The following is a 57,671-nucleotide window of genomic DNA, read 5'->3' as shown; positions in this document are numbered from 1 at the left end:
GCAACGGCCGAGCCGTTGGCGGGACATGAACTGAAACCTCATGAGCGATAGTGCGAGAGTCAGATGAAAAATTATCTCAACACTCAAGGTCGTTTGGCAACCGAATAAATTGCCCGGCTCAGAACGCGCAGCCTGCGCGTCACACAGTTCGCTAAGAGTCAAAACCGCTGCCATTCCGGCAACGTCCTGTCACGGTATCGTGGCGACAAACTATAAGTCTGTGCTGCCATAAGTCAAAATCGCTAAACCTTGTAAGCTAATTCCGCTCCTGCGTCAAACGCATATGATACCTGGTCGGGAAAAAAAGCGCTGCTGGTTACTCTTCATGCACCAGGCGCGGGGTGATAAAAATCACCAGCTCCCGGCGCTTGTCATTCTGAACATCATGGCGAAAAAGCGCACCCAGCAACGGTATATCGCCCAGGAGAGGGACTTTATCACGATTACGCGCTGATTCCTGTTGAAATATGCCGCCCAGCGTTAACGTTTGACCATCGTTTAGCGTAACCTGGGTTGTGATTTCCTGCTTATTAATAGTGAGAATCTCTCTGTCACCGTTGTTAATGTTGCGTCCGGGCACGTTTTGACTGATATGCAACGCCAGGCGAACACGCCCGCCAGGCAACACCGTTGGCGTCACCTCCATCCCTAAAACCGCCTCTTTAAATTCGATGCTGGTCGCGCCATCGCTGCCGCTGGAAACCTCATAAGGGATCTCCGCGCCTTGTTTGATGCTGGCGGGCTGTTGGTGGGAGGTGATGAGATGCGGACTGGCAATAATATCGATCTGGTTTTCCTGTTCCAGCGCGCTAAGCTCCAGATCCAGCAGACGGCCATCGATGCGCGCCAGCGTTAAGCCTGCCGCCAGCGAGGGCGATGCGGCACCGAGGCCGACAGATAAAGTGGGATTACGCAGCGCCTGAGCGATCGCCTCTTCCCCCGACAGTTGCCAGCTCACGCCCAGCTCATGCAGATGTTCCGCGCTAATGCTGACGATGTGCGCCGTTAGCTCTACCTGCTCGCGCGCCACATCCAGCGCCTTCACCCAGTTTTGCACATTGCTTAACGCTGCGGGCGTATCACGAAGCAGCAGCGTGTTTGCCCGCGCATCCAGGGTGACGCTGCCGCGCGGCGTCATTAATTTAGCGCGTTCAGCCTGCAGGCTGGCGCTGACGGCGGTGACATCCGCATGCTGCAACGCTAATGCGACCTCCTGCAATGGCTGTTGCTGTACCTGTTCCTGATCTTCTTTTTGCTGCCAGCCCTGCGGGAAAACCAGCAGTACGGAATTTTCCTGGGTGATTTTCAGCTTCGCCATGCGTGCCACCAGCGACAACGCCTGGCGCCAGGGCACATCCTGCAGGCGCAGGGTAATATTTCCTTCCACGCCAGGCGCAACCAGCAGATTAATCTGTTGATAATCTGCCAGCGCCTGTAAAACCTGTTCAACCGGCGCGTCCTGAAAGGCTAACGACAGCGGCTCTTCACTGGCCCTGACGGCGGTGCTCAGCAGCAACAGCAGCGCGACTGCGATCCTCATGATATTTTCCTTTAATTTGCAGCGTAACCCGCTGTGGCATACAGCCCTGCGGCGCGCTGAACGTGACATGAAACGGCATGAACGCCACAATTTGCCAGTCAACAAACGGCGAAGGCCGATCGCTGGCGATCGCGACTCGCTCGCCCTGCGCTGAGCGTAGCCATCCCAGATAACGGTTCCCTTGCCCGACCATTCCCTGCAGCTGCCACTGTGCAAACGGCGTTACCGACCTGAGGCAGGAAACCTGCGGTGGCGCAAAAGGATCGCGCGCAAAAGCAGGCGGCAGGCAGAAAAAAAACAGCCAGCTAACGAAGAGGTATTTCATCATCAAATGCCAGGTGAAAAGTGGCGTACAGGCGCTCCGCCTTACGCTGCACGATAAAAGAGGTCAACACCGGCGCGGGCTCGCAGATAACCAGATAGGCAAACAGCTGCTTTAGCTGAGGCCACTCCAGCCATAGCGCCAGCTGACTGTTTCGTTGGTCGGGATGCCATTGCTCCAGTTCGCCGCCGCTGTGCTGCAACAGGGTATAGAGAGAAAATGGCTGCCCGGTGCGCACGATCTCCTCCAGCATCTGCTGGTTGCGCAGCTGAACCGTTTGTAGCGCCGGCTGTTGCAACAGCGGCGTCAACAGCTGTTGATAGCGTTGCTGCTGTTGCTGTAGCTGTTCCTGCAGGCGCCGCTGCTCATGGCGAGCGGGCGTTATCCAGCCATAACTCGCCAGCAACAACACGCCTGTCAGCAAGCCGAGCAGCGTTAGCCAGCGCCATTTCGCCGGCATCAGCAGCCAACGCAGCAGCGTCTCATTTTCCATCACCGCCGCCCTCCGCTTTGCCCGTTGCTAAGGTGAAACGATACGGGCCTTCAGCGCTCTTTTTTAATGCGCCCGGTAGCCAGGGTTGAAAAAAACGGGAAGCGCTAAGGCGCTGCTGCAACAGCCGGGCGGCTTCCGGCCGCAGGCTTAATCCTTCCAGTCGTAGGCTTCCTTGCTGATGCGTTAATGAAGAGAGCCATGCCTCATCCGGCACGTGGTTCTCCAGCTGTAAAATAAAGGTTTGCCACTGCGCCAGCCGCTGATGCCTCTGCTGACGCAGTGCCGCCTGCTTGCGCAAAGCCTGCTGCTGTTTTTGCGCCTCGTCATAGCGTTGATGAAGCTGCTGCGCCTGCTGTATCGCCTGTTGCCACAGCGTTATCTGATTCTGCCGCCGCTGCGTATTTTCCGTGAGCTCTCGCCAGCAGAGCAACAGCACAAGGTGTACCAGCACCAGCAGCGTTCCGCTTAACCATAGCCAGCGTTTTAGCTGACGCCTGCGGACATCTCGCCGCCAGTTCAACAGGTTAGCCGCGATCATGGGGTCTCCTCCGGGCGCAGCGCTAATCCCAGCGCCAGCGTAAACATCCCGCCATGGGCGGGCAGCGGTGGTTGCAGCAACTGCAGCAGGCTGAGCGGCTGAAGCGGCTGCATCCCTGTCAGCAGCTCGGCGGAGACATTGGCGCTGAACCAGAGTTCACGCGCGGTGGACGGCAGCAGGCTAAGCTGCTCGCGATCCGCCGCCAACACCCCGGGCGCCCAGCCAGAGGCCGTTTCTGGCTCGCCGGGCAGATACCATAACCAGTGATCGCTGAGCTGATGAATCAGCGCCGCCTCATTAGAGAGCTGCATCACCTTCCCTACCCGCGCTAATGCTCCGCTGGTGGGTTCGATAACATCAGGATGCAGCCCGGCCTGAGCCAGCGTCGATAACCATTGTTGCAGTACGCTCTGGCGCGCGGCGGTCAGATAAAGGCGCGACTGCGGCTGGGCAGCGGCGTGATAATCCAGCGCCAGTTCATGCGCCGCAAGCGGGAATAGCCGCTCGGCGGCGGCAATGGCGTAGCGTCCCAGTTCGGGCTCACGCAGTTGCAAAGAGGGGGTGGGCAGAGAGCGCTGCATCACCGCCTGCGGCGGAAAGCCAACGCGCAGCGAGAGGTTGCGAGGTAGCTGCTTACGCCAGCGACGCAAAACAGTGAGCAGCGTCGGGGAGCATTGCAGCGCGCCATGAGATAACGTATCGTGCGGCAGCGCATGTTGCCACCAGTGGCGCAGTTGCCAACCGTGACGACGACGCTGGATGCCCAAAGCACAGAGCTGACCATTCTGGATATCCAGCCCTACTTGCCATTTCTGAAAAGCCATGTTCGCGCGATCTCCATATCGACGTAAAAATAAAAGGACGTATCAAAGCGTCTGGCTTGCATTTATACTACCGCGCGATTGTTTATAAACTGCCCAAACGACATTAAATGGGAAATCTCAGGTGAAGTTCGTAAAGTATTTATTGATTCTTGCAGTGTGTTGCATTTTGTTGGGCGTCGGCTCGGTTTACGGGTTGTACAAATATATTGAGCCGCAGCTGCCGGATGTGAACACATTGAAAGATGTGCGTCTGCAGACGCCAATGCAGGTCTACAGCGCCGATGGCGAACTGATTGCGCAGTATGGCGAAAAGCGTCGCATTCCTTTGACGCTGGCGCAGATGCCGCCTGAGCTGGTGAAAGCCTTTGTCGCCACGGAAGATAGCCGCTTCTATGAGCATCACGGCGTCGATCCTATCGGGATTTTCCGTGCAGCCAGCGTGGCGCTGATTTCCGGGCACGCTTCCCAGGGGGCGAGCACCATTACGCAGCAGCTGGCGCGTAATTTCTACCTCAGCCCTGAACGCACGCTGATGCGTAAAATCAAGGAAGCCTTCCTCGCGATTCGTATTGAGCAGCTGCTGAGCAAAAATGAAATCCTCGAGCTTTATCTCAATAAAATTTACCTTGGCTACCGTGCGTATGGCGTCGGCGCGGCGGCGCAGGTCTATTTCGGCAAAAGTATCGATCAGCTCACCCTGAGTGAAATGGCGATGATTGCCGGACTGCCGAAAGCGCCCTCCACCTTTAACCCGCTCTATTCTCCTGCGCGTGCGCTGGGACGCCGTAACGTGGTGCTGTCGCGCATGCTGGATCAGAACTACATTACGCAGCAGCAATATATTCAGGCGCGCAGTGAGTCGTTGGAAGCCAGCTATCATGGCCCGGAAATCGCCTTCTCCGCGCCTTACCTCACAGAAATGGTGCGTCAGGAGATGCTGAAGCGCTACGGCGATGACGCTTACAACGATGGCTTTAAGGTTTACACCACCGTGACCCGTAAGCTTCAGCAGGCGGCGCAGGAATCCGTGCGTAATAACGTGCTGGATTACGATATGCGCCACGGCTATCGCGGCCCGGCCAATATTCTGTGGCGCGTGGGCGAATCCGCCTGGGATCATACGCGTATTGTGAAAACCCTGAAGGCTCTGCCGGTTTATGGCCCGCTGTGGCCCGCCGTTGTCACCAACGCTAACAATAACGAAGCCACGGCGCTGATGCGTGACGGCAGCAGCGTCTCGCTGACGATGGAAGGCGTTCGCTGGGCGCGTCCGTACCGCTCTGATACGCAGCAAGGCGCTACGCCGCGCAGCGTGTCGCAGGTGTTGCAGCCGGGACAGCAGATTTGGGTTCGCAAAGTGGAAAACAGCTGGTGGCTGGCGCAGGTGCCGGACGTTAACTCTTCGCTGATTTCGCTGGATCCGCGTGATGGCGCAGTGCGGGCGCTGGTCGGCGGCTTTGACTTTAATCAGAGTAAATTTAACCGTGTTACCCAGTCGTTGCGTCAGGTCGGCTCGAACATTAAACCGTTCCTCTACACCGCCGCTATGGATCGTGGTCTGACGCTGGCCTCGATTCTTAACGATGTGCCGATCTCGCGCTGGGATGCGGGCGCAGGTTCTGACTGGCGGCCCAAAAACTCCCCGGCGACCTATGACGGCCCGATCCGTCTGCGTCAGGGATTAGGACAATCGAAAAACGTGGTTATGGTGCGTGCCATGCGTGCGATGGGCGTCGATTACGCCGCAGAGTATCTGCAACGTTTCGGCTTCCCGGCGCAAAATATCGTGCATACCGAATCGCTGGCGCTGGGCGCGGCCTCGTTTACGCCGCTGCAAATGGCGCGCGGCTATGCGGTGATGGCCAACGGTGGTTTCCTCGTCGATCCTTATTTCATTAAAAAGATTGAGAATGAAAACGGCGAAGCGCTGTTTGAACATCAGCCGCGCGTCGCCTGTCCGGAATGCAATCTGCCGGTGATTTACGGTGAGACGAAGAAATCTCTGGCGCTGGGTGAGGAAAGCGTAGAGAACGTGGCGGTTTCCGAGGAAAACCCCAATCCTGGCGTGCCGCAACCGGCGCTGCAACAGGTGGGTGCCGATCAGCCTGATGCGGCCCAGCAGTACGCGCCGCACGTGATCAATACGCCGCTCTCGTTCCTGATTAAAAGCGCGCTGAACACCAATATTTTTGGCGAGCCTGGTTGGATGGGCACCGGCTGGCGTGCCGGTCGCGATCTGAAGCGCAACGATATTGGCGGCAAAACCGGTACGACCAACAGCTCGAAAGATGCCTGGTTCTCGGGTTACGGTCCTGGCGTGGTGACCACTGTCTGGATTGGCTTTGATGATTTCCGCCGTAATTTAGGGCGCTCAACGGCCTCTGGCGCCATTAGCGATCAGATTTCAGGTTATGAAGGCGGAGCCAAAAGCGCGCAGCCAGCGTGGGATAGCTTTATGAAAGCGGCGCTGGATGGCGTGCCGGAGCAGCCGCTGACGCCTCCGCCGGGCGTGGTCACCGCAACGATCGATCGCAGCACCGGCAAGCTGGCGAACGGCGGCGGCAACACCCGTCAGGAGTTCTTTATTGACGGGACGCAGCCAACCGAATATTCGGTGCATGATGTCGGCACCACACTGATGGATAACGGCGAAACCCACGAGCTGTTCTGATAAACGGCACGCAAGTGATAAAAAAGGGGCGATCTTCGCCCCTTTTGCTTTTTTACTCGCCGACTCGCTGTCAGTAGCGAATACGCTGCTGCTTTGCCAGCCATTCACGCACCAGAAACAGCGCGCTGACGTTACGAGCCTCGTTAAAATCGGGCTCCTGCAACAGCGCCATCATATCCTCCAGCGGCCAACGGGTTACCGGCAGCGGCTCCGGCTCATCGCCTTCCAGCTTTTCGGGATAAAGCCCTTCCGCCACCACGATATTCATTTTGCTGGAAAAGTAAGAGGGTGCCATCGTGAGTTTGCTGAGCGCGTCCATCTGCTGCGCGCCGAAGCCCGCCTCCTCTTTTAGCTCGCGATTAGCGGCCTCGAATACCGTTTCGCCCGGGTCGATCAATCCTTTTGGGAAGCCCAGCTCGTAGGTTTCCAGACCGACAACATACTCCTGAATCAGCAACAGATGATTATCGATAATTGGCACAATCATCACCGCTTCACGTTCGGAAGGACGCATACGCTCATACACCCGCCGTTCGCCGTTACTGAACGCCAGATCGACCGACTCAATGGTAAACAGGCGAGAGCGGGCCACAGGCTCAACGTGTAAAATTTTGGGTTTCTCTAATTCTCTTGGCATGGGGGCCCCAGATAAAGCACGGTTAATCATTGCCAGCCGACGGTTGTGCTGAATAAAAAGCGGCAAAAAGACATTGTGCGACAGGCTTCACGGGAATCCAATCATCATATGGTTTAATTTACTTTTTTATAACAATCGTTTGCAATCGCTCAGAAAAAACTTTATCACGAAGTCAATAAGTGACAAGGAAATAGGATAATGCCGATGTTCACCTCGACCATGGCCCGCTAATATTCCGGCAAGGATTTTTGTATAATAGTTCTAATTTTATGATTTTGTGCGCTATTTTAGTTATCTGGTTGGTTGCCACTCATGCCCAATCCCGCCAAAATTAGTGAACTCCCTATAACTTAGCCCGGAGTGAGCAATCACAGTGACGGCAGCAGTTTGGCTGAAATGAGCATAGCATGAGCACAATTATCATTATTCTGGGTGTAATGCTTACCTGCTCAGTTATTGCAGGTATCTATTTTTGGTACGCTATGCGGCATCGTCCGCCGTTGGCGAAACCACTGCCATTTATCAATCCGCCTCATCGCCTCCTGACAAGCGAAGAGCGTGACGCCGTGGAGCGCTATCTCGATACGCTGGCAAAGAAGCAGCGCACCGTCCAGCCAGGCGGTGCCAGCGCCGCGCCGGAAGCGCTAACGCTCAGTTCGCAGAGCAATAAAGTTTATCCCGTTACCCGCGCTATTACCCGCTACGGGCTTTCAACCGACGATCCACAAAAGTGGCGTTACTATCTCGACGCGTTGGAGGTGCATCTTCCTCCGCTGTGGGAGCAGTACATTGCTGAAGAAAATTTCGTCGAGCTGATCAAAACCCACTCTATTCCGCTGGTGATCTCGCTTAACGGCCACTCGCTGGTGAACTATGCCGGGGAGCAGAGCATGCTGCCGACGGTAGTGAATCCCAGCGCCACAAATGCGTCAATTCGCCAGGAGCAGAGCGAAAATGTCGAGCTGCTTCAGGTACGTAAAGAGACGCCGGAAGAGCATTGCCTGTCACGCAGCGACGGCACGCGCGAAGCCACGGTGATCTGCTGCGGTCTGCTGCTGTTTTTTATTAGTCTACTGGCTCCGCTGATGTTTATGCCGTGGCTGGTCAGCGCCAGCGTGGCGATGATTCTGGTCAGCCTGTGGTTTATGTATCGACGTCCCAGCGAAAAAGATTTACGTGAAATCCACTGCCTGCGCGGCGCGCCGAAACGCTGGGGATTGTTTAGCGAATCCAATCAGGGGCAGGTCAATAACATCTCGCTGGGGATTATCGATCTGGTTTATCCGCCGCACTGGCAGCCTTACGTGACGCACGATCTGGGCCAAACCACCGATGTGGATATCTACCTGAACCGGCAGGTGGTGCGCCAGGGACGTTTTCTGTCGCTTCAGGATGAGGTGCGTAACTTCCCTATCCAGCGCTGGAAAAAGAATATGGTGCTGGCCTGCGGCTCTTTGCTGGTCCTGGCGCTGTTGCTTAGCTGGGTGCCTTTGGCGATGCCGCTAAAGCTTAGCATGGCCTGGTTGACCGGCTCCGAGCGCATCGAAGTTAATTCCGTGGCCGCGCTGGAAGAGGCCAGGCTGCACGTGGGCGACAGCCTGAAAGTCAGCGGCACCGGCATGTGTTCCGTGCCTGCCAGCTATCAGAGCAACCGCAATTACGCTTTTATGCCGTTTGATTGCTCAGCGATTTACTGGAATATGGCCTCTCCCCTGCCGCTGCCGCAGTCGGAAATCATTGATAAGGCCTCCGCGCTGTTGAATCTCACTAACCAGCAGCTGCATCCGCAAAATAATGTCGACAGCAAGCTTAACCCACAGCTCGCCACGGCGATCCAGAAATCGGGCATGATCCTGCTGGATGACTTTTCCGATGTGGTCTTGAAAGCGCAGGAGCTGTGCAGCCAACAGCAGGATTGTGTGCGCCTGAAAAATGCGCTGGTTAACCTGGGCAATGCCAAAGACTGGGAAACGCTGGTGAGCCGCGCATCGTCAGGATCGTTAAACGGCATGAACGTGCTGCTGCGTCCGGTCAGCGCCGAGGCGCTGGAGAATCTGGTGAACACCGCAACGTCAACGTTCTTTTATCGCGAGACCCATCGCGCCGCCGAAGCGTTGAACAGCCCACCGCCGGGCGGCTTCCTGATCGTCAGCGATGAAGGGCGTCAGCTGGTAAGCCATCCTCAACCCACCGTTTCGCTGTTTGATTTCAACGCGCCGGATCAGTGGAATGAACTGCAGCGGCTGGCGGGCATGCTGCTGCATACGCCTTTCAGCGCGGCGGGCATTATCACCAGTATCCACACCGACGCCAACGGCACGCAGCATATCGCTCTGCACAGCGAACCGAATATGCTGACGCTGTGGCGCTATCTCTGTACCTCGCTGCTGCTGGTGGTTCTGGGCCTGAGCGTGGTGGTTAACGGCCTGCTGGCGCTGAAACGCATCCATCGTAATCGCAAACGCATCGTGGAAATCCAGCACTATTACGATAAGTGTTTTAACCATACGCTGTCGCCGATGCCGGATATGCGTCCGCTGTTCTGAGCCACTTTCAACTGTGCTACCCTGTCGCCTTTCTTTTTCGGGAGGCGGCATGGAGATCAACATTAACTGGCACAATATCGATACCGTGCTGCTGGATATGGACGGTACGCTGCTCGATCTGGCGTTTGACAGCTATTTCTGGCTAACGCTGGTCCCGGAAAGCGTCAGCCAACAGCGTAACATCTCGCTGGCGGAAGCCAGCCAGTTAATCATGGCGAAGTATCAGGCGGTTCAGCATACGCTAAACTGGTATTGTCTGGATTACTGGAGCCGTGAACTGGAGCTGGATATCCGTGCCATGACCTGGGAAATGCGCAGCCGGGCGCGTTTGCGCGATGACACCCTTCCCTTTCTGCAGGCGCTACGCGCCAGCGGCAAGCGCACCATTCTGCTCACCAACGCGCACCCCTGGAATCTGGATGTAAAGCTAAAACAAACCGGACTCGGCCAGCACCTTGATTTATTACTTTCGACCCATACATTTGGCTTTCCGAAAGAAGATCAGCGCCTGTGGCAGGCCGTGCAGCAGCATACCGGTTTTGAAAACGCGCGCACGCTGTTCATTGATGACAGCGAACCGGTGCTGGATGCGGCAAAGCGCTGGGGTATCGCCTGGTGCCTTGGCGTCAGCAATCCCGATTCCGGTATGCCGATCAAAACCTTTGCTCAGCATCAGAGCGTGAGCGATTACCGAACGCTTCTCGGCGCGCTGGCGCGTGTCACGCAATAAACCGACGGGAGCAGTGATGAAAGAAAAAATCGCAGAAGGCGTCCGACTCGACAAATGGCTGTGGGCCGCGCGTTTTTATAAAACCCGTGCGCTGGCGCGTGAAATGATCGAAGGCGGAAAAGTTCACTACAACGGGCAGCGCAGCAAACCCAGCAAGCTGGTAGAGCTGAATGCGGAAGTGAAATTACGTCAGGGCAATGACGAGCGTACGGTGGTGATCTGCGCCGTGACCGATCAGCGTCGCCCCGCGTCTGAAGCACAGCTGCTGTATAGCGAAACGGCAGAAAGCGTTGAAAAACGCGAAAAGATGGCGCAGGCGCGCAAGATGAACGCGCTCACTATGCCGCATCCGGATCGTCGCCCTGATAAAAAAGAGCGCCGCGATCTGATGAAATTCAAATTTTCTGGCGACGAATAACGCGCCGCCAACACGAGAGAAAAACTATGGCTCATCAAGACCAAATGCATCGTTACCTGTTTGAAAACCACGCGGTGCGTGGCGAACTGGTTAACCTATCCGAGACATGGCGCGAAATCGTCTCCGGGCACGATTACCCGCAGCCGGTGCAACAGCTGCTGGGCGAACTGCTGGTCGCCACCAGCCTGCTGACCGCCACATTGAAATTTGAAGGCGACATTACCGTGCAGCTGCAGGGCGATGGCGCGTTAACCCTGGCGGTGATTAACGGCAATAATCGCCAGGAAATGCGCGGCGTGGCACGCGTCCAGGGCGATATCGCGCCCGGCAGCACGCTGAAAGAGATGGTTGGCAACGGCTACCTGGTTATCACCATTTCACCGGAAAAAGGCGAACGCTATCAGGGCGTGGTGGGTCTGGAAGGCGATACGCTGGCGGCCTGCCTGGAAGATTACTTTATGCGTTCCGAGCAGCTGCCGACGCGTCTGTTTATCCGCACCGGCGAGCACGAAGGCCAGGCGGGCGCTGCGGGCATTCTGCTGCAGGTGCTACCGGCGCAGGATACCGATAAAGAAGATTTCAACCATCTGGCGACGCTGACCGAGACCATCAAAACCGAAGAGCTGATTGGCCTGCCGGCGAATGAGGTGCTGTGGCGTCTCTATAACCAGGAAGAAGTGACCATCTATGAGCCGCAGAACGTCAGCTTCAAATGCACCTGCTCGCGCGAGCGTTGCGGCGAAGTGCTGAAAACGCTGCCTCAGACAGAAGTGGATCAAATTCTGCAGGAAGATGGACAGATCGATATGCACTGTGACTATTGCGGCAGCCACTATATTTACGATGCGGTAGATATCGCGGCGATCCGTAATGATTCCGGCAGCGCCAGCGACCAGATTCACTAAGATATCCGGCAAATTTATAAGGATCAGTTCGAAAATTTGGCTGCGCACAGGGCATTTTGTACGGGTCTGTGCGCGCCAATGCCTTCATCAGCGCGGCGAAACCCGGCTGCTCCGGTTTTTTCCGCGCTTCCATCTGCCAGGCCTCATACGCCTTCGGCAGCAGCGCTGTCATGCTGCGCCCCTAATAATCAATTTATGAAAGTTAAAAACATATCGCGTTGTTATTATCTTATTTCATGAAATTGACAGGGAAAATACAATGAAAACAGCATCGCCTCGAGTGCAAGATTTATTTAAACATTTCACAAATAAACAATGCAATGAATCTGACTTAAACTATCAACTCACTATAATCCAAGAAAAACCCAGTAACTTTATAAAGAGCCTGATAGGTACGCATAACACATACATTAAAATAACTGGCAGGTCACATGAAGTTTTAGTTGATTATAACAAAGCGTTAAAAGAGATTGGCAATGTATTAAAAGAATATATGAATGATGAGTGGAGAAAGCAAGAATGCGAGGTCTACATCCCTGCGCTGATTAACAAAGAGATAGATACTATAGCCAAAAATTCTGGCGAAAAAATTAGTTCACCCCAGAAGGACAGCATTCGCACAAAGGTTCTGGAAAATACATACTTAGCAAGTCAATTTAAAAATGCTGGAAATTTAAAGGCGGCAGCTCAAACGTCGATTGGGCAAACAACGGCTACGTATTTGATGAACGACAGTTCTTTGAAGAGTTTTTTTGAATCCGAAGCAATCTCACGGGAATTACAAGCTGAAATCACAGCGGCAATTACAAGTAAAATAGCCGATAGTGTGTATGAAAAAGTTACAGGCCAACCTGTTCAGAAAATCAGGGAAATTGTTCAACAAGAGGCCAGAAGAGTATTAAACCCACCTAAAAAGGTAGTTATTGATATGACTAATGTATTAGCCAGAACCTCAATTTCATAATCGTTAATAAAAGAGCTAAATGCCACCCAATTTTACCATTGTTATCGTCACATGTAGCGATGCGGCGGTATGTATTGGGTGCTTTGTACTGCTTATCTGCATAAAAACATTCAGTCTGCGGTCAAAAAAATAAATTATTGCGCTAAAAATTCACTGACCTTAAATGAACCGTCAGGAATGTAATGATAGTGGAAGAGGCGGGCCAGGCATGCGCTGGCAGTAAGCACCAATTAGCGGCTCAGCAGATGCAACTGACACAACGATGGACTGTTATGCGCATGACTCAGCGGCAAGAGGCGACGTTCCTCCCGCTTAAACAGAACGTTTACCCTTTGATAAAAAGGACATAATTAAAACGGCGTTTTATAAATCCCGCTGCGCTATCTATAACTTTTTATCAGATTTTGACGAATTTCTATAAAAAAACGTTCCGTCTCTCATTTCTGCCACTCTTTCCTTCCGCTGCTTATTGACAGTAGTAGACTGCCGAAATTGTAAAGCAACGTGAATCGCTTCTCGCGGCTTTACGGCAAGTGGCAGCAAGTCACCCCACATTTGTTGCAGTACAAATCGATTAAAGGAACAGTAATATGCGCCCTCATGGCCTGACGCCACAGGACCTCGTCGCTTATGGCATCACTGACACGGTTGAAGTCATCCATAATCCTGATTATGAAACTTTATTTAAGGAAGAAACCCAGCCCGGCCTTACCGGTTATGAGCGTGGTACGCTAACGCAATCCGGTGCCATCGCTGTGGATACCGGCATTTTTACCGGCCGCTCGCCGAAAGATAAATATATTGTGCGGGACGATACGACGCGCGATACCTTGTGGTGGAACGACCAGGGTAAAGGCAAAAACGATAATCAGCCTTTGTCGCAGGAAACCTGGGAAGCGCTGAAGGGTTGCGTCACCGGGCAGCTTTCCGGCAAGCGGCTGTTTGTGGTTGACGCCTGGTGCGGCGCCAATCCCGATACCCGTCTGAGCGTGCGCTTTATTACCGAAGTCGCCTGGCAGGCGCATTTTGTCAAAAACATGTTTATTCGCCCTGACGAAGCCAGCCTGGCCAGCTTTACCCCCGATTTTGTGGTGATGAACGGCGCGAAATGCACCAATCCCAACTGGCAGCAGCAGGGCCTGCATTCAGAAAACTTTGTCGCCTTTAACCTCACCGAAAAGATGCAGCTGATCGGCGGCACCTGGTACGGCGGCGAAATGAAAAAGGGGCTGTTTGCGGTAATGAATTACCTGCTGCCGCTGCAGGGTATCGCCTCAATGCACTGCTCGGCTAACGTTGGCGAACAGGGCGACGTGGCAGTGTTCTTTGGCCTGTCGGGCACCGGGAAAACCACGCTTTCCACTGACCCGCAACGTCAGCTGATTGGCGATGATGAACACGGCTGGGACGATGACGGCGTGTTTAACTTTGAAGGCGGCTGCTACGCGAAAACCATCAAGCTGTCTGAGCAGGCGGAGCCTGAGATCTACCATGCTATCCGCCGTGATGCGCTGCTGGAAAATGTGGTGGTGCGCAGCGATGGCACCATCGATTTTGATGACGCCAGCAAAACCGAGAACACGCGCGTCTCTTATCCTATTTACCATATCGATAACATCGTTAAGCCGGTATCGAAAGCGGGCCACGCGAAAAAGGTGATTTTCCTGACCGCCGATGCGTTTGGCGTGCTGCCGCCGGTCTCGCGTCTCTCTTCCGATCAAACCCAGTATCATTTCCTTTCTGGCTTCACGGCCAAGCTGGCAGGGACTGAGCGTGGCGTCACCGAGCCGACCCCTACCTTTTCCGCCTGCTTCGGCGCGGCGTTTTTAACGTTGCATCCAACAAAGTATGCGGAAGTGCTGGTGAAACGTATGCAGGATGCGGGCGCGGAAGCCTGGCTGGTTAACACCGGCTGGAACGGCACCGGTAAACGCATTTCGCTGAAGGACACGCGAGCAATCATCAACGCGATTCTTAGCGGTGAACTGGAACAGGCAGAGACCCAAACGCTGCCGATTTTCAATCTGGAAATGCCGTTGGCGGTGCCGGGACTGGATGCGCATATTCTTGACCCGCGCAATACCTGGCAGGATCCCGCGCAGTGGGAAAGCCGCGCGCAGGATTTGGCGCAGCGCTTTATCAACAACTTTGAAAAGTATACCGATACGCCTGCGGGCGCCGCGCTGGTTTCAGCCGGGCCGCAGCTTTAACGCTATCGCCTGAACAAAACCCCCGCCATTTGGCGGGGGTTTTTCTTTGCTGACGCAGAACCTTCAGGCTAGTCGCCTTTAGGCAACGCGAGCGGGGTCACCGTGCCGCCAGCGGCAGGCGGCGCTTCTGATAACGGTAGCCAGGCGCGAATGCGCAGGCCGCCGCGTTCGCTGACGCCAATATCCAGCGAGCCCTGATGCGCATCAATAATACGCTGCACAATCGCCAGCCCCAGCCCGGTGCCGCTGGTGCTGCGTGCGCTGTCGCCGCGCACAAACGGCTGTAGCAGATGCTTTAACTGCTCCGGCTTAATGCCCGGCCCGTCATCTTCCACCTGGAACCAGGCGCGCTGTAGCTCATAACCGCTGCTTACCTTAATCCAGCCGTTGCCGTAACGCGCCGCGTTAACCACCATATTCGCCGCCGCTCGCTTAATCGAAAGCGGATTGATATCCAGCATCAGCTCTTCGGGCATGACCGCATCTTCGATTTCGCGCTCATAGCCACTTTCAGCCGCGACGACTTCATTCAGCACGGCGTTTAAATCTGCACGTTCGGTCTGCATCTCCTGGCCGGTGCGCAGATAATCAATAAACTGTTCGATAATGGCGTTGCACTCTTCAATATCCTTATTGATCGACTCCGCCAGATAGCCATCTTCCTCGCCCATCATCTCGGTTGCCAGACGAATACGGGTTAACGGCGTGCGTAAATCGTGGCTCACGCCCGCCATCAGCAGCGTACGGTCGTCCGCCAGCTGCTTCACGCCTGAGGCCATCTGGTTGAAGGCGCGCGTCACCGAGCGCACCTCCGAGGCGCCATATTCCCGTAGCGGCGGCGGAATAATGCCTTTACCCACCTGTAGCGCCGCATGTTCCAGATCCACCAGCGGACGGTTCTGAATACGAATAAATAGCCAGGCGCCGCCAATCGCCAACAGCATTATCGCCAGCGTATAGCGGAACAGCGGCGAAAAGTCGCCCTGATGAATTTCCGTCAGCGGCACGCGCACCCAGATATCCGGCGACAGCCAGGTTTTTAGCCAGACCACCGGCGAGTTTTTATTCACTTCTACCCGCACATCGGTTGGCCCGCCAAGCTGACGCGCCATCTGGTCGCTTAAAAACTGATAGTGCTGCGCCCAGCGTAATCCGCTCTCCTCCGCCGCTGCATTGGTATACAGCGAAATCCCCAGTTCGCGATAGATTTCGCGCCGAAATGCAGGCGGCACTTCCAGCTGCGTGCCATCCTCCAGCTGCAGCCGGTCGGTCATTAACATGCGCACTTCATACGCCAGCACCTTGTTAAACTGCTGCAGGCTGGGAAGAATGGCAAAGTTAAGCACCACCAGATAGGTGGTCACCAGGCTGACAAACAGCAGCGTCACGATCAGCAGCAGCGTGCGTGCAAACGAACTGCGGGGAGAAAAGCGGAGCCGCCTCATGCTTTAGTGCCGTCCGGGACAAAAACGTAGCCCAGGCCCCAAACGGTCTGGATATAGCGCGGATGCGCCGGATCTTCTTCCACCATGCGGCGCAGGCGTGAAATCTGCACGTCGATAGAACGTTCCATGGCGCTGTATTCACGGCCACGGGCAAGGTTCATCAGCTTATCGCGCGACAGCGGCTCACGTGGATGGCTTACCAGCGCTTTCAGCACCGCAAACTCGCCGCTGGTTAACGGCATCGGCTCATCTTCACGAAACATTTCGCGCGTGCCGAGGTTCAGCTTGAACTTACCGAAGGCGATAACCGCTTCTTCCTGCGAAGGCGCGCCCGGCAGTTCATTGGCCTGACGACGCAGCACGGCACGAATTCGCGCCAGCAGCTCGCGCGGGTTAAACGGTTTCGGAATATAGTCGTCCGCGCCGATTTCCAGCCCAACAATGCGATCAACCTCTTCGCCTTTTGCCGTCACCATAATGATCGGCATCGGGTTACTTTGGCTACGCAAGCGACGACAAATCGACAGGCCATCTTCGCCTGGCAACATCAGGTCAAGCACCATCAGGTGGAAGGATTCGCGGGTTAACAGGCGATCCATTTGCTCGGCGTTAGCGACGCTGCGCACCTGAAAACCCTGTTCGGTCAGATAACGCTCCAGCAAAGCGCGCAGGCGCATGTCATCATCGACGACCAGAATTTTGTAGTTTTCTTGCATTTCGATACTCCCAAAGGCGCTATTGCCTGAGCCGGTATTGTTAAAAAAGAAGCGTAACTGTGACAGTCATTAATGGTTTATATTCTAGCCGAAATTGTTACAAAGCATATTAAACAGCGGCTTATATCGCATTTATTCCGTTTTTACCCTACAGAATAGCAAGCTGCCGTTCGATCCGTCTTTTCTGAAATACGCCAACAAACTCTGCCCACCACTGGCTCATAACGTCGTAAAGATGCTTTTGTAGTGACAAAACAGCAGCTTAGCCTGCCCCGTTCCGTTCGTTGTACGCCAGTGCTGCTTTATTAAACTGTCAGGTGTCACTTTACTGCGCCCTGACTCCAACTATTAGCAGAAAAAACTGGTATTTATTTTATTACCGTTACGCTGAGCCAGGAATATTCGCAGCGGGTGAATTATCGATCCAGTGATAATTCAAGTTAAGGTTATTCGTTAGAAAACAACGCTTTTCAGCACCAGCCTGTCAAACCTATATTCTTCCCGTCAAACGTTGTTTATTTATCAGCCGGGAATAAATATGAACAAGATAATGTTGATTTGCTCGCTGGCTCTGTTTGCCAGTGGATATGTCATGGCTAACGAGCCGACAGGCGGCACCGCTGCTGGCGCTCAGGCGACCACCGAAGCGAAAGGCGCATCCGATGCCGAAGGCGTCGCCGTTGTTGGCGCGTTACTGGGCCTGGCGCTTGCAACCGCAGGCGGCGGCGACGGTTCCAGCACGGCCACCACAACCACCACCAGCACCATTCCGCATTAATATTTATTAAGGCACTACCGCAGTTTAAACATGATAAGAACTTTGTTGCTGTTGTCTTTCGCCATCGGAGAATAAGCGTTGCCCGGGCTTTGTTAAAAAAGTCATTATTCTCCGCTTCTTTTTATGCGGCGGCAGGCGTTAAACCGCGTGGTTGTTATCTTCTCCCTGACGATAATCGATGCGGTTAATAAACCAGATTTTTTCCCCTTCCGGCGTTATCACGCTGACTTCGTCATCCACTTCCTTTTTAATCAGCGCACGCGCCATCGGCGAATCCACGGAGATATAGTTTTTTACCTCGCCGTAAATTTCATCCGGGCCGACAATGCGAAAACACTTCACCTCGCCCTGTTCGTTCTCCACTTCCACCCAAGCGCCGAAAAAGACTTTACCTTCCTGCTGCGGGGAATAATCAACGATTTTCAGTTCCGCCAGACACTTACGCAGATAGCGCACCCGCCGATCGATCTGGCGCAGCAGCCGCTTGTTGTAGGTATAATCCGCGTTTTCCGAACGATCGCCCAGGCTCGCCGCCCAGGAGACGATTTTCGTAATCTCCGGGCGCTTCTCCTTCCACAGATGATCGTGCTCGGCCCTGAGCTTGTTATAACCTTCACGGGTAATCAGTTGCGTCTTCACACACCCATCCTGTCTGCTAAACCTAACGGTCCGACGGCCTTGCGCCGCCCTCTGCCGCTAATGGTACAACATCAAAACCGCCTGTGGTAAACCGCGCTCGGAATATGGCTTAAAGCGCGCCGCATCACTGGTAATTTCGCCCTTCAATCCGTATAACTGTCCGCTATTTCCTAAACTCTGTTAGCAAGATAGTTGAACCGATGATGAATGATTCACTGAACCGCATTATTGCAGGTGAACTTCAGGCGCGGGCTGAACAAGTTGATGCCGCAATCCGCCTGCTGGACGAAGGGAACACCGTGCCGTTTATTGCACGTTATCGTAAGGAAGTCACCGGCGGGCTTGATGATACCCAGCTGCGACAGCTGGAAACCCGCCTCGGTTACCTGCGAGAGCTGGAAGATCGTCGCCAGGCGATCCTGAAATCCATTACGGACCAGGGCAAACTCAACGATGAGCTCGCCGCCGCCATTAACGCCACCTTAAGCAAAACCGAACTCGAAGATCTCTACCTTCCCTATAAGCAGAAACGCCGCACGCGTGGACAGATCGCCATTGAAGCCGGTCTGGAGCCGTTGGCGGATGCGCTATGGCAGGATCCCTCGCAGGAGCCGGAACAGCTGGCCGCCCGCTTTGTCGATGCCGATAAAGGCGTCGCCGACGTTAAAGCGGCACTGGATGGCGCGCGCTATATCCTGATGGAGCGTTTTGCGGAAGATGCCGCGCTGCTGGCCAAAGTGCGTGCCTGGCTGTGGAAAAACGCGCATCTGGTGTCACGCGTGGTGGCCGGTAAAGAGCAAGAAGGCGCGAAGTTCCGCGACTATTTTGATCATCACGAAGCGCTGGCCTCGGTGCCTTCGCATCGCGCGCTGGCGATGTTCCGCGGCCGCAACGAAGGCGTGCTGCAACTGTCGCTCAATCCCGATCCGCAGTTTGATGAGCCGCCGCGTGAAAGCTATGGCGAACAGCTCATCAGCGAGCACCTGAACCTGCGTTTGAACAACGCACCGGCGGATAGCTGGCGTAAAGCGGTGGTGAGCTGGACGTGGCGCATTAAAGTGCTGCTGCATCTGGAAACCGAGCTGATGGGCAGCGTGCGCGAGCGGGCAGAAGAAGAGGCGATTAACGTTTTCGCCCGTAACCTGAGCGATCTGCTGATGGCGGCCCCGGCGGGCATGCGTGCCACCATGGGCCTCGATCCGGGCCTGCGTACCGGGGTGAAAGTCGCGGTGGTGGATGCGACCGGCAAGCTGGTGGCGACCGACACCATCTATCCGCATACCGGCCAGGCCGCGAAGGCCGCGGCGGCGGTTGCGGCGCTTTGCACGCGTCATCAGGTCGAACTGGTGGCGATTGGCAACGGCACCGCGTCCCGTGAAACCGAGCGCTTCTTTCTTGAGGTGCAAAAGCAGTTTCCGCAGGTTACGGCGCAAAAAGTTATTGTCAGCGAAGCGGGCGCATCGGTTTACTCCGCCTCTGAACTGGCGGCGCTGGAGTTCCCCGATCTGGATGTTTCCCTGCGCGGCGCGGTTTCTATCGCCCGTCGTTTGCAGGACCCGCTGGCGGAGCTGGTGAAGATCGACCCGAAATCGATTGGCGTGGGCCAGTATCAGCATGACGTCAGCCAAAGCCAGCTGGCGAAAAAGCTGGATGCGGTAGTAGAGGATTGCGTGAACGCCGTTGGCGTCGATCTGAATACCGCTTCCGTCGCGCTGCTGACGCGCGTGGCCGGGCTGACGCGCATGATGGCGCAAAATATCGTTAACTGGCGTGATGAAAACGGCCGCTTCCGTAGCCGTCAGCAGCTGTTGAAAGTCAGCCGCCTGGGACCGAAAGCCTTTGAACAGTGCGCGGGCTTCCTGCGTATTAACCATGGCGATAACCCGCTGGATGCCTCCACGGTTCACCCGGAAGCCTACCCGCTGGTTGAGCGCATTCTGGAAGCGACCCGCCAGTCGCTGCGCGAACTGATGGGCAACCCGAACGAACTGCGCAATCTCAAGGCGGTGGACTTTACCGACGAGCGTTTCGGCGTGCCGACGGTCAGCGATATCCTGAAAGAGCTGGAAAAGCCAGGCCGCGATCCGCGACCGGAATTCAAAACCGCGCAGTTTGCTGAAGGCGTTGAGACCATGAACGATCTGCTGCCGGGCATGGTGCTGGAAGGCGCAGTGACCAACGTCACTAACTTTGGCGCTTTTGTGGATATCGGCGTTCATCAGGACGGGCTGGTGCACATCTCCTCGCTCTCCGACAAGTTTGTCGAGGATCCGCATACGGTGGTGAAAGCAGGCGATATCGTGAAGGTCAAGGTGCTGGAAGTGGATTTGCAGCGCAAACGCATTGCACTAACCATGCGTCTGGACGAGCAGCCGGGCGAAGCGCCGTCACGCGCCGCGCCGCGCAGCCAGGAACGTAATAACCCGCGTCCGGCGGCAAAACCGCGTTCGCGCGGCAACAGTCCTGCCGCGGGCAACAGCGCAATGGGCGATGCGCTGGCCGCCGCGTTAGGGAAAAAACGGTAATCACGCTTTGGGCGGCCTCGCGCCGCCCTTTGTATCATCTTTGTTCTAAATCAACACTAACGATAATCGTTCTCATTAGTATGGTGCCGTTTTGTTCTTGCCGCCTTTAGCGACAGTCATTGAGGTGCCCTCTATGCCACTACTTGCCCGCCAACACTACCAAATTCTTGGCTTTTCCACTGCCGTCAGCCCCGCTTATCGGCAAAAGCTGCTTTCGCTCGGCCTGCTGCCCGGCGCCTGTTTTCAGGTGTTGCGCATCGCGCCGTTGGGCGATCCGCTCCAGATCCAGACGGGACGCGTTAGCCTGATGCTGCGCAAAAAGGATCTGGCGCTGTTGCAGCTACAGCCGATCGCGGAGGTGGCATGAAAAGCTGCACCATTGGCCTGTTAGGCAACCCGAACGCCGGAAAAACCACGCTGTTTAACCAGCTTACCGGCGCACGTCAGCGCGTGGGTAACTGGGCTGGCGTGACCGTCGAGCGCAAAGAGGGCTTTTTTAGCGCGGGCGACACGCGGGTTAATTTAATCGACCTGCCCGGCACCTATTCGCTTACCACCATTTCCCAGCAGGCTTCGCTCGACGAGCAGATCGCCTGTCACTTTGTCTTAAGCCAGCAGGCGGATCTGCTGATTAATGTGGTCGACGCCTGCAACCTTGAGCGCAATCTCTATCTTACGTTACAGCTGCGTGAGCTGGGCGTGCCCTGTATTGTGGCGCTCAATATGCTGGATATGGCGGAAAGCCAACGCATCACCATCGATATTGCCGCGTTGGCGCAGCGCCTCGGCTGTCCGGTGGTGCCGGTGGTATCAACGCGCGGCAGCGGGCTGGATCGCCTGAAACAGCTGATCGATGCTGGTGTTCCCGCCTGCGCGCCGCTGGAGGTCAGCTATCCGGCAGAGCTAAACGGCGTGGTGGATCGGCTGGCGGCGGCAATGCCGCTTAGCGAAAGCCTGCCACAGCGGCGCTGGCTGGCGCGACAGCTGCTGGAAGGCGATATCTATAGTCGCCAACAGGCGGGCGAACTGGCGCTGCAATGCTTAAGCGAGCTGGAAACGCAGCTGCCGTCGGATGTGGCGGTCACCCTGGTTGCCGCGCGCTATCAGACGCTGGCAGCGATTAGCGCGGAGGTCAGCAACCAGCATTTGATGGCGCCGCATACGCTGTCGCAGCGGCTGGATAAGGTGGTGCTGAACCGCTGGCTGGGCTTACCCCTCTTTTTGCTGATGATGTATTTGATGTTCCTGCTGGCGATCAATATCGGCGGCGCACTCCAGCCGTTGTTTGATATCGGCTCCGCAGCGCTGTTTATTCATGGCACGCAGTGGCTTGGCGCTACGCTGCATTTCCCCGCCTGGCTGACGCTGTTTCTTGCGCAGGGCGTGGGCGGCGGCATCAATACGGTGCTGCCGCTGGTGCCGCAGATTGGCCTGATGTATCTGTTTCTCTCCTTTATGGAGGATTCCGGCTATATGGCGCGCGCCGCCTTTGTGGTCGATCGGTTGATGCAGTCGCTTGGCCTGCCGGGGAAATCGTTCGTGCCGCTGATTGTCGGCTTTGGCTGCAACGTGCCTGCGGTGATGGGCGCGCGAACGCTGGATGCGCCGCGCGAACGGCTGATTACGGTGATGATGGCGCCCTTTATCTCCTGCGGGGCCAGGCTGGCGATTTTTGCCGTCTTTTCTGCCGCCTTCTTCGGCGCCCACGGCGCGCTGGTGGTGTTTAGCCTCTATCTCACCGGTATTGTGGTAGCGGTGTTAACCGGGCTGCTGCTTAAGCATACGCTGCTGCGCGGCGAGGCTTCTCCGTTCGTGATGGAGCTGCCGAGCTGGCACGTTCCGCATCTGAAAAGCTTGCTGCTACAGGCGTGGCAGCGGCTGCGCGGCTTTGTAGTGCGCGCCGGGAAAGTGATCGTTATCGCCAGCATCCTGATTGGCGGGCTGAACAGCTTTTCGTTTAATGGTCAGCCGGTAAACAGCATCAATGATTCGGCGCTGGCCAGCGTAAGCCGCGTGATTACCCCGCTGCTGGCCCCTATCGGCATCCATCCCGATAACTGGCAGGCTCCGGTCGGCCTGCTGACCGGCGCAATGGCTAAAGAAGTGGTTGTCGGCACGCTGAATACGCTATATACCGCCGAAGCGCTGCACGAAGAGCCGTTTAACGCCGACGACTGGAGCCTTACGGCAGAGTTGTCCGATGCGGTGACGGAAACCTGGCAGGGTTTGCAGGAAACACTAAGCCTGAGCGTGCTGGCTAACCCTATTGAGGCGAGCAAAGGCGATGGCGAGATGGCGGGCGGCGCGATGGGCAAAATGAGCAGCCAGTTTGGCAGCGAGGCCGCTGCGTTCAGCTACCTGCTGTTCGTGCTGCTCTATATTCCCTGCGTTTCCGTTATGGGCGCCATCGCACGTGAAAGCAATCGTCGCTGGATGAGCTTTTCCATTTTTTGGGGACTAAACGTCGCTTACTCCCTTGCCACGCTCTTTTGGCAGTTTTCGCGCATCGGCCAGCAGCCGTTGACCAGCAGCCTAATTATCCTGCTGGTGCTGCTGTTTAACGCGGTAATACTGTTGCTGTTACGACGGGTGAAACTGCCGCCGCAGCGCATCCCGATCAGGGTGCTGCACGTTGCAAGCGATGAAAAACCGTTAACCCGCGGCGAGTGCCATTAACGCCCAGGCGCGCGCGATTTTAACCAGGCGACTCCCGCTGCCAGCAACGGGAGCCGCTGCGGCGGTTGCGATTTCAGCCCGGCGGTCTACAGTAAAAACTAACGCCTTTGCGAACCTAACGCTGCAGCCCGCCGGATAAACATGGATATTATCAATAACTTAATCGATAAGATCTACCAGAACACCTTTCCGATGGCCGCGCGGGAGCGCCTGCTGTCACATATTCGCGCCGCCCGCGATGCGATCAAAAAGCCCCGGAAGCTGCACTGGGACGAAAAAGATGTGGTGCTGATCACCTACGCCGATCAGTTTCGCGAGCCGGAAGCGCCGACGCTGGCTACCTTTTCGCGCTTTTATCAGCAGCACCTGCAATCCACCTTTAATCTGGTTCACCTGCTGCCTTTTTTCCCCTGGTCCTCGGACGACGGTTTTTCGGTGATTGATTATCATCAGGTCAACCCGATATGCGGCGAATGGCGCAATGTTGCCGAGCTGCATACCCATACGCGCCTGATGTTCGACTTTGTTTGCAACCATATCTCGGCGCGCAGCCCCTGGTTTAAACACTATCTGGCCTGCGATCCCGGCTGGGATGATTTTTTTATCAGTATGCCGCCCGGTACTGATTTAAGCGGCGTAACCCGTCCACGCACTTCGCCGCTGCTGACGCCGTTTGAGCGCAGCGATGGCTCCCGACACTATATCTGGACCACCTTTAGCGCCGATCAGATAGACCTGAACTTTGCCAGCGCCGAAGTCCTGATCCGCATGGTGGATGTGCTGCTGGAATACCTGAAAAAAGGGGCCGACTACGTCAGGCTGGACGCGGTGGGCTATATGTGGAAAACACCCGGCACACGCTGCATCCATCTGGAAAACACCCATCTGCTGGTGAAGCTGTTCCGCGCCATTGCCGATGTGGTTGCGCCCGGCACGGTGATCATTACTGAAACCAACGTGCCGCATCAGGACAATATCAGCTACTTTGGCAACGGTCAGGATGAAGCGCAGATGGTTTATCAATTTTCGCTGCCGCCGCTGGTGCTGCACGCTATTCATAATGGCTCGGCGCGCGCGTTGCGCCAGTGGGCTGCCGGTCTCGATCTGGGCAGTTCCACCACCACTTTTTTCAACTTCCTCGCGTCGCATGATGGCATCGGCCTTAATCCGGCGCGCGGCATTCTGCCGGAAGTGGAAATTGTTTCGCTGGTGCGCGACCTGGCGCTGGAAGGGGCGCTGATCTCCTATAAAAACAACCCGGATGGCACCACCAGCCCGTATGAAATCAACGTTACCTATATGGATGCGCTGAACAAACAGAGCGATGACGATGACACGCGCATCCGGCGCTTTATGCTGGCGCACGCTATTCTGCTGGCTTTCCCCGGCGTGCCCGCCATTTATATCCAGAGCATTCTTGGTTCACGCAACGATCAGGAAGGCGTGAAGGTCGCGGGCCATAACCGTGCCATTAACCGCGAAAAATATGCGCTCTCGGCGATTGAAAAAGCGTTGTCGGGCGGCGATTACCTGCGCCAGCAGATCTTTAATCGGCTCAGCGCGCTGATTCAGCTACGCACGCGTCAGCCCGCGTTTCATCCCGATAATCCCATGGAGATCCTCGACAGTGAAAATACGCTGCTGATGCTGCGGCGCTACGCATCCGCGCAGGATAATGGTCTGCTGTGCGTGTTTAATCTGAGCGGAAAAAACGTGGAGGCGATGCTGCCGGAAGCGAAGAAATACCGTGACGTGATTGCCCAAAAGCTGATTGATGGCGCACAGCCGGTAACGCTGCCGCCGTGGCATTATCTGTGGCTAAAAGGATAAGCAGGCATAACCGCTATGCCTGCTGAACCATTACTTATACACGTCAGCCGTGGCGCTGAAACGACCATGCTCGCGACCAGCGATCACCACATAATATTTGCCGCCCTTCTCATCCGCCATTTTTGACAGTTCCTGTTTGGCATCCATCGGCGAGGTGGTTTCCGCCGTGGTGTTCACCGTGCCGATTTTCTCCAGGTTCATTTTCTGCACATCTTCCTTGGTCACTTCCTGTGCCGCCAGCGCAGAAAAGGAGAGACCGCCCAGCAGGCACGTTACAGCAATAGTTTTAATGATATTCATAGCACACCCTCGTCATAAGTTAACCGGAAAACTCAGACCGCCGAATGAATACAATGAGATAAGGGGATACAGCGCCCTGCTCCCTGGCAGACTTTTACAGTCATGATCAGCGGCCTTGCTCAGCTACAATTATTAACGCCCGGTGATATTTTGCCAGCTAAAGAGATAAAGTTTCTTAAACAGACTCACTGAACTGCCGAACCGCCGCGCTAAATTCCTGCGGATGAGAAACAAACGGCGCATGGGCAGCTTTTTCCATGATCAGCGAAGCACTGGCGGGCCAGCGCTGATCCAGCAGCGTGGCGACCTTACGCGGCACCAGCCCATCCAGATAGCCGTAAATGCGCAGCAGCGGAACCTGCAGCGCATCCATTTCGGCGCGTAAATCAACGCGGCGTAGTATCTCCAGCCCGCCCGCCAACACTTCAACCGGCGGTATCGGCTGCGACAGCACCACCTCTTTTAACGCGCGCGCATCCTGCCTGGCGCTTGGCGTGCCCAGCGTTTGCAGGGCTAAAAAGCGTTCAACGGTACGCTGATAATCATCGCTAAGCTGCTGCTGAAAGCCGGACAGCGTTTCTGGCTTAATCCCCGGCCAGCTTTCTTCATCAGCGGTAAAACGCGGCGAAGAGGCCACGGTAATCAGGCCGAGAACCCGCTGCGGATAGCGCAGCGCCAGACGGCTGGCAACCAGCCCGCCCAACGACCAGCCCAGCAGCAGCGCCTTTTCCGGCAGGTGCGGCAGCAAAGCATCCACCATCTCATCCAGCGTTAATGCGCCAAACCCCTGGCTGCGGCCAAAGCCCGCCAGATCCACAAAATGCAGCCGAAAATGTGCGCTGAGCGGCTCAGCGATGCAACGCCATACTTCCGCGTTCAGTCCCCATCCGTGCAGCAGCACAAGATCGCGATTGCCGGTGCCGGTTGTGTGCCAGTAAAGCTGCGCCATCAGTTATTGTCTCATCGTTGCTAAATTAAGGAGGTCGCTATGCTACCAATGCAGGGAGGTTGTTGGCTATGCCAGACGCCGCTGGCGCTGCCGAAGCAGGGCTTATGCAGCTATTGTTTGCGTGCCCTGCCGCCGTTACCGCTTTGCTGTCCGCGCTGCGGGCTGCCCGCCGGTGATGCGCGGATTCCCTGTGGACGCTGCCTGCACCGCCCGCCGCCCTGGCAACAGCTGATCGCGGTAAGCGATTATTGCCCGCCGCTCAGCCAGCTGGTGGCGCGTTATAAATTCTCCGGCCAGACAGCACTCTCTGTGATGCTGGCGCGGCTGATTTTGCTAAGCTGGTTGGCTGCCAGACGCCAGCGCGGCCTGCTTCGTCCCGATATTCTGCTGGCCGTGCCGCTGCATCATCAGCGCGCCTGGCGACGCGGTTTTAATCAGGCCGATCTGCTGGCCCAGCCGTTAGCACGCTGGCTGAGCTGCGCGTACTCCCCGCAGGGCGTAACGCGCTGCCGCAGCGCGCAGGTGCAACATCAGCTTGGGGCGCAGGCGCGTAAGCGCAACCTGCGTGGCGCTTTTCGGCTTGAAATTCCCGTTCAGGATCGCCATATCGCCCTGATTGATGACGTGGTCACCACTGGCACTACCGCAGCGGAAATCAGCCGTTTGCTTATTCGTGCCGGAGCCGCCAGCGTCCAGATTTGGTGCCTTTGCCGTACCTTGTAGAGCGTCGGCGATGGGCGTATTATAACCAACTAAATTAGTCAACTATTGAGCAACTGCCATGATCCGAATTACCGATGCTGCCCAGGACCATTTTGCAAAACTGCTTTCAAATCAGGAAGAAGGCACTCAAATCCGCGTGTTCGTGATTAATCCGGGCACCCCAACGGCCGAATGCGGCGTGTCATATTGCCCGCCGGATGCGGTAGAACCAAGCGACACCGAACTGAAGTTCGAGAAGCTTTCCGCCTATGTGGATGAGCTGAGCGCGCCCTATCTGGAAGATGCCGAAATCGATTTTGTTACCGATAATCTCGGTTCCCAGCTGACGCTGAAAGCGCCGAACGCCAAAATGCGTAAGGTTTCTGATGACGCGCCGCTGCTGGAGCGCGTTGAATATCTGCTGCAGGCGCAGATCAACCCGCAGCTGGCGGGCCACGGCGGCCGCGTAACGCTAATGGAAATCACCGATGAAGGCTATGCCATTCTGCAGTTCGGCGGCGGCTGTAACGGCTGTTCCATGGTCGACGTGACGCTGAAAGAAGGGATCGAGAAAGAGATGCTGGCAGCTTTCCCTGAGCTGAAAGGCGTACGCGATCTTACCGAGCATCAGCGCGGCGAGCACTCTTACTACTAAGCGTGCTGCGTTGGTCTGCCTGCGGCAGAGAACGTAACGTGATAAAAGGCGGCTTTCAGGCCGCCTTTATTATTCAATGCAATAATCCGGTATTGCTTGCGCTTTAACTTTCCATTTTCTCAACGTTAATCATGCCTGTGGCTCGCTATCGCCTCTCTATTGAATTAATTAGCTTGCAAACTCTTTTAATGTTATTTGTTGCGTATTCCATTGTAGATAAATAAATGATTCTGTTTTTATCAAAATCATCAATAAAAAACTGCCACTGTAATCCCGGCGCACAAACGATTATGTTTGCATACTTTTTTATTTGATCAATATTCGCGTCGGAACTATCCGGTTCCACTTCCCAGCAATAAGCGTCTCTTTTAAGGTGTTCTTGCAACGTTTGAATATAACTTTTTTCACGCAGCCATGAGAATATGGCACTTGTTACTGGCGGCGCTCTTCCTAACATCGGGCTTGAGTTATTAACAAAAATTATTTTCCTTTGCATAAACTCGTCCTTACGCTGATTAATTAACGGTAAGCGTTACAGTAAAAAACCTACGCGACTCAACAAGCGAAAAAATGTTCTTTTAAATTTTTTGCATTTAACTTATGGTTATTACCGCTACCCTCGCCGTTGTTAAATAAGGACTCAACTGGAAGAGTCCGGGATCGTTGCTTACAAGGAGTCAGTAACATGAATAAACTCACCTTCCCGCACAATCTTTATATCACAAACCATCAATTTAATGACTACGGGACAGATGATATGCGGTATGGCGATATAACCGCAGCGCGTCTTAAAAAAGAGTTGCGGCTGACCAATATCTCTAATGTCATCGATCCCTGGACCATGACCCGCTTAACGGCTTTTGATAATCCCCAGTCACGATTTTTCGGCGCACATAGCGGCAGCAGACACAGCGCCACGCTCAGCGCGCAACAGTGCGCCAGGCTACTATTTGAAGAGATGCAGGTTACCTCATTGCCCTTTGCATGCGTAGGCCCCTGGAAGTATCTTATCAATCGAATGCTTCAACATTTCCAGCGTGGTACAGGTATGCCATTTACTGATATGCAGCTTGACGCGGCCTATAAAAATCAAATTATTAATGATACTACTGAAAATAGTACATTAACCGCCATTCGGGAGGAGATAAGTACGCGTATCGATTACGAAAATAGTGTTTTACCATTAGATAGTATCCCATTTATATCGAAGCAGATTAAAGACAGGATTTTACCAAAGTTTGACTCAATAATACTGGATAAAATTAATGGCTTAGCTATCACCATACATGACGTCTACGCTACACGCATCGATTTATTAAATCTGGAAATCAGTAAAAAAGGCTGGCGCGCGCAAGTAAAGTATACCGGGCAGGATCATTTCGGCCTGGACGTTGACGATATTCAGAAGATTAAATTTAAGCAATTCCAGTTTTTCAGGATATGGTTTATTCTACAGCGCTTTGATAAATTTGGATTCCGCCCCTTCTTAACCAATATGGAAGCGACAATATCTATCGAGGGAGATCGCCCATGAGCAGAAAAAAATCATTTTACTTCCTCATTTTCATCTTGATGGCGGCTATGGGTATTTATCTTTACCTGGATAACCGACGCGTTAATATTATTAGCGCGCATCATGACCGGTACAGTGCTGAAGTATTAGTCGATCACTTACCTGTTACCGCGTCATCGGCGATTAACTGGTGGCTGAAAAACGAGAACGCCATCCGGGAAAAATATCATATTCCCCCTGAAGAGGCGGGCGGGCCAACCAACTTTACCGTTTTTGCTTTTGGCGACGGCTACCAGAAAGAGGATGAGAACGATATGCTCTGTTTTGATGATGTGCCTCCCCCTGAAAACTGCATCGTCAAAGAGATACTGTTAACGGTTGGCCGCAACCGTGAGGGCAATACCCGATTCGCCTTTGGCAATTCAGCCTATCTTCGCTATGCCGATGGCCATATTATTAAATTAAAAAGGGTAAAAACAGCTAATGGCTACTGGGATCTGGTCCCGGACTCATAACGCTTTACTGGCATGATAATCATGCTGTGCTCGGGCGGCGCCCGTAAAAAATACCCGACCGCCTTTATCTGACCGGTCGGGCTTGATGGTTAACCACCTTTAGCTTTGCGCCGTCGATCCAGATCCTTAATCAGCTGATTAACGCGTTCATCGCTAAACATCTCGTCCAGCGTATGGCTTAGCTTGCGCCGCCAGTTGGGATATTGATCGACCGTGCCCGGCACATTGACCGGCTGCGCCATATCCAGCCAGTCTTCCGGCTGTAAGCCCAACAATGCGCTACCGCTATCGGCAATATAACGCTGCATTCCACGGTTCAGTTCCGGCGACATCGCCAGTTTTTCCGCACGTTTGCCCAGCTTCTTCGGTACGCAGCCTTGCTCATGCAGTGCGCTCAGCAGCGCCTGCTTCTGCCGTTCGCGGTTCTCAAACAGCCCTTTCAGCACTACTTTGTCAGGATAAAGGCCCAGCTTCTCGCCCAGCGTCAGATCGCCCGCGCTCCAGAAACCACGCAGCGTCGGCAAATCGTGCGTGCTGGCGCTGGCCATTGACTGACGCGGCCACGCCTGCGGCGCGCGATAACGATCGGCGCTCTCCTGCTCGAAATAGAGCACCTTCCACGAGTAGATGCCGCTGCGACGCAGCTTGCCGATGATCTCCTGCGGCACGGTGCCCAGATCTTCGCCGATCACCATACAGCGATTGCGCTGACTCTCCAGCGCCAGAATCGCCAGCAGATCGTCAACCGGATAAGAGATATAGGCGCCGTGATTGGCCGTCATCCCATACGGGATCCACCACAGGCGCAGCATCGACATCACATGATCGATGCGCAACGCGCCGCAGCTGGCCATATTAGCGCGCAGCATCTCAATAAACGGCTGATAGGCGCGCGCCGTCATCACGTGCGGATCCATCGGCGGCAATCCCCAGTTCTGCCCCAGCGGCCCCAGAATATCGGGCGGCGCGCCAACCGAGGCTTTCAGACAGTAGAGATCGGGATCGCACCAGGTTTCCGCTCCGCCTTCTGCGACGCCAACCGCCAAATCGCGGTACAGCCCTACCGACATGCCGCGCTGCTGGCAAACCTGCCAGCATTCGTCAAACTGGCGGTTAGCCAGCCATTGCAGCCACAGCCAGAAATTAACCTCATCTTCATTGTCGCGGCAGAACTGCTGTACCGCCTCGTTCTGCGCCTGACGATACGCTTCCGGCCAAACCGGCCAGCCCCAGCGCTGCGCATCTTCCTGCAACATCGCGGCATGCAGCGCATCGTACGCCGCCTGGCTGTAGAGGCTCTCGCCGCCGGTGCTGACAAAATCATTAAAGTGACGTCGCGTGGCATCCTGTTCGTCACGCGTGGAAAACTGCGCCCACGCCAGCCGCAAGCCTTCGATTTTCAGCTGGTTAACCGCGCGGTAATCCACCCAATCCGCCTGACGCGCCGCTTCAACCCGACGCTGCGTCTCTTTCTTTTTCCACCAGCGCTGCGCTGCGGCGCTCTCCTGAAAATCGGGTACGCGCTCGACGTCGATATAGATGATATTCATCCAGCGGCGCGACGAGGGGCTGTAAGGGCTGGCGCTTTCCGGGCTGGCGGGATAGAGCGAATGAATCGGATTAAGGCCGATAAAATCCCCGCCGCGATCGGCAATCTGCATCAGCATCTCGCTTAAATCGCCGAAATCCCCGATGCCCCAGTTACGGGCGGAGCGCAGCGTATAGAGCTGGACACAGGCGCCCCACAGTTTGCCGCCCTCCAGCAGTGGCTGCGGTTCATAGCAGCGCTGCGGCGCAATGATGATCCGACTGGCCCACTGCTTTTTGCCCTGCGTCAGCGTCAGCTGATGATAACCCTGCGGCAGGCGCGGCGGCAGAGCGAACGCCTCACCGCCCTGCGCTTCGCCCTGATACGTTTTGCCCTGCTCGGTCTGTAGCTGCCAGTGAAACTGTCCACGGCCGCCTGCGGTAATCTCGCGCTTTTGGCGTCCGCTAAACACCTTCACCGGCGGAAGCGGCGCTTTACTGGCCGCGCGCGGAAATCCCATCGCCTCCAGCAGCAGCTGTCGGGTTTCCGCATTGATCGCTTCCGGCTCCCCTTTGGCATTGATATAGCTGGCAGCAATCCCGGCCGCGCTGGCATGCTTCTCAAGCTGAGTTAAATCCATAACGCTTCCTGAATCCGTCTTCTGTCCAGAGCGGCCTGCGCCGCTCGCCCTTAACGCTTGCTCTGCCAGATACGCTGTTGATAGTCACGAATGGAGCGGTCAGAACTGAACATACCGGTACGCGCCGTATTAAGAATCGCGGTACGCGTCCAGGCTTCCTTATCGCGCCACAGCGCTTCAACGCGCTCCTGCGCGGCGATGTAGTCGGCGAAATCTGCCAGCACCAGCCACGGATCGCCATTTTTGGTCAGGCTCTCCAGCAGCAGTTCAAAAGCATGTTTATCGCCGTCGCTGAAATGGCCTTTCTCCATCTCTTTCAGCAAACCGTTGAGGTGCTTATCTTTCTTCCGCAGCTTTTTCGGATCGTAGCCGTTGGCCTTTAATGCTTTCACTTCATCAACGGTGTTACCGAAAATGAAAATATTCTCTTCGCCAACCTGCTCGGCAATTTCCACGTTAGCGCCATCCAGCGTGCCGATGGTCAGCGCGCCGTTAAGCGCCAGCTTCATGTTGCCAGTGCCGGACGCCTCATAGCCTGCGGTAGAGATCTGCTCGGAGAGATCCGCCGCCGGGATCATCAGTTCTGCAACGGTAATACGGTAATCAGGGATAAACACCACTTTCAGCCGATCGCCGATCAACGGATCGTTGTTGATCACCTCCGCCACTTTATTAATGGCATAGATAATATTTTTTGCCAGGTAGTAGCCGGGCGCGGCTTTGGCGCCAAACAGGAACACGCGCGGGACTTTATCCAGCTGCGGATTGTCGCGCAGCTGACGATAGCAGTGCAGGATATGCAGCAGCCCAAGGTGCTGGCGCTTGTATTCATGCAGGCGTTTGATCTGCACATCAAACAGCGCGTCAGGATTCACCTCAATGCCTGTGACCTGATAAATGTAGTCGGTCAGGCGCTGTTTATTGTCATTTTTGATTTGGCGATAGCGCTGGCGGAACGCTTTATCATCCGCGTACGGCTCCAGCGCTTTTAACGCATCCAGCTCGGTTACCCAATTACTGTTGCCCAGCGTCTCGTCAATCAGTCCGGCCAGCGCCGGGTTGCACTGTTTCAGCCAGCGGCGCGGCGTAATACCGTTGGTAACGTTGAGGAATTTTTGCGGCCACAGCTGGTGATATTCCGGGAAGAGATCTTTAACCACCAGATCGGAGTGCAGCGCCGCGACGCCGTTAACCGCAAAGCCGCTGACCACGCACAGGTTCGCCATGCGCACCTGTTTATCGTACAGCACCGCCACCTTCTCCCAGACCTTCTCATCGCCAGGCCATTGCTTATTGACCTGCTTTTTAAAGCGCTGGTTGATCTCTTTGATAATCATGAAATGACGCGGCAGCAGCGAGCGTACCAGGCGCTCATCCCAGCGCTCCAGCGCCTCCGGCATCAGCGTATGGTTGGTATAGGCGAAGAGATTGCTGGTGATCTCCCAGGCCTCATCCCAGCTCAGTTGATGCTCATCCAGCAGCACGCGCAACATCTCCGGAATGGCGATGGTGGGATGCGTATCGTTGAGCTGAATAACTTCATAATCGGGCAGCTCCGCCAGCTGGCGCCCCGCCTGATGATGGCGGCGCAGAATATCCGCCACCGAGCAGGCGCACTGGAAATATTGCTGCATCAGGCGCAGGCGCTTGCCTTCCTGATGGTTATCGTTGGGATAAAGCACTTTCGTCAGTTTGGCCGCATCGATGCCCTGCTGCTCCGCCTGCAGGAATTTTCCGTCGTTAAACAAGGTCAAATCAAACGGATGCGCATGCGTCGCCTGCCACAGACGCAGCGGCTGCGCCACGCCGTTGCGGTAGCCGATAACCGGCAGATCCCAGGCTTCGCCGCGTAACGTAAACGCCGGTTCCCAGCGCAGCGAGCCGTCGCTGTTTTTTATTACTTTACCGCCGATGCCGACGTCGACATTCAACGCGGCATTATGACGGAACCACGGATAGCTGGCGCGCTGCCAGTCATCCGGCGCTTCGCGCTGCTGGCCGTCGTCGAATGACTGACGGAACAGGCCGTACTGATAGTTAAGCCCATAACCGGTGGCGGATTGCCCCACCGTCGCCATGGAATCAAGATAGCAGGCCGCCAGCCGCCCCAGACCGCCGTTGCCCAGCGCCGGATCCACCTCCTCTTCCAGCAGATCGCTTAACGCCAGGCCCTGCTGCGCCAGCACGTTTTTCACTTCGTCATACCAGCCGAGGTTAATCAGGTTATTGCCGGTCAGACGGCCGATCAAAAACTCCATGGAAATATAGTTGACGTGGCGCTGCTGTTTGCCGGGTTTCGCTACCGGCTGCTCCGCCAGCAGTTCGGCCAGCGCGGCGCTGACCGCCTGCCACCACTGATGTCGGGTCATTTCGCTGGCGCTGTTCAGCCCCAGGTATTGCCACTGGCGCGTTAACGCCGCCTCAAAACGTGCCTTACTGAATTTTTGCTGCGACATACGAGTCTCTTCCGCTAAGTAAAAGGTTGCGCAAAAAAATTAATACCCATGCTGACGTTAACCCCTGACGGCGGCATCCTCCCGCAGTTAAATTCGCCAGGGAGGAGTTGCAGGGCGTAGGCAAAACTGTGATCCCGGACGGGTTAATTTAAGACGCAATACGCAAATAAAGCGCGCCCTTCACCGCTATCCGTTGGTGTTAGTACGAGAAAGCGTCAAATAATTAGAAGGAAGTGTGATGAGGTGCAACTAAATGAGAACTGGTCGACCGTGGTTCTTGCATTAGCCTGCGCCAGGACAGAAAGTATTTAATTACACAGCGTAAAATAATTCCTTTTGTTTCCATCTCTTTCACCACAGTGAAGTGTCGCCATGCTGATACCATCGAAACTCAGCCGTCCTCTGCGGCTTCAGAACACCATTGTTCGGGAGCGTTTGATAGCCAGGCTTGCGAACATTGCGCACTACCGTTTAGCTCTGATTAGCAGCCCCGCTGGCTATGGTAAAACCACGCTGGTCGCGCAGTGGGCAGCAGATAAAAGCGATCTCGGCTGGTATTCGCTGGATGAAAGCGATAATTACCCGGAACGCTTTGCTAACTATTTTATGGCGGCGATACAGCAGGCAACCGACGGGCACTGCGCGCGTAGCGAAGCGCTGGCGCAAAAGCGTCAGTACGCCAGCCTCAGCGCGCTTTTTTCCCAGCTGTTCGTGGAGCTTTCCGAGTGGCATCGCCCGCTTTATCTGGTGATTGACGATTATCATCTGCTGACTAACGATGCCATCCACCAGGCGATGCGCTTTTTTATTCGTCATCAGCCTGAGAACCTGACGCTGATTATTCTGTCGCGTAATTTGCCCTCGCTGGGCATCGCTAACCTGCGCGTACGTGAACAGCTGCTGGAAATTAACAGCCAGTCGCTGGCCTTTACGCCGCAGGAGGCGAAGCAGTTTTTCGACTGCCGTCTGCAACGCCCGATTGGCGCAGATGATTCTCAGCGGCTGTGCGATGAAGTGGCAGGCTGGGCGACCGCGCTACAGCTGATCGCCTTGACAGAGCGCCAGTCCAATACGCCCACGCATCAATCTGCCCAGCGCCTGGCGGGCATTAACGCCAGCCATCTTTCTGATTATCTGGTGGATGAGGTGCTGGACTGCGTGGACAGCGCGACACGCAACTTTTTGCTGCGCAGTTCCGTGCTGCGTTCAATGAACGATATGCTGATTGCGCACCTCACCGGCGAAGAGAACGCCCAGCTGCGGCTGGAAGAGACCGAGCGTCAGGGGTTGTTTTTGCAGCGCATGGATGACAGCGGAAAATGGTTTAATTTTCACCCGCTGTTTGCCACCTTTTTACGCCAGCGCTGCCAGTGGGAGCTAAGCAGCGAGCTGCATCAGCTGCATCGCGCGGCGGCAGAAGGCTGGATGGCGCTCGGCTTCGCCGGTGAAGCCATTCATCATGCGCTGGCGGCGCAGGATACTCAGCTGCTGCGCGATATCCTGTTGCATCACGCCTGGTCGCTGTTTAACCACAGCGAGCTGGCGCTGCTGGAAGAGGGATTAAAGGCGCTGCCGTGGCAGCTGCTGGTTGATAATCCTCGTTTGATTCTGTTGCAGGCCTGGCTGGCGCAAAGTCAGCATCGCTACGGCGAGGTGAACCTGTTGCTGGCGCGTGCCGAAGAAGAGATGACGCTTCAGCAAATCGCTATTGATGCGGTGCTCAGCGCGGAGTTTGATGCGCTGCGCGCGCAGGTGGCGATTAACGCAGGCAAGCCTGAAGAGGCGGAGCGACTGGCTAATCAGGCGCTGGCAAACCTGCCGCTGGCAAACTACTACAGCCGCATTGTCGCGACCTCGGTAAAAGGGGAAGTGCTGCACTGTCAGGGCCAGTTAGAGGCCGCGCTGGCGACCATGCAGCAAACCGATGAAATGGCGCGTCACTATAACAGCTGTCATTACGCGCTCTGGGCGCTGTTGCAGCAGAGCGAGATTCTGCTGGCGCAGGGCTTTCTGCAAACCGCTTACGATATTCAGGAAAAGGCGTTTACGCTGATTAATGAAGAGGGGCTGGAACAGCTGCCGATGCATGAATTCCTGCTGCGCATTCGCTCGCAGCTGCTCTGGTCATGGGCGCGTCTCGACGAGGCGGAAGCCACGGCCAGGCTAGGGCTGGAGGTGCTGGCTAATTTCCAGCCGCAGCAGCAGCTACAGTGCCTGGCGATGCTGGCAAAATGCGCGTTGGCGCGTGGCGATCTGGATAATGCGCGGCGTCATTTGATCCGCTGCGAAAACCTGTTGGGCAACGGTCAGTATCACAGCGACTGGGTGACCAATGCCGATAAGCCGCGCGTGATTTACTGGCAGTTAACCAATGATAAAGTCGCGGCGGCTAACTGGCTGCGGCTGACGCCGAAACCGGCCACCGCCGATAACCATTTTTTACAGGGACAGTGGCGCAATATCGCACGCGTTCAGATTCTGCTGGGTCAGTATGATGAAGCGGAAGTCGTTCTGGATGAGCTGAATGAAAGCGCGCGGCGTCTGCGGCTGACCAGCGATCTGAATCGTAATCTGCTGTTGTTAAACGCGCTTTACTGGCAAACCGGGCGCAAAAGCGAAGCGCAACAGGCGCTAATTGAGGCGCTAACGCTGGCGAACCGCACCGGCTTTATCAGCCACTTCGTGATTGAAGGCGAAAACATGGCGCAGCAGCTGCGTCAACTGTTGCAGCTGCATACGCTGCCGGAGCTGGAGCAGCACCGGGCACAGCGTATTCTGCGCGACATCAATCAGCATCATCGCCATAAGTTTGCGCACTTTGATGAAAGCTTTGTCAGTCGTCTGCTGACGCACCCGCAGGTGCCGGAACTGATTCGCACCAGTCCGCTGACGCAACGTGAATGGCAGGTGCTGGGGCTGATCTATTCCGGTTACAGCAACGATCAAATCGCCGGTGAACTGGAAGTGGCGCAAACCACCATCAAAACGCACATTCGTAATCTCTATCAAAAACTGGGCGTGATGCACCGGCAGGAAGCGGTGCAGCAGGCGCAGCATTTACTGCACCTGATGGGGATGAGCGTGGCGTAGGGTTAATGCGGCGAACGAAGGGGGAAACTCAGCACAGTTCCAGATGAACCTCATGCTGTTCAATCACTTTCATGACGCTGGCGGGCGGCATTTCATTGGTGAACAGATAGTCCACCAGGCTCATATTGCCCAGGTTCACCATCGCATTACGGCCAAATTTAGAGTGGTCAGCCACCAACATCGCACAGCGCGAGTTATCAATAATCGCGCGCTTGGTGCGCACTTCATGATAGTCAAACTCCAGCAGCGAGCCATCCATATCGATGCCGCTGATGCCGAGAATGCCGTAATCCAGCCGAAACTGAGAGATGAAATCGAGCGTGGCTTCGCCCATGATGCCGCCGTCGCGCGTGCGCACTTCACCACCGGCGATGATCAGGCGGAAATCGGGCTTGGTCATCAGCAGCGTGGCGACATTGAGATTATTGGTGACGATACGCAAATCGTTATGGTTCATTAAGGCGTGCGCCACCGCTTCCGGCGTGGTGCCAATATCAATAAACAAGGTTGCCCCATCGGGGATTTGGCTGGCTACACGCTGCGCGATACGCGCCTTTTCCGCCGACCACATCATCTTACGATCCTGCCAGGCGGTATTTTCCGAGCTGGAAGGCAGCGCGGCGCCGCCGTGATGACGCTGTATTTTGTTCTGGTCGGCCAGATCGTTTAAATCACGGCGAATAGTCTGCGGACTGACGTCAAAATGCTCCACCAGCTCTTCAGTACTCACATACCCCTGACGCCGGACCAGCTCAATAATGGCGTCATGACGTTGCGTCTGCTTCACATAAATCTCCTGTTAGTCGCGCGGCATCAGGCCGCCTTCACTGACGGCCTGCGCCAGACTGATGCTCAGTTATCAGCCTTTCTTTATCTGACGCGTATCAACAAACGCCATCGCCAGCCCCACGACCAGACCGGTAGCGTGCGCGGCGTTAGCAATCGGCCCGTCAAATGCGCCAAAATAACCAATGACCAGCCACAGAATAGCGAAAGCCATCAAACCGCGCTGCAGGAAAATACCGCTTTCGGGATCGCGCTCGCCCCGCAGCCATACATAACCCATCAGCGCATAGACCACGCCCGACAGCCCGCCAAACCAGGGGCCGCTAAATTTGGCCTGCATCCAGCCGCTTAACAGCGCGGAAATCAGCGCGATCACAAACAGTTTGCCGCTGCCCAGCCGCTTTTCTACCGCGCCGCCGAGATACCACCACCAGAGCAGGTTGAACACCAGGTGCAACAGCGAAAAGTGCAGCAGGATATGGCTAAACCAACGCCAGGGCTGAAAAAAGGGTGAGCCATCCATGTGCCACGCCAGCCAGGCGAGCATGGTGCGATCGCCCACGATTTGCATCAGGATATATATGGCGATACAGGCGATGCCCAGCACCACGGTAAGCGGCCCGGCGCGCTGGCGCAGGTGGCTTAGCAGGCTGGCGCGCTGATAGTGTAGCCCGCTATCGGTGGTGCCGCTCTGCCAGCTGGCGGCCTGATAGCGTGGATGAAAAGGATCGCGAACAAACTGTTTAAGTTCGTTTTCGACCATTTCCTGTTTCGTCTCGTCCTCCAGCAGCAGGATGAACTGTTCTTGCTTTTTAATCTGCAGCGTCACGCCACGCGTCGCCATGTAGTCAACAAACGCCTGCGCCATGCGCGGATTATTGAACTGAGTGAGTTGTATCATCGCCCGTTTCCTGAGGGGTTATCGTAAGGCAGCGCTTACTCCGTTTGCGCCTCAATCAGCTGCGGGAAGGTCGCACGCCAGGCATCAAAGCCGCCGTCGATGCTATATACCTGGTCAAATCCCTGCTGAATCAAATACTGCGCCGCGCCCTTGCTGCTGTTGCCGTGATAACACATCACCAGCACTGGCTTATCGAAATCCGCCTGTTGCATAAACGCGTTCAGCGTGCCGTTGGTGAGGTGGAAAGCCCCTGTGGCATGTCCCGCCTCAAAACTTTGCGGATCGCGAATATCGACCAGCAGCGCTTCGCCTTCAGCCAGACGTTGTTGCGCCATATCGACGCTGATGCATTCAAATTGTTCCATACCGGATTCCAAATCAACGAGAGTGCGATAAGCCGAGCACAGGCGCGAACCGGATAGCCGCGCCGTTTTTCAGCCATGAAGTGCTCTATTGTAGCGCGAAGCCATTGAACTATAACCCAACTAACCGCAGGGTTAACCGCCATAACGCCGCGAATAATGTTAAGTGAATCACGCTAAGATGTTTTTATTGGGTTAAAGCTGGCGTCAATGTTGGTTTGCGATTATTATTATGCTCGAAAACGAACATAGACGAACTATTCCGAACATCGGGGGAGATGACGTGGAAACCAAAGATCTGATCGTTATCGGCGGCGGCATCAACGGTGCCGGTATTGCGGCCGACGCCGCAGGACGCGGACTGTCAGTGCTGATGCTGGAGGCGCAGGATCTGGCGTGCGCGACCTCTTCCGCCAGCTCAAAACTGATTCATGGCGGCCTGCGCTACCTTGAACACTATGAATTCCGTCTGGTCAGCGAAGCGCTGGCCGAGCGTGAAGTCCTGCTGAAAATGGCGCCGCATATTGCTTTTCCTATGCGTTTCCGCCTGCCGCACCGCCCGCATTTACGCCCGGCGTGGATGATCCGTACCGGTCTGTTTATGTATGACCACCTGGGTAAACGCACCAGCCTGCCAGCCAGTAAAGGGCTGCGTTTCGGCGCGGATTCCGTGATGAAACCGGAAATTACGCGCGGATTCGAATATTCTGACTGCTGGGTAGACGATGCGCGTCTGGTGGTGTTGAACGCTCAGGAAGTGGTGAAACGCGGCGGCGAAGTACGTACCCGCACCCGTGTGACCCGCGCCTGGCGTGAAAACGACCTGTGGATGGTGGAAGCGGAAGATGTCGATAGCGGTAAAACCTTTACCTGGCGCGCCAAAGGCCTGGTAAACGCGGCTGGTCCGTGGGTTAAACAGCTATTTGATGATGGCCTGAAACTGAAATCGCCTTACGGCATTCGCCTGATTAAAGGCAGCCATATTGTGGTACCGCGCGTTCATACGGAAAAGCAGGCTTATATTCTGCAAAACGAAGACAATCGTATCGTGTTCGTGATCCCGTGGATGGATGAGTTTTCCATTATCGGCACCACCGACGTGGAATACAAAGGCGACCCGAAACAGGTAAAAATTGACGATAACGAAATCGCCTATCTGCTGAAAGTGTATAACGCGCACTTTAAAAAGCAGCTGGATCGTAGCGATATCGTCTGGACTTACTCGGGCGTGCGTCCGCTGTGCGACGACGAATCGGATTCACCGCAGGCGATTACCCGCGATTACACGCTGGATGTGCGTGACGATGCGGGCAAAGCGCCGCTGCTGTCGGTGTTTGGCGGCAAGCTGACCACCTACCGCAAGCTGGCTGAGCATGCGATGGAGAAGCTGACGAAGTATTACAGCAATATCGGCCCGGCCTGGACCAAAACCGCCGTGCTGCCCGGCGGCGATATCGCCGGTACACGTGAAGATTATGCCGCCAACCTGCGTCGTCGTTATCCGTTTATTAGCGAAGGCATGGCGCGTCATTACGCCCGCACCTACGGCAGCAACAGCGAGCAAATCCTCAAAGGTGCTGCGTCGCTGGACGATCTGGGTGAAGCGTTCGGTCACGGCTTCTATGAGGCGGAACTGCGTTACCTGATGGAAAACGAATGGGTGCGCGAACTGGATGATGCCATTTGGCGTCGTACCAAGCTTGGCATGTGGCTGGATGAGGCGCAGCAGGCACGCGTAGCGCAGTGGCTGGAAGCGCACGGCAAAAAACCCGCGCTGTCGCTGGCGTCATAAAACATCGCTCAGGTTAGTGACTAAGCGGGCCGCTGGAAACAGCGGCCCGCTTGTTTTTATGCGCCCGCGGCAAAGCGGGCTTGCTGAAATGCGGCTACAGGCGGATAGGCGAAATATGCCAGATTTCGTCGGCGTATTCCTGAATGGTGCGGTCGGAAGAGAAATAGCCCATATTAGCGATATTCAGCGCCGCACGTCGCTGCCACTCTTCCGGCTGACGATAAAGCTCATCCACTTTGTCCTGCGTATCCACATAGCTGCGATAGTCCGCCAGCAGCTGATAGTGGTCGCCCAGCCCCATCAGCGTATCGTAGATATTGTGATAGCGGCCGGTTTCCTGCGGGCTGAACACGCCGGTGGCGATTTGCGTCAGCGCCAGCCGCAGTTCTTCATCTTCTTCATAATATTTACGCGGGTTGTACCCTTCACGCCGCAGCTTTTCCACCTGATCGGCGGTGTTGCCGAAGATAAAGATATTTTCCTTACCAACATGTTCCAGCATCTCCACGTTTGCGCCATCCAGCGTGCCGATGGTTAACGCGCCGTTGACGGCAAACTTCATGTTACTGGTACCGGAGGCTTCGGTGCCCGCCAGCGAGATCTGCTCAGAAAGATCGGCAGCCGGAATAATGATCTGCGCAAGGCTAACGCTGTAGTTAGGAATAAACACTACCTTCAGCTTATTTTTCACCTGCGGATCGTTGTTAATCACCTGCGCCACATCGTTGATCAAATGAATAATATGCTTGGCCATATAGTAGGCGGAAGCCGCCTTACCGGCGAAGATATTCACGCGTGGCACCCAGTTCGCATTAGGATCGGCCTTGATGCGGTTATAGCGGGTGATCACGTGCAACACGTTCATCAGCTGGCGCTTATATTCATGGATGCGCTTGATCTGCACATCAAACAGCGCATTTGGATCCAGCACGATATCCATGTTTTTCGCCACCCAATCCGCCAGACGCTTTTTGTTCTCCAGCTTGGCATCGGCGATCTTTTCAATAAAGGCGGGAAAATCAATTTGCGGCTTGATCTCCTCCAGCTGGCTAAGATCGGTGCGCCAGTGACGGCCAATGCTGTCGTCCAGCACGTCAGAGAGCGCCGGGTTCGCCAGCGCCAGCCAACGCCGTGGCGTAATGCCGTTGGTTTTGTTACAGAAGCGTCCTGGAAACAAGCGGGCAAAATCAGCAAACAGCGACTGCACCATCAAATTAGAATGCAGCTCCGATACGCCATTCACCTTATGGCTGACCACCACCGCCAGCCAGGCCATACGTACCTGCCGCCCGTTGTTTTCATCAATGATGGAAACACGCGACAGCAGCTCCCACTCGTCCGGGTAATGTTCCTGAATGGTACGCAGGAAGTAGTCGTTAATTTCAAAGATGATTTGCAGATGGCGCGGCAGGATCTTGCCGAGCATATCCACCGACCAGGTTTCCAGCGCTTCGCTCATCAGGGTGTGGTTGGTATAGGAGAAGACCTGACACACCACCTCAAACGCATCGTCCCAGTTGAACTTATGCTCATCGATCAACAAGCGCATCAGCTCCGGGATCGCCAGCACCGGATGCGTATCGTTCAGGTGGATAGCGATCTTATCGGCGAGGTTTTCGAAGGTTTTGTGCATATCCCAGTGGCGGCTAAGGATATCCTGCACCGTCGCCGAGACAAGGAAATATTCCTGACGCAGACGCAGCTCGCGGCCAGAGTAGGTGGAATCATCCGGGTAGAGCACGCGTGATACGTTTTCCGAATGGTTTTTGTCTTCTACCGCTGCAAAGTAGTCGCCCTGGTTAAATTTCCCGAGGTTGATCTCATTACTGGCCTGCGCGCTCCACAGCCGCAGCGTGTTGGTGGCGTCGGTATCAAAGCCAGGAATGATCTGGTCATAGGCCATGGCCTGCACTTCTTCGGTTTCCAGCCAGCGCACCTTTGCGCCTTCATGCTGTAAGCGTCCGCCAAAGCGCACTTTATAACGCGTGTTGTAGCGCTGGAATTCCCACGGGTTGCCATATTCCAGCCAGTAATCCGGCGACTCCGCCTGGCGTCCATCCACGATATTTTGCTTAAACATGCCGTAATCGTAGCGAATGCCGTAACCATGTCCCGGCAAGCCTAAGGTTGCCAGCGAATCAAGGAAGCAGGCCGCCAGACGCCCTAAGCCCCCATTACCCAGCCCCGGATCGTTCTCTTCTTCAATCAGCTCCGCCAGATCCAGCCCCATCTCTTCCAGCGCCGAACTGAGATCTTCATAGATCCCCATTGCCAGCAGCGCATTGGAAAGGGTGCGGCCCATCAAAAACTCCATCGACAGGTAATAGACCTGACGCACATCCTGCGAAAGCTGCGCGCGGCTGGAGCGCAACCAACGCTCCACCATGCGATCGCGTACCGCCAGCAGCGAGGCGTTCAGCCATTCGTGCTTATTGGCGGCGGATGGATCTTTACCCAGCGTAAACATCAGCTTATAGGCAATAGAGTGCTTTAACGCGTCGACCGTTAGCGTAGGTGAGGCATAGGTAAAAGGTGCGTTCATAGCAAGTATCCCAAATCAGGTTACAACAACCGTTGATAAAGATCCCGGTAGGCCTGTGCTGCCACCTGCCAGCTAAAGTCCATTGCCATCGCCTGACGCTGAACGTAGCGCCAAAGGGAAGGACGAGACCACAACACAAACGAACGTCGAATGGCGCGCAGCAGCGACCAGGCGTTGCTGTCTTCAAAACTGAAGCCGCTGGCGATGCCGTCCGCCAGGTTCTCCAGCGAACTGTCGTTAACCGTATCCGCCAGCCCGCCGGTGCGCCTTACCAGCGGCAAGGTGCCATACTTCAGGCCATAAAGCTGCGTCAGGCCGCAGGGTTCAAAGCGGCTCGGCACCATGATCACATCCGCCCCGCCCATAATGCGGTGGGAGAAGGCTTCGTGATAGCCAATCTGTACGCCGACGCTGCCGGGATTTTCCGCCGCCGCCGCCAGGAAGCCCTGCTGCAATACCGCATCGCCCGCCCCCAGCAGCACCAGCTGGCCGCCCTGCTCCAGCAGGCTTGGCAGCGCTTCCAGCACCAGATCCAGCCCTTTCTGCTTGGTGAGACGGCTGACCACCGCAAATACCGGCACGCTGTCATCCACTTTCAAGCCCATCGCAATCTGCAGCTGGCGTTTGTTCTCTGCTTTAGCATCCAGCGTATCGCGGTTGTAGCGCGCGTTAAGCAGCAGGTCATGCGCCGGATCCCAGATCAGCGGATCAACGCCGTTCAGGATGCCGCTCAACCGTCCTTCGCGCATCCGCTCCGCCAGCAGCGCTTCCATGCCGTTGCCATATTCCGGCAGCGTTATTTCACGCGCATAGGTCGGGCTGACCGCCGTAATATGATCGGCAAAGAACAGCCCGGCCTTGAGGTAAGAAATCTGGCCGAAAAACTCCAGACCGTGCATGTCGAAAAACGACCACGGCAGCTGGATTTCATCCATATGATGCGCGTAGAACAGCCCCTGATACGCCAGGTTATGCACGGTAAACACCGACTTCGCCGGACGACCGCGCGCCGCCAGATAGGCGCAGGTTAAACCGGCATGCCAGTCATGCGCATGCACAATATCCGGCCGCCAGTTGGTATCCAGCCCGCAGGCAATTTCACATCCCATCCAGCCGAGCAGCGCAAAGCGCAGATAGTTGTCCGGGTAATCGAACTGATTTTCGTCGTGATAGGGGCTTCCGGGCCGATCGTATAAACCTTCCGCTTCGATCAGATAAATGCCAACCCCATTAAAATGTCCAAAGTGCAGCCTGACCGGGCCTGCGAACGTTTGCAGCTCAGCAACGACTTCCGTGTCGGTAATTCCTTTCCGCAGATCCGGAAACGCCGGGAGTACCACGCGCGTATCCATTCCTTCTGCAATCTGAGCTGCCGGTAATGCCCCCACCACATCAGCTAACCCGCCGGTTTTTAACAGCGGGAAAAGTTCTGAACAGACATGTAAAACCTGCATTCTCGGCTCCTTTAACGGAAATCTGGCGCGATCCTCGCGCAGATTGCGTGTATTACTGTTTTGTCGGTCAGGCGGAAGTGTCGGCCAGCCTGGCCAGCATCTCGCGCGTTACCAGCACGATACCCTCTTCGGAACGGTAAAAACGGCGGCTGTCTTCATCAGGGTTTTCGCCGATTACCATGCCTTCTGGAATGACGCAGGCGCGATCGATGACGCAGCGGCGCAGACGGCAAGAGCGCCCCACCACCACATCCGGCAGCAGCACTGCAGAATCAATATTGCAAAACGAGTTCACGCGTACGCGTGAGAACAGCACCGAATGGACCACCACCGAACCGGAGATGATGCAGCCGCCGGAAACCAGCGAGTTCATGGTCATGCCGTGACTGCCGGAGCGATCCTGAACAAACTTAGCGGGCGGCAACGGCTCCATATAGGTGTGAATCGGCCATTCGTGGTCATACATATCCAGCTCCGGCGTCACGGAAGCCAGGTCGAGATTGGCGCGCCAGTAAGCTTCCAGCGTGCCCACATCGCGCCAGTAGGGCATCGCGTCGTCGTCGTTTTGTACGCAGGAGAGGTTAAAGGAGTGCGCCAGCGCTTCACCGCTGGCGACGATTTTCGGCAGCAGGTCTTTACCGAAATCGTGGCTGGAGCCTGGGATCTCCAGATCTTCTTCCAGCAGCTGATAAAGGTAGTCGGCGTTAAATACGTAGATGCCCATGCTGGCTAACGCCAGGGTATCGTCACCCGGCATGGAAGGCGGCTGCGCCGGTTTTTCCACAAAATCCACCACGCGATTCTGTTCGTTTACCGCCATCACGCCGAAGGCGGTCGCCTCATGCAGCGGTACCGGCAAACAGGCGATGGTGCAGCGCGCATCGTTATCGACATGATCCAGCAGCATGCGCGAGTAATCCATTTTGTAGATATGGTCGCCCGCCAGAATCACGATATATTGCGCATCGTAGCGACGAATAATATCCAGGTTCTGGGTTACCGCATCGGCGGTGCCGCGATACCAGTGCTCGGTGCTAAAACGCTGTTGCGCCGGTAACAGATCGACAAACTCATTCATCTCTTCATTAAAGAATGACCAGCCGCGTTGGATATGCTGCACCAGCGAGTGGGACTGGTACTGGGTGATCACCCCAATGCGGCGGATGCCGGAGTTAATGCAGTTCGACAGCGCAAAATCGATGATGCGGAATTTGCCGCCAAAATGCACCGCAGGTTTGGCGCGCGTCGCGGTCAAATCTCTCAGGCGCGTGCCGCGTCCGCCTGCAAGAATGAGGGCCACGGTTTGCGTTGGCAGTTGTCTCGCCAGCATCAGGTGTTCGGTACGTTCTAACTTGACCATGTCTGACTCCTTATACTTGCTTCTGGAACACACACGCGCCGTGCGCAGGCCCATGCCAGACAGTCGACGAGACAGGATTATCTTCCCCGGCAAAAGGGGGAACCGCGCGCCATTCTCCATCTGGTAGAGATATTTCGCTCACGTCTTGCGTGGCATTAATCGTGATCAGCCAGCGACCCGAAAGCAGGATTTGCAATTTATGCTCTCCCTGCTCCCATTCCTGCGCGTTCAGCGGCTCTCCCTGACGATTAAACCACTGAACGTTCCCATCGCCTTCCGCCCACCAGCGATCCTGCGTTAACGCCGGAATTTGCTGGCGCAAATGAATCAGCGCGGCGGTAAAGGCGTAGAGCCCTTCGTCCTGGTTTTCCCAGTCAAACCAGGTCAGTTCGTTATCCTGACAATAGGCATTGTTGTTGCCATGCTGCGTATGGCCATGTTCATCACCGGCCAGCAGCATCGGCGTGCCCTGCGCCAGCAGCAGCGAGGTCAGCAAGGCATGCGCGCTGCGCCGCCGACGCTCCAGCACGTTAAGCGATACCGTTAATCCTTCACTGCCGTGATTGTGGCTAAAGTTGCCGTTGTGCCCGTCGCGGTTATCCTCACCGTTGGCTTCGTTACGTTTGCGCGTAAAACTCAGCAGATCGCGCAGGGTAAAGCCGTCGTGTGCGGTAATCAGATTCACCGTGGCGGAAGGCGGACGCTCATCATGCTGATAGACATCGCTGGACGCGGCAAAACGGCGCGCAACGTCGCCGTTAGATAATTCACCCTGTAGCCAGTAGCGGCGCATATCATCGCGAAAGCGATCGTTCCATTCAGCAAACGGCGCGGGAAAATGCCCCAGCTGATAGCCGTGCGGCCCGATATCCCACGGCTCGGCGATCAGCTTGACCTGAGAAAGAATCGGACAGGCTTTTAGCGCCGCAAAGAAAGGCGCGTCGGCGCGAAAATCGGGCGTTCTTCCCAGCACCGGCGCCAAATCGAAGCGAAAGCCGTCGACGTGGCACACCGTAACCCAATAGCGTAAACAGTCGAGCGCCCAGTTCATGACCTGAGGATGGCTGAGATTGAGCGTGTTACCGCAGCCGGTCCAGTTGTGATAATGCCCGTCGGCGCTTAACCAATAGTAGCTGGCATTATCAATACCGCGCAGGGAAAGCGTCGGGCCAATCTCTTCCAGCTCGGCGGTATGGTTAAATACCACATCCAGCACCACCTCAATGCCCGCCGCATGCAGCGTTTTTACCGCCTGCTGAAACTCCTGTAGCGCGCTGCGGCCACGCTCGCCGGATGCGTAGCGCGGCTCCACCGACCAGAGCGCATAAGGGTTATAGCCCCAATAGTTACTCAGCCCCAGCTGTTGCAGGCGCGGCTCATCGGCAAACTGCGCCACCGGCTGTAGCTCCAGCGTGGTAATACCCAGCCTTTTGAGATAATTGACAATAGCAGGGTGTCCCAGCGCCGCGTAAGTGCCGCGCTGCGTTTCCGGAATTTCCGGATGCCGTTGAGTCAGGCCGCGCACGTGCGCTTCATAAATCACGGTATTGCCCCAGGGCACGCGCGGCGCGGCATCATCGCCCCAGTTAAAGTCTTGCGCGACCACCACGCTTTTCGGCGCTATCGCCGCGTTATCCTGCTCGTCACGCTGCCATTCTCCGCCGTTAAACAGCGGACTATCCACCACGCCGCCCTCGACGGCGCGCGCGCAGGGATCGATTAACAGCTTGGCCGGGTTAAAGCGATGGCCCTGCTCGGGCGCCCAGGCACCATGCACGCGATAGCCGTAGCGCTGGCCCGGTTTGAGATCCGGTACATAGCCATACCAGATGCTTTCGCTGCGCGATGGCAGGTCGTAACGTACTTCCTGACCTTGTTCATCGAACAGGCAAAGCTCCACGCGCTGTGCGTGTTGAGAAAAAAGCGTGAAGTTAACCCCGCTACCATCCCAGGTTGCGCCCAGGGGAGCAGGATTACCCGTACGCAAATGACTCATTCCGCCTCCCGAACCAGCCAAATCGTCGCCAGCGGCGGCAGGGTCAGCATCAGCGAATGCTCACGGTTATGGCTGGGTAGCGGATCGCTCCACACGACGCCGCCGTTGCCGGTATTGCTGCCGTGATAATGCACAGAGTCGGTATTCAGGATTTCGCGCCAGGCGCCCGGCTGATTGATGCCGAAACGGTAATTTTCACGTGCGACCGGCGTAAAGTTGCTGGCAACAATGATTTCATTGCCTTCACGATCGCGGCGCGCAAAAATAAATACCGAGTTTTCGTAATCATCCACCACCAGCCATTCAAAGCCGCTGCCGTCGAAATCGCACTGGTACATCGGCGCATGGTGGCGATAGGTCAGGTTAAGATCGCGTACCAGTCGCTGTACGCCGTTATGCCAGTTGTCCTCGCCTTCCAGCAGATGCCAGTCGAGGCTGGAATCATGGTTCCATTCACGTCCCTGAGCGAACTCGCCGCCCATAAACAGCAGTTTTTTGCCGGGGAAGGCCCACATCCAGCCGTAATAGGCGCGCAGATTGGCGAATTTCTGCCAGGCGTCGCCCGGCATGCGGTCAAGGATGGAGCGCTTACCGTGCACCACTTCATCGTGTGAAAGCGGCAGCACAAAATTTTCGGTGTAGTTGTAGAGCATGCCGAACGTCATCAAGTGATGATGGTGGCTGCGGTAGATGGGATCGAGCTTCATGTAATCCAGCGTGTCGTGCATCCAGCCCAGATTCCACTTGTACCAGAAGCCCAGCCCGCCCGTTTCCGGCGGACGCGACACGCCATGAAAATCGGTGGATTCTTCGGCGATGGTCACCGCGCCGGGAGCGGTGCTCCCCAACATACGGTTGGTATAACGAATGAAATCGATCGCTTCGAGGTTTTCCCGGCCGCCAAAGTGATTTGGCACCCATTCGCCCTGCGGTCGGCTGTAATCACGGTAGATCATTGAGGCCACCGCATCCACTCGCAGGCTGTCGATGCCAAAGCGTTCTACCCAGTAAAGCGCGTTACCGGCGAGATAGTTGCTGACTTCGCGTCGCCCGTAGTTATAGATCAGGGTGTTCCAGTCCTGATGAAAGCCTTCGCGCGGGTCTTCATGTTCATACAGCGCAGTGCCGTCAAACTGCGCCAGGCCGAAATCATCCGAGGGAAAATGGCCGGGCACCCAGTCGAGGATCACATTGATCCCGGCGGCGTGGGCGGCAGCGACAAAATGACGGAACTCGTCGCGCGTGCCGAAACGCCGGGTCGGCGCGTACATGCCCACCGGCTGATAGCCCCAGCTGCCATCGAATGGATGCTCATTAATCGGCATCAGTTCGATATGGGTAAAGCCCATCTCTTTAACGTAGGGGATCAGCTGCTCTTCCAGCTCTTTGTAGCTCAGCCAGAAGTTGTTATCGGTATGACGACGCCAGGAGCCAAGATGCACTTCATACACCGAAATCGGCGCGTCAAAGGCGTTAGCCGCTTTGCGATCCTCGCGCATCACTACCTTTTCCGGCAGTCCGCAAATCACCGAGGCACTGTCAGGCCGCATTTGTGATTCAAACGCAAAGGGATCGGACTTCAGACGCAAATCCCCTTTGTTATCAATAATTTCAAACTTGTAGAGCTGGCCATTACGCGCCGCAGGCACGAACAGTTCCCAGATGCCGATTTCCCGGCGAAAGCGCATCGGATGGCGGCGGCCATCCCAATAGTTAAAATCGCCCACCACCGAGACACGGCGCGCGTTAGGCGCCCAGACAGAGAAACGCGTGCCGCTAATGCCGTCAATCACATCGGCATGCGCGCCCAGCGTTTCATAAGGGCGTAAATGGGTGCCTTCCGCCAGCAGCCAGCTGTCGAGATCTTGCAGCAGCGGGCCGAAGCGATAGGCATCATCAATCAGGTTCTGCTCGCCGTGCCAGGTGACGGCAAGCTGATAGCGGAACGGGTTTTTACGACGCGGAATAACGCCATGAAAAAAACCGCGCGAGTCGAGACATTTCAGCTGAGCGCATTTACGCCCGGTGCTGGTTTCAATCACCCACACTTCCGAGGCATCAGGCAACAGCGCCCGCACCTCAAGTCCTTTACCGGTCTGATGCATTCCCAACAGTGAAAACGGGTCAGCGTAGTGACCTTCAATAATCGCATTGATCGCCTGGCGATCCGGGAGCTCTGACATGACTTTCTTCCTGTGATGTATGGTAGCCGAAACGTTACGTGTGAGGACGTTAGCCTGACTACTCTTCAATGAGCCATGCGCACGCTGACAGAGCCGCACCTTTCCATGGAAAAAGCGTTGCCGCGCGCATCAACTTTTAATATTCAAAGCAGAAAAACAAAACAGTCTTGCTAAGCATAGACAAGGCCAACAATAAGCCTGCGAACTTTGCATAAAATAATTAGCACAAAGCTGAAAAAGAGGATACGGATCACCTGGCGGTTACTTTTACGCCAGCCCAATGAAAAGACAGGAAAAGAGTGAGCTTGTACGATTTCAGACATCCTCCCACATCGGTAAGAATGCCTTTATGGCTGCCTCTATGCCGCATCCTGCGTTGTTAGATAGCGAAAGTCTGGCTCTGTAAGAGGCGACACGCACGGAAAAATCCGAATTTATGCTTTAGATAACTGATAAGGGCTAAATGTTGCCGCTGATCCCAGAGAGCTTTACAGAAACTATTGTATTCTCCATCGCGCACCGGGCAGAGATTCAGCGGTTGCTTACTTGAAAAAAATCACCTGGCGCTTCCCCGTTACTTTTCTGGTCTCATATTAAGATAGTCTCCCTGAATGAGATTGTTAGCAGCATTTTTTACTAAAATTTTCCTGGCTAACTATAAATTTTTAAGGGTGAAATCAGAGAAGTGAAAACGACGCAGCTTTATTTGATATCCATCAAAATAAATAATTTTCTAAAATGCATCATAGAATATATTCGCAAAACGCCGATAAATTTTGATGCCGTTCACCTTTCGAACATAATAATATATCATTCGAAGCTTAAAAGCCGATGAATTCGTAATTAAAACCAGTAATATTTTTCACAAAGGACTGTTGTGATGGGGAACATAAAAAGAGACACATTCAATGAGATACGTTCAAAAATAATATATGGCGACTTTGAAAAAGAAGAGTATATAAACCCAGGAGAATTAAGTTCTTCACTTGGAGTAAGTCTTATACCTGTGCGCGAGACATTAATACGCTTATCTGAAAGAGGCTTGCTTAATTGGCAAAAGAAACGTGGTTTTAAAATAGCGTCATGTGATTTACAGGAATATAATTCAATAGTACAAATCCAACGTGCTATTTTTTCAAGCGCAATTAATCGTATATCTTCAGCATATCTTGTGCCAGATTATTGCAAATGTATGTGTGAACGTATCGATTATGCTCTAACTGAAAAATCTGACTGGCATGAGTTGTCAGATATCTATCTTGCATATAACAAAGTCATTATGACAGCGTTTGAATTTCATATCTTTCAGATATTATCTGACAGAGTTCATCAGTACCACAGCAAAATATTCACTCGGGAACCAGAGAAGATCTACACGAAATTACTATTGCTCAAGAAAATAATTAATCATACATGTAACTTTCAAAAAAATGAAGCACTCTTATTAGGCTTGCAGTTTATCGGTAAGGAGATACAACACGATTTTCTTGTCGACTAAAATTCCTAATCGCCTTTTCATTATGGATATCAGCACTATTTTTTAGCAAGGGTTGTTCTCCATATAAAAAAGTTTAGAATATCCAGGAAGTTCCTGTCCGCCTGTTCATAGGTTGCCGGACTATGTCCAGCCTCGTTTTCCGAAACGACCAGCACTGGATTTGGATTCTCCACTGTGGCTGTTATTTCTTCCAGACGTGCTGCAAACTTCGCTGTCTGCCAGGGAGAAACGCGCGCATCATTCATTCCTACCGTCAGCATCACCGCAGGGTAGCGAACGCCATCTTTCAGATTATAATATGCATCGACTTTCTTAAGATCGCGTATTCCCTCTTCAGTAAAGGGTGAGCCAAACTCTTTAAAATTCATTGCGCCTATGGGAATCTGATCCAACCGGATAGTATTAAGCATACCGGCATGTATCGCTGCAGCTGCAAACATGTCGGGCCGCTTTACTAAAGCCATGCCGATAATTATTCCGCCAGCGCTTTCCCCGCTAATAACAAGCTTTGATGGATGAGTATAACCATTTTCAATCAGGTACTCAGCACAGTCAATAAAATCCGAAATCGAATTTCCTTTATTTGATGCACGCCCTTCCTCATGCCAAAAAGGCCCCAACTCCCCACCACCGCGCACATGGGCAATGGCAATAACGCCGCCTTTTCTTAGCCAGATGAGCCTTGATGCATCAAAATTAGGAAATGTACTCACGCCATAAGCCCCGTACGTAGTTAACCAAACGGGCGCAGTTCCATCTAAATTTAATCCTCGCTTATGAATTATAGTGAGAGGCACGCGGACATTATTTTTTGATATCACCCATATCTCTTCCACTTCATAATCAGAGAAATCATGGGATTGCGGAGCTATCAGCCCTGTGTCTTCAACAATGTTCTTATCGGGATCATAACGCAATATCACAGGCGGCTTTGTCCATCCCTGTAAGGTAAAGAGTATCTCCTTTTTTCCATAATCAGAAAATAATGCTGTAATCTCGCCCTCAAAAGGGAGAGATATATTTTTTATCCTACTTATATTTTCGAAAGGTGCCCTTAAAAACTTTCTTGTGCCATTGTCATGATAGGTAATGTAAAGCGATTCCTTGTTGGTTATAAAACCGGTTAACTCACCTCTTGACCATTCAACAATAGTTTCTTCAGCGTGTCTAGGGTCGTCAAGATTTTTACGTGCGACATGATAACCAGAAGAATCATTATATTTTGCCAGGTATAACCATTTTCCTGAAAGAATAAAGTGAGAAATGTTCTCACTACTATCAATAATTTTTTCCCACGGCGTTTTTGCACCGTTTAATGCATCGGCACGTACTTTAAATATCGTGCTGCTGTATCCGCTGGTTGAGGTAGAGATGGATGAAACAAGCCACTCTGAATCAGGGGAAGCATATACGGCCACATCATCGTAGACAGAGGCGGCCTTTTCAGAAACCATAAAGCTGTCAAACACGACCACATCCAGGCTAACGTCATTTCCTGTATGGTGCAGATAAACCTTTTGGCCAGCCAGACGCTCAGCAGGTAGCGCTTTTTGTTTCACTGATGGCATACGTCGGTAGAAAAAGGACTGATTATCACCCCGCCAGGCTATAAGAGGATAGCGAACCCGGGGAATAACGTCGGGCAGGCTTTTACCTTTTCTGGTATCAAGAATATTTATTGAAGCAAACTCGGAGCCATTCTCGGCTAAACCATAAGCTATATAACGACCATCATATGATGGTGAAAAAAACTGAATGCCTGTTCCGACCGGGGGATCAATCAGCAACTGTTCATTGCCGTTTTTTCTCTTTACGAAAAGGCGTAGATAAGGAAATGCAGGCGTTGAACGCAAATAAAAACGATCGCCACCTGCATCAACGAGGTTTGAGAGCGTATCTTCAGCATAATTGAGCGCGTTTAATTGTTTTTGCGTCGTTTCCCTCCATGGAAGAGCATCTATTATTTTTCGCGATTGCTTTGTTCTTTGTTCAAGCCATTTAGCGGTGCAACTCTGACAGGTTTCCATCCAGCTATAGCGATCCAGATTATCTGGTGAGGTAAACACACTACTCTCCCTGGCATAAGTAGGTGAGATATTTGCCAGAATAATAAGCTGGAGCATCACGATTGCATTTTTCAGTACGTTCAACCAGCAGCTCTCCCTTTAGCTTCCGATTTGGGCTAATTATCCATCGCGCCCGTTACGCCCATCATGTCCTCCCGGGCCGCCCTTGCCTCCTCTTCCTCCTTTACCGCCGGGCCCCCCATTACCTCCATCGCCGCCATTACCACTACCGCAGCTTCCGCCATCGCCTCCATTACCGCCGTTACCACCGGCCCCTCCATCTCCTCCTCTGCCTCCATCACACTGGGAACCTCCAGCGATGAACAACGTTTGTAAGCCACTTAGTTCTCGCATTTCTTTCTCCTGCAGATTTAGTTTTATCCTTTACAACGGTTTACTTAACGTCTGAATAAGTAGACCGTTTTTTTAGTGGATTGATTAACCTTTAACGGCGACCAGCACTTCCGCCGCCACAATTACCTCCATTGCCGCCGTTGCCCCCATTACCTCCGTTGCCACCGTTTCCTCCACTACCTCCGTTGCAAGATCCGCCGCCACCGCCGCTATTTCCGTTGCCATTACCGCTATTATTTCCATTATTGTTTCCGGAACCAAAACCACCGGCGACCCTTACCATTTCGTTCAATTTAATTTCACGCATTAGAATCTCCTTTTAGGCCATACCCCCTTCATGGGGTTTTTATAATATGCGCCACTATTTTGGCAAAGGAAAAATATATTTTAATTATAAAATAAATATTTTCCTGCAGCGAAGAGCAACGTCTTTTATTTTTATTAAAGGAACCTTTACGGGGCTGGAATAGCGGCTTTAACTATTTTTATATACAGCTGACGTGATAAATTTACACAAATAAATCAGCATTTTATGCATATTCATCTATCTGCATACCTGCTTGAGAATATATTATTAGAATAAATATTAGCAAGGATATTATTGCTAATGTTTATATCAACTGTTGTGGAAAGCACTATTAGATAATGGGAATTAATATCTGAAGCGCATTGCCCAGCCTGGAGGGAGAGAGACATGATTAACAGGCAAATGTAATGCGTGTACCTTACCTCATACATGACAATATTTAGTTTACTGCCCCATCCTGAACTCAAATGGGGCAGTCGCCGATTAATCTACCAGCAAACGCAGCATACGACGCAGCGGTTCCGCTGCGCCCCATAGCAGCTGGTCGCCGACGGTGAAGGCGGAGAGATATTCCGGCCCCATATTCAGCTTACGCAAGCGTCCGACCGGCGTGGTCAGCGTGCCGGTGACCGCCGCAGGCGTCAGCTCACGCATAGTCAGCTCACGGTCGTTGGGCACCACTTTAACCCACTCATTATGCGCGCCCAGCAGCTGTTCGATTTCCGCCAGCGGCAGATCTTTTTTCAGCTTCAGCGTGAAAGCCTGGCTGTGGCAGCGCAGCGCCCCCACGCGGACGCAAAGGCCGTCAACCGGGATGGTCTGTTGCGTGCCGAGGATCTTGTTGGTTTCCGCCTGGCCTTTCCACTCTTCGCGGCTCTGGCCGTTCTCCAGCTGCTTATCAATCCACGGAATCAGGCTGCCGGCCAGCGGCACGCCGAAATTATCCACCGGCAGCGTGCCGGAACGGGTGAACGCGGTGACTTTGCGCTCAATATCCAGTATTGCCGACGCCGGATTTTGCAGCTCAGGCGCCACATGGTTGTGCAACATACCCATTTGCGTCAGCAGCTCGCGCATATGACGCGCGCCGCCGCCGGAAGCCGCCTGGTAAGTGGCGACCGAAGCCCATTCCACCAGATCCTGCGCAAACAGGCCGCCCAGCGACATCAGCATCAGGCTGACGGTGCAGTTGCCGCCGACAAAGGTTTTGATGCCTTTATCCAGCCCCTCGCGGATCACGCGATGGTTAACCGGATCGAGGATGATAATGGCGTCATCTTTCATGCGCAGCGTCGAGGCCGCGTCAATCCAGTAACCCTGCCAGCCGCTGGCGCGCAGCTGCGGATAGATCTCACTGGTATAGTCGCCGCCCTGGCAGGTGATAATAATATCCAGCGCGCGCAGCGCCTCGATATCATACGCATCCTGCAGCGTACCGCCCTGCCCGCCAACCGTCGGCGCGGCCTGGCCATGCTGGGAAGTAGAGAAAAATACCGGACGAATCGCGTCAAAATCACGCTCTTCATTCATGCGCTGCATCAGCACTGAGCCGACCATACCGCGCCAACCAATAAGACCTACATTTTTCATTGAACACCTGCTACAGGCTACCGGTGCGATAACTGACTCACCTGAGTAGCGCCTGACCGTCTGAAAAGTGAAAATACCGGTTCGCCAGAAAGCGAAGCCCGCCTGCGAAAATGGGTTTACCTGCGACCTTCAACTCTACAAAATGCAGCACGGCTGGCAAGTGAATTAATTCGATGGTGTTAATCTTTTCAACAGCATTGCTAATAACGGCGCTGCTGACTTACGCGTAAAGAGCAAAATAAATGACTGAAATGATCTCTGCGACCATATTATTGCTGTTGATTATGGATCCGCTCGGCAATTTGCCGATTTTTATGTCGGTTTTGAAACATCTGGAGCCGAAGCGGCGGCGCATTGTTCTGATTCGTGAAATGTTGATTGCGCTGGCGCTGATGCTGCTTTTTTTGTTTGCTGGCGAAAAAATTCTGGCGTTTCTGAACCTGCGCACCGAAACGGTTTCCATTTCCGGTGGCATTATTCTGTTCTTAATCGCCATTAAAATGATCTTCCCCTCGCCGGAAAGCAGCAGTACCGGCCTGCCGGTGGGCGAGGAGCCTTTTCTGGTGCCGCTGGCCATCCCGCTGGTGGCCGGGCCTTCTCTGCTGGCAACGCTGATGCTGCTTTCGCATCAATATCCGCATCAAATGGGCTATCTGGTCGGCGCGCTGCTGTGCGCATGGGGCGTCACGGTGGTGATTTTGCTGCTGTCCGGCCTGTTTCTGCGG

Annotated in this window: 46 protein-coding genes (1 of these 46 cut by a window edge); 20 read left to right on the top strand and 26 right to left on the bottom strand. The window is 54.6% G+C overall.

Annotated features, from left to right (window positions below; all coding sequences use genetic code 11):
- Positions 1-316: 316 nt before the first annotated feature.
- From hofQ to pilM, 5 genes are read right to left on the bottom strand one after another with little or no spacing between them, the layout of a single operon-like run.
- On the bottom strand, positions 317-1,540 hold the full coding sequence (hofQ, locus tag J2X14_RS12175) for a DNA uptake porin HofQ (protein WP_502889996.1): 1,224 nt from the start codon (positions 1,538-1,540) through the stop codon (positions 317-319).
- The gene (locus tag J2X14_RS12170; RefSeq protein WP_352411480.1) at positions 1,485-1,868 is read right to left on the bottom strand and encodes a HofP DNA utilization family protein; all 384 of its coding nucleotides are present in this window, start codon (positions 1,866-1,868) and stop codon (positions 1,485-1,487) included. The genes hofQ and J2X14_RS12170 overlap by 56 nt, the downstream gene beginning before the upstream one ends.
- Positions 1,846-2,355: a HofO family protein gene (locus J2X14_RS12165; protein WP_502890005.1), complete on the bottom strand. Its 510-nt coding sequence runs from the start codon at positions 2,353-2,355 to the stop codon at positions 1,846-1,848. Before J2X14_RS12165 ends, J2X14_RS12170 begins: the two co-directional genes overlap by 23 nt.
- Complete coding sequence (locus J2X14_RS12160; RefSeq protein WP_352411478.1) at positions 2,345-2,893, bottom strand: PilN domain-containing protein; 549 nt, start codon at positions 2,891-2,893, stop codon at positions 2,345-2,347. The genes J2X14_RS12165 and J2X14_RS12160 overlap by 11 nt, the downstream gene beginning before the upstream one ends.
- Positions 2,890-3,717 carry a pilus assembly protein PilM gene (gene pilM / locus J2X14_RS12155; protein WP_352411477.1) on the bottom strand — a complete coding sequence of 276 codons (828 nt, stop codon included), beginning with the start codon at positions 3,715-3,717 and terminating at the stop codon, positions 2,890-2,892. The genes J2X14_RS12160 and pilM overlap by 4 nt, the downstream gene beginning before the upstream one ends.
- A gap of 121 nt (positions 3,718-3,838) precedes the next feature.
- Between pilM and mrcA the strand changes: the two genes are divergently transcribed.
- Positions 3,839-6,388 (top strand): peptidoglycan glycosyltransferase/peptidoglycan DD-transpeptidase MrcA, encoded by a 2,550-nt coding sequence (gene mrcA / locus J2X14_RS12150; RefSeq protein ID WP_352411476.1) that lies wholly within the window; start codon positions 3,839-3,841, stop codon positions 6,386-6,388.
- A 70-nt stretch (positions 6,389-6,458) separates the two neighbouring features.
- Here the strand turns inward: mrcA and nudE are convergent, their stop codons facing one another.
- Positions 6,459-7,025 (bottom strand): ADP compounds hydrolase NudE, encoded by a 567-nt coding sequence (gene nudE / locus J2X14_RS12145; protein ID WP_352411475.1) that lies wholly within the window; start codon positions 7,023-7,025, stop codon positions 6,459-6,461.
- Positions 7,026-7,432: 407 nt separating this feature from the next.
- Between nudE and J2X14_RS12140 the strand changes: the two genes are divergently transcribed.
- The 6 genes from J2X14_RS12140 (at position 7,433) to pckA (ending at position 14,798) form a co-directional block, all read left to right on the top strand.
- Entirely contained in the window at positions 7,433-9,571 is a 2,139-nt protein-coding gene (locus J2X14_RS12140; protein WP_352411474.1) for an intracellular growth attenuator family protein, read from the top strand.
- A 49-nt stretch (positions 9,572-9,620) separates the two neighbouring features.
- On the top strand, positions 9,621-10,301 hold the full coding sequence (gene yrfG / locus J2X14_RS12135; RefSeq protein WP_352411473.1) for a GMP/IMP nucleotidase: 681 nt from the start codon (positions 9,621-9,623) through the stop codon (positions 10,299-10,301).
- A gap of 16 nt (positions 10,302-10,317) precedes the next feature.
- Entirely contained in the window at positions 10,318-10,719 is a 402-nt protein-coding gene (hslR, locus tag J2X14_RS12130) for a ribosome-associated heat shock protein Hsp15 (protein WP_352411472.1), read from the top strand.
- 26 nt (positions 10,720-10,745) lie between these two features.
- A complete protein-coding gene (gene hslO / locus J2X14_RS12125) occupies positions 10,746-11,624 on the top strand; it encodes an Hsp33 family molecular chaperone HslO (RefSeq protein ID WP_352411471.1) in 879 nt (292 codons plus the stop codon).
- A gap of 259 nt (positions 11,625-11,883) precedes the next feature.
- Positions 11,884-12,588, top strand: a complete 705-nt coding sequence (locus tag J2X14_RS12120; protein ID WP_352411470.1) for a type III secrection system effector, WxxxE family — start codon at positions 11,884-11,886, stop codon at positions 12,586-12,588.
- A 590-nt stretch (positions 12,589-13,178) separates the two neighbouring features.
- Positions 13,179-14,798: a phosphoenolpyruvate carboxykinase (ATP) gene (pckA, locus tag J2X14_RS12115; RefSeq protein WP_352411469.1), complete on the top strand. Its 1,620-nt coding sequence runs from the start codon at positions 13,179-13,181 to the stop codon at positions 14,796-14,798.
- Between the two features lie 68 nt (positions 14,799-14,866).
- Here the strand turns inward: pckA and envZ are convergent, their stop codons facing one another.
- Both envZ and ompR read right to left on the bottom strand, forming a co-directional pair.
- On the bottom strand, positions 14,867-16,243 hold the full coding sequence (gene envZ / locus J2X14_RS12110) for a two-component system sensor histidine kinase EnvZ (protein ID WP_352411468.1): 1,377 nt from the start codon (positions 16,241-16,243) through the stop codon (positions 14,867-14,869).
- Complete coding sequence (gene ompR, locus J2X14_RS12105; protein ID WP_038629697.1) at positions 16,240-16,959, bottom strand: osmolarity response regulator transcription factor OmpR; 720 nt, start codon at positions 16,957-16,959, stop codon at positions 16,240-16,242. Before ompR ends, envZ begins: the two co-directional genes overlap by 4 nt.
- A gap of 538 nt (positions 16,960-17,497) precedes the next feature.
- Here ompR and yjbE point away from each other — a divergent pair.
- Positions 17,498-17,737 carry an exopolysaccharide production protein YjbE gene (gene yjbE, locus J2X14_RS12100; protein WP_352411467.1) on the top strand — a complete coding sequence of 80 codons (240 nt, stop codon included), beginning with the start codon at positions 17,498-17,500 and terminating at the stop codon, positions 17,735-17,737.
- A 138-nt stretch (positions 17,738-17,875) separates the two neighbouring features.
- Here the strand turns inward: yjbE and greB are convergent, their stop codons facing one another.
- Entirely contained in the window at positions 17,876-18,376 is a 501-nt protein-coding gene (gene greB / locus J2X14_RS12095) for a transcription elongation factor GreB (RefSeq protein ID WP_352411466.1), read from the bottom strand.
- Positions 18,377-18,576: 200 nt separating this feature from the next.
- On the opposite strand from greB, the gene J2X14_RS12090 reads away from it, so the two are divergent.
- The 4 genes from J2X14_RS12090 to J2X14_RS12075 all read left to right on the top strand — a co-directional run bounded on the left by J2X14_RS12090 (position 18,577) and on the right by J2X14_RS12075 (position 25,407).
- Entirely contained in the window at positions 18,577-20,901 is a 2,325-nt protein-coding gene (locus J2X14_RS12090) for a Tex family protein (RefSeq protein ID WP_352411465.1), read from the top strand.
- 133 nt (positions 20,902-21,034) lie between these two features.
- Positions 21,035-21,268 carry a ferrous iron transporter A gene (gene feoA, locus J2X14_RS12085; RefSeq protein ID WP_352411464.1) on the top strand — a complete coding sequence of 78 codons (234 nt, stop codon included), beginning with the start codon at positions 21,035-21,037 and terminating at the stop codon, positions 21,266-21,268.
- On the top strand, positions 21,265-23,577 hold the full coding sequence (gene feoB, locus J2X14_RS12080; RefSeq protein ID WP_352411463.1) for a Fe(2+) transporter permease subunit FeoB: 2,313 nt from the start codon (positions 21,265-21,267) through the stop codon (positions 23,575-23,577). The genes feoA and feoB overlap by 4 nt, the downstream gene beginning before the upstream one ends.
- A gap of 141 nt (positions 23,578-23,718) precedes the next feature.
- Positions 23,719-25,407, top strand: coding sequence for an alpha-amylase family glycosyl hydrolase (locus J2X14_RS12075; protein WP_352411462.1), 1,689 nt, complete (start codon positions 23,719-23,721; stop codon positions 25,405-25,407).
- A gap of 30 nt (positions 25,408-25,437) precedes the next feature.
- On the opposite strand, the gene J2X14_RS12070 is transcribed toward J2X14_RS12075, so the two are convergent.
- Both J2X14_RS12070 and bioH read right to left on the bottom strand, forming a co-directional pair.
- Positions 25,438-25,707 carry a YdgH/BhsA/McbA family protein gene (locus J2X14_RS12070; RefSeq protein ID WP_352411461.1) on the bottom strand — a complete coding sequence of 90 codons (270 nt, stop codon included), beginning with the start codon at positions 25,705-25,707 and terminating at the stop codon, positions 25,438-25,440.
- Between the two features lie 175 nt (positions 25,708-25,882).
- Entirely contained in the window at positions 25,883-26,656 is a 774-nt protein-coding gene (bioH, locus tag J2X14_RS12065) for a pimeloyl-ACP methyl ester esterase BioH (RefSeq protein ID WP_352411460.1), read from the bottom strand.
- A gap of 39 nt (positions 26,657-26,695) precedes the next feature.
- On the opposite strand from bioH, the gene gntX reads away from it, so the two are divergent.
- Both gntX and nfuA read left to right on the top strand, forming a co-directional pair.
- Complete coding sequence (gene gntX, locus J2X14_RS12060; protein WP_352411459.1) at positions 26,696-27,379, top strand: DNA utilization protein GntX; 684 nt, start codon at positions 26,696-26,698, stop codon at positions 27,377-27,379.
- Positions 27,380-27,437: 58 nt separating this feature from the next.
- The gene (nfuA, locus tag J2X14_RS12055; protein WP_352411458.1) at positions 27,438-28,013 is read left to right on the top strand and encodes a Fe-S biogenesis protein NfuA; all 576 of its coding nucleotides are present in this window, start codon (positions 27,438-27,440) and stop codon (positions 28,011-28,013) included.
- A 145-nt stretch (positions 28,014-28,158) separates the two neighbouring features.
- On the opposite strand, the gene J2X14_RS12050 is transcribed toward nfuA, so the two are convergent.
- Entirely contained in the window at positions 28,159-28,509 is a 351-nt protein-coding gene (locus J2X14_RS12050) for a nitrogen fixation protein NifS (protein WP_352411457.1), read from the bottom strand.
- 189 nt (positions 28,510-28,698) lie between these two features.
- On the opposite strand from J2X14_RS12050, the gene J2X14_RS12045 reads away from it, so the two are divergent.
- Both J2X14_RS12045 and J2X14_RS12040 read left to right on the top strand, forming a co-directional pair.
- On the top strand, positions 28,699-29,547 hold the full coding sequence (locus J2X14_RS12045) for a DUF3289 family protein (RefSeq protein ID WP_352411456.1): 849 nt from the start codon (positions 28,699-28,701) through the stop codon (positions 29,545-29,547).
- Entirely contained in the window at positions 29,544-30,041 is a 498-nt protein-coding gene (locus tag J2X14_RS12040; protein WP_352411455.1) for a DUF943 family protein, read from the top strand. The genes J2X14_RS12045 and J2X14_RS12040 overlap by 4 nt, the downstream gene beginning before the upstream one ends.
- A gap of 89 nt (positions 30,042-30,130) precedes the next feature.
- Here J2X14_RS12040 and malQ read toward each other — a convergent pair whose 3' ends face one another.
- Entirely contained in the window at positions 30,131-32,209 is a 2,079-nt protein-coding gene (malQ, locus tag J2X14_RS12035) for a 4-alpha-glucanotransferase (RefSeq protein ID WP_352411454.1), read from the bottom strand.
- A 50-nt stretch (positions 32,210-32,259) separates the two neighbouring features.
- The gene (gene malP / locus J2X14_RS12030) at positions 32,260-34,665 is read right to left on the bottom strand and encodes a maltodextrin phosphorylase (protein ID WP_352411453.1); all 2,406 of its coding nucleotides are present in this window, start codon (positions 34,663-34,665) and stop codon (positions 32,260-32,262) included.
- Positions 34,666-35,037: 372 nt separating this feature from the next.
- On the opposite strand from malP, the gene malT reads away from it, so the two are divergent.
- Positions 35,038-37,755: an HTH-type transcriptional regulator MalT gene (gene malT, locus J2X14_RS12025; protein WP_352411452.1), complete on the top strand. Its 2,718-nt coding sequence runs from the start codon at positions 35,038-35,040 to the stop codon at positions 37,753-37,755.
- A gap of 28 nt (positions 37,756-37,783) precedes the next feature.
- On the opposite strand, the gene J2X14_RS12020 is transcribed toward malT, so the two are convergent.
- From J2X14_RS12020 to glpE, 3 genes are all read right to left on the bottom strand, one after another.
- Complete coding sequence (locus J2X14_RS12020) at positions 37,784-38,542, bottom strand: DeoR/GlpR family transcriptional regulator (protein ID WP_352411451.1); 759 nt, start codon at positions 38,540-38,542, stop codon at positions 37,784-37,786.
- Positions 38,543-38,614: 72 nt separating this feature from the next.
- On the bottom strand, positions 38,615-39,442 hold the full coding sequence (gene glpG / locus J2X14_RS12015) for a rhomboid family intramembrane serine protease GlpG (protein ID WP_502889995.1): 828 nt from the start codon (positions 39,440-39,442) through the stop codon (positions 38,615-38,617).
- Positions 39,443-39,477: 35 nt separating this feature from the next.
- Positions 39,478-39,807 carry a thiosulfate sulfurtransferase GlpE gene (glpE, locus tag J2X14_RS12010; RefSeq protein WP_352411450.1) on the bottom strand — a complete coding sequence of 110 codons (330 nt, stop codon included), beginning with the start codon at positions 39,805-39,807 and terminating at the stop codon, positions 39,478-39,480.
- Between the two features lie 280 nt (positions 39,808-40,087).
- Here glpE and glpD point away from each other — a divergent pair, with 280 nt between their 5' ends.
- Entirely contained in the window at positions 40,088-41,596 is a 1,509-nt protein-coding gene (gene glpD / locus J2X14_RS12005; RefSeq protein WP_352411449.1) for a glycerol-3-phosphate dehydrogenase, read from the top strand.
- Between the two features lie 94 nt (positions 41,597-41,690).
- Here the strand turns inward: glpD and glgP are convergent, their stop codons facing one another.
- From glgP to glgB, 5 genes are all read right to left on the bottom strand, one after another.
- Positions 41,691-44,138 (bottom strand): glycogen phosphorylase, encoded by a 2,448-nt coding sequence (gene glgP, locus J2X14_RS12000; RefSeq protein ID WP_352411448.1) that lies wholly within the window; start codon positions 44,136-44,138, stop codon positions 41,691-41,693.
- 20 nt (positions 44,139-44,158) lie between these two features.
- Entirely contained in the window at positions 44,159-45,592 is a 1,434-nt protein-coding gene (gene glgA / locus J2X14_RS11995) for a glycogen synthase GlgA (protein WP_352411447.1), read from the bottom strand.
- A 67-nt stretch (positions 45,593-45,659) separates the two neighbouring features.
- The gene (gene glgC, locus J2X14_RS11990) at positions 45,660-46,952 is read right to left on the bottom strand and encodes a glucose-1-phosphate adenylyltransferase (RefSeq protein WP_352411446.1); all 1,293 of its coding nucleotides are present in this window, start codon (positions 46,950-46,952) and stop codon (positions 45,660-45,662) included.
- A gap of 10 nt (positions 46,953-46,962) precedes the next feature.
- On the bottom strand, positions 46,963-48,948 hold the full coding sequence (gene glgX / locus J2X14_RS11985) for a glycogen debranching protein GlgX (protein ID WP_352411445.1): 1,986 nt from the start codon (positions 48,946-48,948) through the stop codon (positions 46,963-46,965).
- Positions 48,945-51,131: a 1,4-alpha-glucan branching enzyme gene (glgB, locus tag J2X14_RS11980; protein WP_352411444.1), complete on the bottom strand. Its 2,187-nt coding sequence runs from the start codon at positions 51,129-51,131 to the stop codon at positions 48,945-48,947. Before glgB ends, glgX begins: the two co-directional genes overlap by 4 nt.
- Before the next feature lie 880 nt (positions 51,132-52,011).
- Between glgB and J2X14_RS11975 the strand changes: the two genes are divergently transcribed.
- On the top strand, positions 52,012-52,629 hold the full coding sequence (locus J2X14_RS11975) for a GntR family transcriptional regulator (protein WP_352411552.1): 618 nt from the start codon (positions 52,012-52,014) through the stop codon (positions 52,627-52,629).
- Positions 52,630-52,664: 35 nt separating this feature from the next.
- On the opposite strand, the gene J2X14_RS11970 is transcribed toward J2X14_RS11975, so the two are convergent.
- From J2X14_RS11970 to asd, 4 genes are all read right to left on the bottom strand, one after another.
- Entirely contained in the window at positions 52,665-54,779 is a 2,115-nt protein-coding gene (locus tag J2X14_RS11970; protein WP_352411443.1) for a prolyl oligopeptidase family serine peptidase, read from the bottom strand.
- Between the two features lie 32 nt (positions 54,780-54,811).
- Complete coding sequence (locus J2X14_RS11965) at positions 54,812-54,964, bottom strand: hypothetical protein (protein ID WP_352411442.1); 153 nt, start codon at positions 54,962-54,964, stop codon at positions 54,812-54,814.
- Positions 54,965-55,133: 169 nt separating this feature from the next.
- The gene (locus J2X14_RS11960) at positions 55,134-55,292 is read right to left on the bottom strand and encodes a hypothetical protein (RefSeq protein ID WP_352411441.1); all 159 of its coding nucleotides are present in this window, start codon (positions 55,290-55,292) and stop codon (positions 55,134-55,136) included.
- A 547-nt stretch (positions 55,293-55,839) separates the two neighbouring features.
- The gene (gene asd / locus J2X14_RS11955) at positions 55,840-56,946 is read right to left on the bottom strand and encodes an aspartate-semialdehyde dehydrogenase (RefSeq protein WP_352411440.1); all 1,107 of its coding nucleotides are present in this window, start codon (positions 56,944-56,946) and stop codon (positions 55,840-55,842) included.
- A 242-nt stretch (positions 56,947-57,188) separates the two neighbouring features.
- On the opposite strand from asd, the gene J2X14_RS11950 reads away from it, so the two are divergent.
- Positions 57,189-57,671, top strand: the 5' portion of a protein-coding gene (locus J2X14_RS11950; protein ID WP_352411439.1) for a YhgN family NAAT transporter. Its footprint extends 111 nt past the window's final position; 483 of the gene's 594 nt are visible here — the first part of the coding sequence; the start codon lies at positions 57,189-57,191; its stop codon lies beyond the right edge, outside the window.

Source organism: Mixta sp. BE291 (assembly GCF_031457955.1).
Classification (GTDB): Bacteria; Pseudomonadota; Gammaproteobacteria; order Enterobacterales; family Enterobacteriaceae; genus Mixta.
This window is presented reverse-complemented; position numbering and strand designations above follow the sequence as displayed.

What these genes read in the sequence shown, in the direction of transcription:
- envZ (WP_352411468.1), bottom strand. Translation starts at nt 16,243, where the DNA reads ATGAGGCGGCTCCGCTTTTCTCCCCGCAGTTCGTTTGCACGCACGCTG.
- feoA (WP_352411464.1), top strand. Translation starts at nt 21,035, where the DNA reads ATGCCACTACTTGCCCGCCAACACTACCAAATTCTTGGCTTTTCCACT.
- J2X14_RS12050 (WP_352411457.1), bottom strand. Translation starts at nt 28,509, where the DNA reads ATGCAAAGGAAAATAATTTTTGTTAATAACTCAAGCCCGATGTTAGGA.
- glpE (WP_352411450.1), bottom strand. Translation starts at nt 39,807, where the DNA reads ATGGAACAATTTGAATGCATCAGCGTCGATATGGCGCAACAACGTCTG.
- J2X14_RS12120 (WP_352411470.1), top strand. Translation starts at nt 11,884, where the DNA reads ATGAAAACAGCATCGCCTCGAGTGCAAGATTTATTTAAACATTTCACA.
- J2X14_RS12070 (WP_352411461.1), bottom strand. Translation starts at nt 25,707, where the DNA reads ATGAATATCATTAAAACTATTGCTGTAACGTGCCTGCTGGGCGGTCTC.
- hslO (WP_352411471.1), top strand. Translation starts at nt 10,746, where the DNA reads ATGGCTCATCAAGACCAAATGCATCGTTACCTGTTTGAAAACCACGCG.
- J2X14_RS12165 (WP_502890005.1), bottom strand. Translation starts at nt 2,355, where the DNA reads ATGGAAAATGAGACGCTGCTGCGTTGGCTGCTGATGCCGGCGAAATGG.
- hslR (WP_352411472.1), top strand. Translation starts at nt 10,318, where the DNA reads ATGAAAGAAAAAATCGCAGAAGGCGTCCGACTCGACAAATGGCTGTGG.
- yrfG (WP_352411473.1), top strand. Translation starts at nt 9,621, where the DNA reads ATGGAGATCAACATTAACTGGCACAATATCGATACCGTGCTGCTGGAT.
- ompR (WP_038629697.1), bottom strand. Translation starts at nt 16,959, where the DNA reads ATGCAAGAAAACTACAAAATTCTGGTCGTCGATGATGACATGCGCCTG.
- J2X14_RS12160 (WP_352411478.1), bottom strand. Translation starts at nt 2,893, where the DNA reads ATGATCGCGGCTAACCTGTTGAACTGGCGGCGAGATGTCCGCAGGCGT.
- J2X14_RS12090 (WP_352411465.1), top strand. Translation starts at nt 18,577, where the DNA reads ATGATGAATGATTCACTGAACCGCATTATTGCAGGTGAACTTCAGGCG.
- bioH (WP_352411460.1), bottom strand. Translation starts at nt 26,656, where the DNA reads ATGGCGCAGCTTTACTGGCACACAACCGGCACCGGCAATCGCGATCTT.
- feoB (WP_352411463.1), top strand. Translation starts at nt 21,265, where the DNA reads ATGAAAAGCTGCACCATTGGCCTGTTAGGCAACCCGAACGCCGGAAAA.
- J2X14_RS12040 (WP_352411455.1), top strand. Translation starts at nt 29,544, where the DNA reads ATGAGCAGAAAAAAATCATTTTACTTCCTCATTTTCATCTTGATGGCG.
- malT (WP_352411452.1), top strand. Translation starts at nt 35,038, where the DNA reads ATGCTGATACCATCGAAACTCAGCCGTCCTCTGCGGCTTCAGAACACC.
- J2X14_RS12045 (WP_352411456.1), top strand. Translation starts at nt 28,699, where the DNA reads ATGAATAAACTCACCTTCCCGCACAATCTTTATATCACAAACCATCAA.
- pckA (WP_352411469.1), top strand. Translation starts at nt 13,179, where the DNA reads ATGCGCCCTCATGGCCTGACGCCACAGGACCTCGTCGCTTATGGCATC.
- malQ (WP_352411454.1), bottom strand. Translation starts at nt 32,209, where the DNA reads ATGGATTTAACTCAGCTTGAGAAGCATGCCAGCGCGGCCGGGATTGCT.
- glgX (WP_352411445.1), bottom strand. Translation starts at nt 48,948, where the DNA reads ATGAGTCATTTGCGTACGGGTAATCCTGCTCCCCTGGGCGCAACCTGG.
- yjbE (WP_352411467.1), top strand. Translation starts at nt 17,498, where the DNA reads ATGAACAAGATAATGTTGATTTGCTCGCTGGCTCTGTTTGCCAGTGGA.
- J2X14_RS12170 (WP_352411480.1), bottom strand. Translation starts at nt 1,868, where the DNA reads ATGATGAAATACCTCTTCGTTAGCTGGCTGTTTTTTTTCTGCCTGCCG.
- nfuA (WP_352411458.1), top strand. Translation starts at nt 27,438, where the DNA reads ATGATCCGAATTACCGATGCTGCCCAGGACCATTTTGCAAAACTGCTT.
- nudE (WP_352411475.1), bottom strand. Translation starts at nt 7,025, where the DNA reads ATGCCAAGAGAATTAGAGAAACCCAAAATTTTACACGTTGAGCCTGTG.
- J2X14_RS12075 (WP_352411462.1), top strand. Translation starts at nt 23,719, where the DNA reads ATGGATATTATCAATAACTTAATCGATAAGATCTACCAGAACACCTTT.
- pilM (WP_352411477.1), bottom strand. Translation starts at nt 3,717, where the DNA reads ATGGCTTTTCAGAAATGGCAAGTAGGGCTGGATATCCAGAATGGTCAG.
- J2X14_RS11975 (WP_352411552.1), top strand. Translation starts at nt 52,012, where the DNA reads ATGGGGAACATAAAAAGAGACACATTCAATGAGATACGTTCAAAAATA.
- gntX (WP_352411459.1), top strand. Translation starts at nt 26,696, where the DNA reads ATGCTACCAATGCAGGGAGGTTGTTGGCTATGCCAGACGCCGCTGGCG.
- glgB (WP_352411444.1), bottom strand. Translation starts at nt 51,131, where the DNA reads ATGTCAGAGCTCCCGGATCGCCAGGCGATCAATGCGATTATTGAAGGT.
- asd (WP_352411440.1), bottom strand. Translation starts at nt 56,946, where the DNA reads ATGAAAAATGTAGGTCTTATTGGTTGGCGCGGTATGGTCGGCTCAGTG.
- hofQ (WP_502889996.1), bottom strand. Translation starts at nt 1,540, where the DNA reads ATGAGGATCGCAGTCGCGCTGCTGTTGCTGCTGAGCACCGCCGTCAGG.
- malP (WP_352411453.1), bottom strand. Translation starts at nt 34,665, where the DNA reads ATGTCGCAGCAAAAATTCAGTAAGGCACGTTTTGAGGCGGCGTTAACG.
- glpG (WP_502889995.1), bottom strand. Translation starts at nt 39,442, where the DNA reads ATGATACAACTCACTCAGTTCAATAATCCGCGCATGGCGCAGGCGTTT.
- glgP (WP_352411448.1), bottom strand. Translation starts at nt 44,138, where the DNA reads ATGAACGCACCTTTTACCTATGCCTCACCTACGCTAACGGTCGACGCG.
- J2X14_RS12140 (WP_352411474.1), top strand. Translation starts at nt 7,433, where the DNA reads ATGAGCACAATTATCATTATTCTGGGTGTAATGCTTACCTGCTCAGTT.
- glgA (WP_352411447.1), bottom strand. Translation starts at nt 45,592, where the DNA reads ATGCAGGTTTTACATGTCTGTTCAGAACTTTTCCCGCTGTTAAAAACC.
- J2X14_RS11960 (WP_352411441.1), bottom strand. Translation starts at nt 55,292, where the DNA reads ATGGAAATAATAGCGGTAATGGCAACGGAAATAGCGGCGGTGGCGGCG.
- glgC (WP_352411446.1), bottom strand. Translation starts at nt 46,952, where the DNA reads ATGGTCAAGTTAGAACGTACCGAACACCTGATGCTGGCGAGACAACTG.